A 56,898-nucleotide genomic window follows, 5' to 3' on the forward strand; every position below is an offset into this window, starting at 1 on the left:
GCCATGGTCACCCTCGCCTGCCTCCAACTCTGGCTCCCATGACTTTCCGGACACCCCCTAGGGCCTGGTGGGCCGGCCGCCGCCCTGCTGCCCGGCAGCGCCGTCGGCCGCGGTGTCGGCCGAGGCGTCGTCGTACGCCGAGGTGCCCGCGTCCAGCAGCGGCTCCTGCTCCTTCAGGTGGGCCGGGGCGAAGGCGCGCAGCGCGTGGTAGCCGGTGATGACGACGATGGTGCCCAGCGCGATCCCGCCGAGCTCGAACGTGTCGGTGATCTTCAGGCTGACGCCGCCGACGCCGATGATGATGCCGGCGGCGGCCGGGACCAGGTTGAGCGGGTTGCGCAGGTCGACCTTGGCGTTGATCCAGATCTGGGCGCCGAGCAGGCCGATCATGCCGTACAGGATGACCGTGATGCCGCCGAGGACGCCGCCGGGGATCGCCGCGACGACCGCGCCGAACTTGGGGCAGAGCCCGAAGAGGAGCGCGAAGCAGGCGGCGGCCCAGTAGGCGGCGGTGGAGTAGACGCGGGTCGCGGCCATCACGCCGATGTTCTCGGAGTACGTGGTGTTCGGCGGGCCGCCGACCGCCGTGGACAGCACCGACGCGGCGCCGTCGGCGGCGATGGCCGTGCCGAGCTGGTCGTCGAGCGGGTCCCCGGTCATCTCGCCGACCGCCTTGACGTGGCCGGCGTTCTCCGCGATCAGGGCGATCACGACCGGCAGGGCGACGAGGATCGCCGACCACTCGAAGCTCGGCGCGTGGAACGACGGCAGCCCGAGCCAGTCGGCCTCGGCGACGCCCGACAGGTCCAGCCGCCAGTGGTCGACCGCCTCGCCGCCGACGGGGGAGTGGATCTTGCCGAAGACCAGGTCGAGGACCCACGACAGGGCGTACCCGAAGACCAGCCCCAGGAAGATCGCCACCCGGGACCAGAAGCCGCGCAGGCACACCACGGCCAGACCCGTGAACAGCATCACGAGCAGCGCGGTCCACTGGTCCTGCGGCCAGTAGGTGGACGCGGTCACCGGCGCCAGGTTGAAGCCGATCAGCATCACGACGGCGCCCGTCACGATCGGCGGCATCGCCGCGTGGATGATCCGCGCGCCGAACCGCCGTACCGCCACGCCCGCCAGGAACAGGGCGAGCCCCACGACGAGGACCGCCCCGGTGACCGTCGAGCTGTCCCCGCCGGACGCGCGGATCGCGGCGGCGACGCCCACGAACGACAGCGAGCACCCGAGGTAGCTGGGCACCCGGCCGCGCGTCGCGAGGAGGAAGACCATCGTCGCGACGCCCGACATCATGATCGCCAGATTGGGGCCGAGGCCCATGAGGACGGGCGCCACGAACGACGCGCCGAACATGGCGACCACGTGCTGGGCGCCGAGTCCGGCCGTCCGCGGCCAGGACAGCCGCTCGTCCGGGCGCACCACGGCTCCCGGAGCGGGGGTCCGCCCGTCGCCGTGCAGGGTCCAGCGCACGCCGAGGTTCATGGGTGGGTCGCTCCCGTTCTGTGGGTGGAGCCCCGGTGGGCCGGGGCAGGGGGAGGCCGCGCGGGTGGGCGGTCGGCCGGAAATGATCGACCGCCATGGTACGGGGGCGCCCGTACGGGCCCGGCGGACGCCCGGTCAGGCGCTCTTGCCGCCCCCGCCGCCCCCGGCCGCGGCGCCCGCGCCCTTCCGGCCGGCACGGGACCGGCGGGAGGGGGCCAGCACGCCCGCCCCGACGACCAGGCCGAACGCCAGCGCGGTGACCACCGCGAACGACGCCGTCAGCGACGTCAGGTCGGCGAGGCCGCCGATCAGCGACGGGGCGATCAGACCGGAGGTGTACGTGATGGTGGCGACGCCCGCGATGGCCTGGCTCGGGTTCGGGCCGCTGCGGGCCGCCGCGGCGAAGGCCAGCGGGACGACGACGGCCACGCCCAGCCCGAGGAGGCCGAAACCGGCCATCGCGGCCACCGGGTGCGGCGCGGCGACGACCAGGACGCCGCCCGCCGTCGCCGCGAGGCCCCCCGCCCGTACCGTGCGGACCGCTCCGAACCGGTCCACGACCCGGTCGCCGACCAGCCGCGCCACCGCCATGGTCAGCGCGAACGCCGTCGTGGAGGCGGCCGCCGTACCCGGCGACGTGCCCAGCTCGTCCTTCAGGTAGACCGCCGACCAGTCCAGGCTCGCGCCCTCCGCGAAGACCCCGCAGAAGCCGATCGCCCCGATCACCAGCGCCGAGCGCGGCGGCAGCGCGAACCGCGGCGGCGGCTCCTCGTCGGGCGCGCTGCGCAGGTCCAGCACGCCCTGGCAGAACACCAGCCCCAGCACCGTCAGGACGGCGGCGGCCAGCAGGTGGTGGAGGCGCGCGTCGCCGCCCAGGTGCGCGGCGAGCGTGCCGGCGGCCGAGCCGATCAGGGCGCCGGCGCTCCACATGCCGTGCAGGCTGGACATGATGGAGCGGCCGAGCCGGTTCTCCACCTCGACGCCCAGCGCGTTCATCGCCACGTCGGACATGCCGGAGGTCGCGCCGTACACGAACAGCGCTCCGCACAGGCCGTAGAGGTTGGGCGCGAGCGAGGGCAGGACCAGCGACAGCGTCCACAGGGCCAGCAGCACGCGCAGTGCCGTACGCGCCCCGAGGCGGTGGCTGACCGAGCCCGCGAGGGGCATCGCCAGCGACGCGCCGAGCGCGGGGAAGGCGAGGGCCAGGCCCAGCTGCCCGGGACTCACCCCCGCGTGCTCCTGGATCCAGGGGATGCGGGTGGCGAAGCTGCCGGTGACCGCGCCGTGCACGCAGAACACGGCCGCCACGGCGTACCGCGCCCGCCTCACCCTCTCCTTGCTGTACGGCACAGGCCCTCCCGTTCCGGGTCTTCCGAGGTGTTCGGGCACCTGCCGGGCGCCCGCCGCGTAAATTATCAGGAACCCTGCCTGAAAGTAAGATCTGAAAGGATCCGCGGCATGCCCTCCGCCCCCGCGTCCCCCAGCACCGCCCGGGCCATCAACGACCGGCTCGCCCTGCGCCTGCTCCAGGAGGAAGGGCCCCTGACGGCGGGTCAGTTGAAGCGGCTGACCGGGCTGTCCCGGCCCACCGTCGCCGACCTCGTCGAACGGCTCCAGGGCGCGGGCCTGGTCCGGGTCGTGGGGGAGTCCGGCGCCGAGCGGCGCGGCCCGAACGCCCGGCTGTACGGGATCGTCGCGGACCGCGCCCACCTGGCCGCCCTCGACGTACGGCTGCGGGGCGTCACCGTCACCGTCACCGACCTGCTGGGCGCCCCGCTCGCGGAGGAGGCGGCGCCCATCGGCGGCGACACGGGCACGGGCCCGGCCGTCGAACGGGCCGCCGCCCTGCTGGAACGCACCGTCCGGGAAGCGGGCGCGACCCGGCTCCACACGGTCGGCATCGGCGCGCCCGGCCTGATCGACCCCGCCACCGGCACGCTGCGCGACTCGGCCGGACTGCCGGCCTGGCATCGCCGCCTGGTCACCGCCCTGCGCGAACGGGTGCCCGCGACCGTCCTCGTGGAGAACGAGACCAACCTCGCCGCCGTCGCCGAGCTGCGCGAGGGCGCCGCCCGCGACCGCGACACGTTCGTCCTGCTGTGGCTCGGCCACGGCGTCGGCGCCGCCGTCGTCCTGGACGGCGTCCTGCGGCGCGGCGCGTCGGGCGGCGCGGGCGAGATCGGCTTCCTGCCGGTGCCGGGCACGGGCGGCCTGCCGTCCGCGACCGACTGCTCCGGGGGCTTCCACACCCTGGCCGGCTCGGCGGCCGTCCGCGCCCTGGCCGGCGGGTACGGCATCGAGGCCGCGGGCGGCGACGAAGAGGGCGAACCGGCCGGCGCGGTGGCGGTACGCGCGGCCCTGGGGCGGTTGACCGCCGGGGGAGCGGGCGCGGAGGCGGCGCGTGCGGGGGCGGCGGGCACGGAAATGGCGGGTGCGGGCGTGGAGGCGGCGGGCGCGTTCCTGGACGCCCTCGCCGAGCGCGTCGCCCTGGGCGCGGCCGCCGTCAGCGCCGTGCTCGACCCCGGCTGCGTCGTCCTCGGCGGCGAGCTCGGCCACGCGGGCGGCGCCGTCCTGGCCGCCCGCGTCGAAGACCGGCTCGCCGCCCTCTCCCCGCTGCGCACCGAGGTCCGGGCGAGCGCGCTGGGGGGCGCGGCGGTGCTGCGCGGCGCCCTCCTCACCGCCCGCGACGCCGCCCAGGACGCCCTCTTCGGGGCGCCGCCCGTCCGCTGAGCCCGAGCCGGCCGGCGCGCGGGCGTTCCCCCACCGCCGTGCCGCGCGTGCCTCTCGGGCCCGCACCCCCGCGCTTCGGACCCGCACGCTCAGGCCCGCACCCCGCCCCGGGGCCCGCGGGCCCGCGCCCCGCCCCGGGGCCCGCGGGCCCGCGCCCCGCCCCTCAGGCCCGCACCCCGCGCGCGAAGCGCCGCTCCAGGAAGTCCTCGAACGTCCCCGTGCCCACCGCGCGCCCCGGCGTCAGGTGCCCGCCCGCGCGCAGCGCCCGGTACGTCCGGCCGGCGAGCCGTACGGGCACCACCCGGCGCCGCCGCCCGGCCGCCCGCAGGTACGCCTCCGCCAGGTCCCCGAACGTCCGCACCTCGGGCCCGCCCATGTCCGGCACGCGTCCGGCCGGGTCCGCCAGGGCCAGCTCCGCGAGCCGCGCCGCCACCTCCCGGACCTCGATCGGCTGGTCGGGGACGCCCGCCGGGACGGGGAGCACCGGCAGCCGGGCGCAGCCCTCCAGGAGGCGCAGCACCAGGTCGTGGAACTGCGTCGTCCGCAGCACCGTCCAGCCGAGGCCGGACCGCTCGACCAGTCCCTCCACGGCCAGCTTCGTCCGGTAGTAGCCGAGCGGGACCCGGTCGATGCCGACGATCGAGATGTAGACGAGGTGCCCGACGCGGGCCCGCCGCGCCGCGTCGACGAGCCGGCGGGCCGCCCGTTCGTCGCCTCCGCCCGGCGAAGTGGCGCAGTGCACCACCGTCCCGGCGCCCGCCAGCGCCGCGTCCAGGCCCCTGCCGTCGCGCAGGTCGACCGGGTACGGATCGGAGTGGCGGCTCACCACCCGCACCTCGTGCCCGGTCCCGCGCAGCCGTTCGGTGACGTGCCGTCCGAGCGTTCCCGTACCGCCCGTCACCACGATCGTGCCCATGGTCCCTGTCCGTCCTTCCGCAGTGGGTGCCCCCACCGGCTACGAACCGGCGGCTCCCCCCGGATGTGACAGCTGCCGCGCGGCGAAGGCGAGCTTCACCGGGTTGACCACGTTGTGCACGGCCGCGACCGCCCCGTCGCGCACCACGAACGACACGACCGTCACCAGGGTGGAGCCCGACCAGGCCACCAGCGCCGGCGCGCCGTTGATCTCCGCGCTCGCCAGGCGCAGCTCGTCCGCGTAGCGGGGCATCAGCCCGGACAGGAACCGCAGGACCTTCTCCCGGCCCTCGATCGGCCGCCGCGCCGCCGACACGACGCCCCCGCCGTCACCCCACCAGACCACGTCGGCGGCGAGCGTCTTCTCCAGGGACGCCAGGTCCCCGTCCCGGGCGGCGGCGACGAACGACTCGACGAGCTCCCGGTGGCGCCGCTCGTCCTGCCCGGTGAACCGGGTCTCGGCCGCGGCCACGCGCGCGGCGGCCCTGCGGTGGAGCTGGCGGCTGTTGGCCTCGCTGACGTCGAGGACCCCGGCGATCTCGCGGTGGCTGTACGCGAACGCCTCGCGCAGCACGTAGACGGCCCGCTCGGTCGGGGTCAGCCGCTCCAGCAGCACCAGCAGCGCCGTCGACACGGCCTCGCGCCGCTCGGCCGACTCCAGGGGGCCCAGCGCGCCGTCGTCGGTGACGACCGGCTCCGGCAGCCAGGGGCCCGGGTACTGCTCGCGCCGGGCGCGCGCCGAGGTGAGCCGGTTCAGGCACAGGTTGGTGACCACCTTCGCCAGCCACGCCCCCGGCCGGTCGATGCCCTCCCGCCCGGTACCGCTCCACCGCAGGTACGCGTCCTGCACCACGTCCTCGGCCTCCGACGCGGAGCCGAGCATGCGGTAGGCGAGGCCGAACATGCGCGGGCGGTGGCTCTCGAACTCTTCGACGCTCTCTGTCACGACACTCACGTTCACAGCCTGCCACGGCGCACACGAGGAGACCCGGCGGCGGGCAAGGGCCTTTCTCCACCGCCACCGGGTCTCCGTCACGATCGCCGGGCGTCAGGCGTCGGCCGCCCGCCGCCCGGCCGGGCGCGTCAGCAGGCGCCCAGGTCCTGCCACACGCCCCACTCGCCCGTGGTACCGGGCTCGGCGCCCTGCGTCCACCACTTCGCCTTCCACGTGTGGGACTTGTGGGAGACGGTGGTGCCGCCGCCGTACGCGGCCGTGGCGTTCCACGCCGGGGCCGTGCAGGCGCCCGGGCTCGGCGGGTCCGACGGGCCGGGCGAGGAGCCCGTGCCGGGCTCGACGACCGTGGTGCCGCGGGCGAGGTCACCGGCGAGCGCGTACGTCGTGCCCGCGATGTTCACCGTCCAGTTCGACGGGGTCGACACCGGCAGGTAGTAGTTGAAGGACAGCTCCACCGAGGCGCCCGGCGCGAGGGTCTGCCACGCCGGCAGCTTCAGCGAGACGCGGTGGAAGTCGCCCTTCAGCCCGCCCACGTTGCTTCCCGTGTGGTCGCTGCTGATCACCTTCGTGCCGAAGCCGGACTGGTCCGAGGCGTTGCCGGGGGCCGAGGTGGCGTAGTCGAACTGGAACTCCGTGCCGCCCGGGAGCGTCGTCTTCGTGTTGTTGGTGATCTTCACCTTGGGCGTGATCGGGTAGTTGGAGTCGCCGAGCTTGAACTCCCCGAACTGCACGCCGATGTCGACGGCCTTGGCGGGCAGCGCCTTGTTCGAGACCTTCGCGCCGTAGGGGGCGGCCGCCTTGAACTTGTCGTACATCAGCGAGGTCAGCGTCGAGCCGGGCTCGTACTGGCCCTTCGCGGCGTTCCAGGCGTAGTCGCCGGCCAGCTCCCACACCATCGTGCCGCCGATGCCCTTGTCGACCACGTAGTCGGCCTTGCGGGCCACCGACTGCTCGTCCTCCGTGGACAGGAAGACCTTCTTCTCGGCGTTCCACAGCCACGGCGCGACCAGCGTGGAGTCGTACTTGCGGGCGTAGGTGCCGGTCAGCTTCGTGCCGGCCGGGAAGCCGTACTTGGTGACGTAGTCGCCGACGACGCCCTTCTCCAGGTTCTTGGCGTGCCACATCGGGTTGGAGCCCGCCGGGGACTCCTTGCCGTTGTCGTCCTTGTCGTGCCAGAGGTTGTCGATGCCGACCGCGCCGTCACCACACTTGGTCAGGCCGGAGCCGGCCGGGCAGCTGGTCGCCGCCGCCCTGCCCCACAGGCCGTCCGTGCCGCCCTGCACGTTCTTGAAGCCGCGCGTGTAGTAGGGCAGTCCGACGTTGATGCGGCCGGCGGGCATGGAGCCGCGGAAGTAGTGGTAGGCCCAGTCGGTGTTGAGGTAGCCGATGCCGCCGTACTGCTGGCTGCCGTAGACGTTGGCCGCGGCCAGCTCGGCGTCCTTGCCGTCGTCGAACAGCGAGGCGTTCGGGCCGACGTACTCGTTCCAGGCGCCGTGCAGGTCGTACGACATGATGTTGACGTAGTCGAGGTACTTCTGCTGCTGGTACGTCTCCATGCCGCGCAGCAGGTAGCCCGACGAGGGGGCGGCGACGGTCAGCAGATAGTGCCTGCCGTCGGTGGCGCCGGCCCGGTCGAGCTTCTCGCGGAGGGTCTTCATCAGCACCGAGTAGCCCTGGACGAGGCCCGCGCGGCGGCCGTTGGAGATCGACCAGTCGAGCGGGTTGCCGGCGTCCTTCATGGTCGTCGGGTACTCGTAGTCGATGTCGACGCCGTTGAAGCCGTACTTGCGGACGAAGTCGACCGCCGAGTCGGCGAAGGTGTTGATGCCGGCCTGGTTGACGGAGCCGTCCGCGTTGGTGGCCATCGAGTAGAAGCCGCCGGACGCCACGCGCTTGCCGCTGTCGTCGAAGTAGCCGCCGGTCTCCGCCCAGCCGCCGACCGAGATCAGCGTCTTGACGTCCGGGTGCTGCTTCTTGAACTTGTTCAGCAGGTTGAAGTGGCCCTTGTAGGGCAGGGCCGGGTCCATCTCGGCGCCCGCGACGCCCGGCCAGGTCATGCCGGTCGCGGCGTTGTTCGGGCCGTCGGTGCCGACGGAGACCCTGTTGCCGGCGTCGACGTGCGCGAAGGCGTAGTTGATGTGGGTGACCTTGTCCCACGGGATGTTGTTGGCGAGGTAGGCGGGCGAGCCGTCCTTGCCGGTGCGCCAGCCGGTGAAGTAGCCGATGACGCGGCGCTGGTGGTCGGCGCCCATCTTCTCGCGGCCCTCGGCGTCGTACACGGAGCAGTAGGGGACGTCCACACCGGGCGTCTTGTACAGGCCGTCGGGGCGGCAGGTCTCGTTGTCGGCGGCGTACGAGACGCCACCGGAGAGCGAGCTGAGCAGCAGTCCGGCGACGGCGGCGCCGGATGCGAGCAGCGAGGCTCTCGCACGGGGGGATGACAGCACGGTCGGCTCCTCCTGGGGAGTCGGGCTTCACACAACGTGCGGCTTCTGGCAGGGGTCGGGGTGGTGCCCGGCCCGGGTGTGCGCACACCGCAGGGCCGTCTCCGCGGAAGAGGTGACGCAGACATTAAGAGGACTAGACCAAAGCGTCAATAGGTCTGGACCAATCTGGTCCCCCGGGTGGGGAAGAGGAGCGGGGGACCCGCGGGCGGCGCGATCCGGTCCCCGCTGTGAGTCACCCCACAGGGATCACCCGCATGGGCGACGCGCGGCCGTGGCACACTGGCCCTGTATCAGCAGCAGCGCACTCCGGGGTCGGTGTAATTCCGAACCGGCGGTTACAGTCCGCGACCCGGCCGCATCCAGTGGCCGGTTGACCAGGTGAAACTCCTGGACCGACGGTGAAAGTCCGGATGGGAGGCAGTGCGCGGCGGGCGACCCCTTGCAGGGGCGCGCCGTCGTCTGCCGGCGGCCGGGCGTACCCGGCGGGCCGGCCGGCGCGTCACGGCGCACCCCCCGCGAGGTGCCGTTCCCGCTTCCTGTCGCCATCGACAGGCCCCGGAGTCCGTGCCCGACGAGGCAGGAGGACCCGGTGGCCACAGCGGCCGACACGACCGCCATGCGCCGAGCCGTCGCGCTCGCCGCCCGCGGACTCGGCTCCACCAGCCCCAACCCGGTCGTCGGGTGCGTCGTCCTCGACGCCTCCGGCCACGAGGTCGGCGCCGGTCACCACGAGCGCGCCGGCGGCCCCCACGCCGAGATCCACGCCCTGCGCCAGGCGGGCGTCCTCGCCCGCGGCGGCACCGCCTACGTCACCCTCGAACCCTGCAACCACACGGGCCGCACCGGCCCCTGCGCCCAGGCGCTCGTCGAGGCCGGTGTCGCGCGCGTCGTCTACGCCGTCGCCGACCCCGACCCGCGGGCCCGGGGCGGCGCCGACACCCTCCGCGCGGCCGGCGTCGAGGTCGAGGGCGGCCTCCTCGCCGACGAGGCCGAGGCCGGCAACGCCGCCTGGCTCACCTCCGTGCGCCTCGGCCGGCCCCACGTCCGGTGGAAGTACGCCGCCACCCTCGACGGCCGGGTCGCGGCCGCCGACGGCACCAGCCGCTGGATCACCTCGCCCGAGGCCCGCGCCGACGTCCACCGGCTGCGCGCCGAGGCGGACGCCGTCGTCGTCGGCTCCGGCACCGCCCGCGCCGACGACCCCCACCTCGCCGTGCGCGGCGTCGACGGCGCCGTCCAGCCGCTGCGGGTCGTCGTCGACACCGAGGCGACCGCCGTCAGGGCCGGCGCCCGGGTCCTGGACGACGCCGCCCCCACCCTGGTCGCCGTCGCCGAGGACGCCGCCGCCGACCACCTCGCCGGCACCGACGTCGTACGGATCCCCCGGGCCGCCGGCGGACGCGGCCTGGCGGTACCGGCCCTGCTGGCCGCCCTGCACGAGCGGGGCGTCCGCTCCGTGCTCCTCGAAGGCGGCCCCACCCTCGCGGGCGCCTTCGCCGCCGAGGGCGCCGTCGACGAGGTCGTCGGCTACCTCGCCCCGGTCCTCCTCGGCGCCGGCCCCGCCGCGCTCGGCGACGCCGGGATCACCACCATCGCCGACGCCCTGCGGCTGCACGTCACCGACACCACCCGCATCGGCCCGGACCTGCGCGTCACCGCCCGCCCCGCCTCCCTCCCCACCACCAAGGAGCACTGAGTGTTCACCGGAATCGTCGAAGAACTGGGCGAGGTCACCGCCGTCGAGACCCTCGACGACGCCTCCCGCTTCCGCGTCCGCGGCCCCCTGGTCACCCGGGGCGCGAAGCACGGCGACTCGATCGCCGTCAACGGCGTCTGCCTCACGGTCGTCGAGCAGGAGGGCGAGGAGTTCACCGCCGACGTGATGGCCGAGACCCTCAAGCGCTCCTGCCTCGGCGCGCTCACCGCCGGCTCCCGCGTCAACCTGGAGCGGCCCATGGTCGCCGACGGCCGCTTCGGCGGGCACATCGTCCAGGGCCACGTCGACGGCACCGGCACCATCGTCGCGCGCACCCCCTCCGACCACTGGGAGGTCGTCGAGATCTCCCTCCCGGCCGGACTCGCCCGCTACGTGGTCGAGAAGGGCTCCATCACCGTCGACGGCGTCAGCCTCACCGTCGTCGAGGCGGGCACCGAGCACTTCACCGTCAGCCTCATCCCCACCACGCTCGCCCTCACCACCCTCGGCCACAAGGAGCCCGGCGACCCCGTCAACCTCGAGGTCGACGTCATCGCCAAGTACGTCGAGCGCCTCCTCGGCACCCCGGGGGCCGCCCGATGAGCGGCCTCACCTGGCTGGGCGACGAGGCGTTCACCGCCTTCGGCCAGCACATCATCTGGTCCGACCTGCTCGGCAACACCATCGGACTCGCCGCCCTCGCCCTCGGCTGGCGCCGCTCCCTCCTCACCTGGCCCGCCCAGCTGCTCTCCGGCGTCGTCCTCGTCGCCGCCTACGCCTCCGCCCAGCTCGGCGGCGGCGTCGGCAAGCAGCTCCTGGTCATCACCGTCGCCCTGTGGGGCTGGCGCCAGTGGCACCTCGGCCGCGGACAGGCCCAGGACGGCTCCATCGCCGTCCGCTTCGCCACCTGGAGGGAGCGCGGCCTCCTCCTGGCCGGCGCCGTCCTCGGCACGCTCGCCGTCGGCGGCCTGTTCACGCTGTACCCGTCGCTGTCGTGGAGCCCCTGGGCCGACGCGTACATCTTCGTCGGCACCCTCGTCGCGATGGTCGCCCAGGCCCGCGGCCTGGTGGAGTTCTGGTTCGCCTGGCTCCTCGTCGACCTGGTCGGCGTCCCGCTCGCCTTCGGCAGCGGCCTCGCCTTCTCCGGGCTCGTCTACGTCGTCTACTTCGCTCTCGTGCTGTGGGGCATGCGCGACTGGTGGCTGCGCACCCGCACCCCGGCCCAGGCCCTGGAAGGAGCCCCGGCATGACCACCGCACCCGAACTGCCCCTGTGGGACACCGCGGACCTCACCCTCGACCCCGTCGAGCAGGCCGTCCGCGACATCGCCGCCGGCCGGCCCGTCGTGGTCGTCGACGACGAGGACCGCGAGAACGAGGGCGACCTGGTCGTCGCCGCGGAGAAGGCCACGCCCGAGATCGTCGCCTTCATGATGAGCGAGTGCCGGGGTCTCATCTGCGCCCCCATGGAGGGCGACGAGCTCGACCGGCTCCGCCTCCCGCAGATGGTCGAGGACAACACCGAGTCGATGGGGACGGCCTTCACCGTCTCGGTCGACGCGGCCCCCGCCCACGGCGTCACCACCGGCATCTCCGCCGCCGACCGCGCCACCACCCTCCGGCTCCTGGCGAGCGGCACCGCGGAGCCGTCCGACCTCGTCCGCCCCGGCCACGTCTTCCCGCTGCGCGCCCGGCCCGGCGGCGTCCTGGCCCGGAACGGCCACACCGAGGCCGCCGTCGACCTGGCCCGCCTCGCCGGACTCCGCCCGGCCGGCGCCATCGTCGAGATCGCCGGCGAGGACGGCGTCATGCTCCGCCTCCCGGAGCTCGTCCCCTTCGCCCGCAAGCACGGCCTGACGATCATCTCCATCGAGGACCTGATCGCCTACCGCCGCGGCACCGCCCCCGCCGACCGCCACGACACGAAGGCCGCCCCGGCCCCGGCCGTCCACCGCGAGGCCGAGGTGCGGCTGCCGACCGCGTACGGCGACTTCACCGCGTACGGCTACCGCTCCACGGCCGACGGCGTCGAGCACGTCGCCCTCGTCCACGGCGACCTCGGCGACGGCGAGGACGTCCTCGTCCGCGTCCACTCCGAGTGCCTCACCGGCGACGTCTTCCACTCCCTGCGCTGCGACTGCGGCCCCCAGCTGCACGCCGCCATGGACCGCATCACCGAGGCCGGCCGCGGCGTCGTCGTCTACCTGCGCGGCCACGAGGGCCGCGGCATCGGCCTGCTCTCCAAGCTCCGCGCCTACGAACTCCAGGAGCGCGGCCGCGACACCCTCGACGCCAACCTGGAGCTGGGCCTGCCCGCCGACGCCCGCGACTACGCCGCCGGCGCCCGGATGCTCGCCGACCTCGGCGTCCGCAGCGTCCGGCTGATGACCAACAACCCGGAGAAGACCGCCGCCCTCGTCCACCACGGCCTCACCGTGGCCGGCCGGGAGCCCATGCCCGTGCAGGCCGGCGAGCACAACGGCCGGTACCTGCGCACCAAGCGCGACCGCATGGGCCACGACCTGCCCTGGCTCGACGACCCGGCCGGCGTGTCCCCCTGCGTCACCCAGTAGCACCACCGCACCATCCACCACACCGAACGAGCGATCGCACCACCCGAGGAGAAACGTGAGCGGCAAGGGCGCACCCGAACTGACCGTCAAGAACTGCGGCGACCTCCGCGTCGCCGTCATCGCCGCCCAGTGGCACGAGAAGGTCATGGGCGGCCTGGTCGACGGCGCCCTGCGCGCCCTCCACGAGCTGGGCATCGACGAACCGACCGTCCTGCGCGTGCCCGGCAGCTTCGAACTGCCCGTCGTCGCCAAGGTCCTCGCCGGCCGCGGCTACGACGCGGTCGTCGCCCTCGGCGTCGTCATCCGCGGGGGGACGCCCCACTTCGAGTACGTGTGCCAGGGCGTCACCCAGGGCCTCGTCCAGGTCTCCGTCGAAACCGGCGTCCCCGTCGGCTTCGGCGTCCTCACCTGCGACACCGAGGAGCAGGCCCTCGACCGCGCGGGCCTGGAGGGCTCGAACGAGGACAAGGGCCACGAAGCGGTCACCGCCGCCGTCGCCACCGCGATGACGCTGCGCACCGTCAGCGAACCCTGGCGCTGAGTGGACCCGCCGTACCCCGTACTCTTGGGTCATCATGGCGAACAAAACCTTCGAAGACCTCTTCGCCGAGCTGGAGCTCAAGGCCAAGACCGGCGACCCCGCCACCTCCCGCACCGCCGAGCTGGTGGGCAAGGGGGTCCATGCCATCGGCAAGAAGATCGTCGAGGAGGCCGCCGAAGTGTGGATGGCCGCCGAGTACGAGGGCGAGGAAGCCGCCGCCGAGGAGATCTCGCAGCTGCTGTACCACGTCCAGGTGATGATGGTCGCGCGCGGGATCTCCCTCGACGACGTCTACGCCCACCTCTGATCCGTCCCGCACCCGAACCAGACCCGCTCCGAGGCAAAGGAAGCCCCTCCCATGCTGCGCATCGCCGTCCCCAACAAGGGTTCACTGTCCGGACCTGCGTCGGCGATGCTCCATGAGGCCGGCTACAAACAGCGCAAGGAGTCCAAGGAGCTGGTCCTGGTCGACCCGGACAACGAGGTCGAGTTCTTCTACCTCCGCCCCCGGGACATCGCCATCTACGTCAGCTCCGGCAAGCTCGACATCGGCATCACCGGCCGCGACCTGCTGCTGGACTCCGGCGCCAACGCCGAGGAGATCCTGGAGCTCGGCTTCGCCCGCTCCACCTTCCGCTACGCGACCCGGCCCGGCACGGCCGAGGGCCCCGCCGACTTCCACGGCATGACGATCGCCACCTCGTACGAGGGCATCGTCGCCAAGCACCTCGCCGACCAGGGCATCGACGCCTCCGTCGTCCACCTCGACGGCGCCGTCGAGACCGCCGTCCAGCTCGGCGTCGCCCAGGTCATCGCCGACGTCGTGGAGACCGGCACCTCCCTGCGCAACGCCGGCCTGGAGGTCATCGGCGAGCCGATCCTCACCTCCGAGGCCGTCGTCGTCCGCCGCACCGGGGCCTCCGCCGACGACCCCGAGGTGCAGCGGTTCCTCCGCCGCCTCCAGGGCGTCCTCGTCGCCCGCAGCTACGTGATGATGGACTACGACTGCCGCGCCGAGCACCTGGAGCAGGCCGTCGCCCTCACGCCGGGCCTGGAGTCCCCGACCGTCTCGCCGCTGCACAACGAGGGCTGGGTCGCCGTCCGCGCGATGGTCCCCGCCAAGGACGCGCAGCGCATCATGGACGACCTGTACGCCCTCGGCGCCCGGGCCATCCTCACCACCGAGATCCACGCCTGCCGCCTCTGAGCCGGAAGCCGAACCCCCGCCATGCCCGACGTACCCAGCGAAGCGCCCGCCCTCCCCGTCACCTTCCGGCCGCGGCGCACCCGGGCCGTGCTGCTCGTCACCGGCGCGGTCATGTTCGCCGTCATCACCGTGGTCGCCCTGACACTGGAGCGGCTGCACCCCGGTGAGCGGATCAGCTTCGTCCTGACGGCCGCGCTCTTCTACGGCGTGCTCATCCTGCTGAGCCGCCCGAAGGTCGTGGCCGACGAGGACGGCGTCACCGTCGTCAACCTCACCCGCAGCCGCCGCCTGGCCTGGCCGGAGATCCTCCGCGTCAACCTGCGCACCGGTGACCCGTGGGTGTTCCTCGACCTCAGCGACGGCACCAGCCTGCCCGCCCTCGGCATCCAGCCGGGCATCGGCAAGGCGCAGGCCATCCGCGACGCGCGCGCCCTGCGCGCCCTCGCCGAGACCCGCGGCACGGGTCCCGAGCAGGGCTGACGTCCCCGCGTCCGGCCCGCGTCCGGCTGCCCGGGCCGGGCCGGCGTGATTACTCTTGTCGCGGTGGCGCCCGGTGCGCCCCGTCCCGCACCCACGGCAGCGACCGGGCCGGCGGGGCACCTGCGACCCGAGGAGTGACTCCCTCCGGCAATGGACGGATCGTCCGGTAGTACCTCCGCCGCCCCCATCGCACCCGAGGAGGCGGCGGCATGACCGTCCCCCTCCTGCTGCTCTGCGCGGCCTTCGTCCTGATCCTCGCCAACGGCTTCTTCGTCGCCGCCGAGTTCGGCCTGGTGACCGTGGAGCGGGCCGACGCCGAACGGGCCGCCGCGAACGGCGACCGGCGGGCCCGCACGGTCGTCAGGGCCCTGCGGGAACTGTCGTTCCAGCTGTCCGGCACGCAGCTCGGCATCACCCTCACCTCGCTCGTCGTCGGCATGCTGGCGCAGCCGGCGCTCGCCCGGCTGCTGAGCGGCCCGCTCACCGCGACCGGACTGCCCGGGGGCGCCGTGTCCGGGATCGCCGTGGGCGTCGGCATGCTCGCCGCCTCCGCCCTGCAGATGGTGGTCGGCGAACTCGTCCCGAAGAACTGGGCGGTGTCCCGGCCCCTCCAGGTGGCCCGGTTCGTCGCCGGCCCGCAGCACGCGTTCTCGTCGGCCCTCCGCCCCGTGATCGCGCTGCTGAACGCCGTCGCCAACCGGCTGGTGCGGCTCATGGGCGTGGAACCCACCGAGGAGCTGGCCTCCGCCCGTACGCCCGGCGAGCTCGTCGCCCTCGCGCGGCACTCCGCCCGGGCCGGCGCCCTCGAACAGGACACCGCCGACCTCTTCGTACGGACCCTGTCGCTGGGCGGGCTCACCGCGCAGCACGTGATGACGCCCCGGGTGAGGGTCAGCGCCCTGCGGTCCGACGCGACCGCGGCGGACGTCCTCAACCTCACGCGCGCGACGGGCCTGTCCCGCTTCCCCGTGTACCGCGACCGCATCGACGAGATCGTCGGCATGGTCCACCTGAAGGACGCCCTCGCCGTCCCCGCGCCCGAGCGGCTGCGCACCCCGGTGGGCCGGATCGCCGTCCCGCCCCTCCTCGTCCCCGAGACGCTGCCCGCACAGGCGCTGCTGGAGCGGCTCCGCAGCGAGCAGCCCATCGCCGTCGTCGTCGACGAGTACGGCGGCACGGCGGGCGTGGTCACCCTGGAGGACATCGTCGAGGAACTGGTCGGCGAGGTCCGCGACGAGCACGACGCGGCCGCGGACGACCAGCCCGAACTCGCCGCCGTCGCACCGGAGGACGGCCGGCCCGCCTGGGAGGCGGACGGCAGCTGCCGGGTGCACGAGCTGAAACGGATAGGACTGGAGGTCCCCGAGGGCCCGTACGAGACCGTCGCCGGGCTCGTCGCCGACCTGCTGGGCCGCATCCCCGCCCCCGGCGACCGCGCCGAACTGCCCGGCTGGCGGCTCCTCGTCCGCCAGGTGGACCGCTACCGCGCCGGACGGGTCCGGCTGGTCCGCACGGCGGACGTGGCGGAGGCCGCCCGGTGAGCGCCCTCCAACTCCTCTTCGCGGCCCTGCTGGTGCTCGCGAACGGCTTCTTCGTCGGCGCCGAGTTCGCCCTCGTCTCCGTCCGCCGCAGCCAGGTCGAGCAGCTCGGCTCCAAACGGGCCCGCAAGGTCCTGCACGGCCTGGAGAACCTGCCGCAGATGATGGCCGCCGCGCAGTTCGGCATCACCGTCTGCTCGCTCACCCTCGGCGCGGTCGCGGAGCCGACCGTGGCGGGGCTGCTGGAGCCGGTGTTCCACGCCGTGCGCCTGCCCGAGGGCCTGGTCCACCCCCTCGGCTACGTCATCGCCCTCGCCGTGGTCGTCTTCCTGCACCTCGTGGTGGGGGAGATGGTCCCGAAGAACCTGGCGATGGCCGCCCCCGAGAGGACCGCGCTGTGGCTGAGCCCGGCCCTGGTCGGCTTCGCCCGGCTGTGCCGTCCCGTCACCGCGGCCCTCGGCGCCTGCTCCGGCGCCGTGCTCAGGGCCTTCGGGGTCGAGCCGAAGGACGAGGTGGAGGCCGTCTTCACCAGCGAGCAGCTGAACCGGCTCGTCGGCGACGCCGGCCAGGCGGGCCTGCTCGCCCCGGCCGAGCAGGAGCGCCTGGAGGACGCCCTGGAGCTGGGCACCCGGCCCGTGCGGGAGGTGATGATGCCCCGTACGGCGCTGGTGACCGTCCCCCCGTCGGTCACGCCGGCCCAGGTCGAGGCCCTCACCGTGCGCACCGGGTACTCGCGGTTCCCGGTGCGCCCGGAGGGCGGCGGGGTGTTCCTCGGCTTCCTGCACGTCAAGGACGTCCTGGACCTGGAGGACCCGGACCGGGCCGTGCCGCAGCACGTCTGGCGGCCCATGGCGACGCTGCGGGCCGAGCTTCCGCTGGACGACGCGCTGACCGTGATGCGGCGCGCGGCGGCCCACCTGGCGCAGGTCGCGGACGGGTCGGGCCGGGTGCTGGGCCTGGTCGCCCTGGAGGACGTGCTGGAGATGCTGGTGGGCGAGGTGCGGGACCCGGCGCACCGCGTCCGCGTCGCGGATCCGAGGCCGTCCCCGGAGGCGGGCGCCCTTCCGGCGTAGCGGCGGCGCCCGGTGGCCGCGCGGTCAGTACACCGGGGGCTGGGGGTCCTGCGGGTCGCGGCTGCCGGGGCCGCGGCCCGAGAGGACCTCGCCGTACGCCTGCATCAGGTCCGGCAGCCGCAGCGTCGCCAGGTCCTCCCGCGTCGGCGTCCCCGCGTACCCGGAGAGCCGCAGGTCGCGGTAGGCGCACGACTTCTCGTACAGGGTCCGCAGGAACCTGCCGTTGCCCAGCTCGTCGATCCAGTCCTGCTCCACGACGTGGCCGCTGATCGAGCGCAGCTCGTCGAGCGACTCCTCGTCCCACGCGTCGCCGTTGGCCGCCGCCAGCACCTTCCCGATCTCGGTGAGCTCCGCCGGCCGGTACGACGGGAAGTCGACCCGCGTGGTGAACCGGGACGACAGCCCCGGATTGGCGGCGAGCAGCCGGTCCATGCCCTCCGGGTAGCCGGCGAGGATCACCACCAGGTGGTCGCGGTTGTCCTCGGCGCGCTTCAGCAGGACCTGCAGCGCCTCGTCGCCGTACGCGTCGCCCTTGCTGTAGCCGGAGTTGGACAGCGAGTACGCCTCGTCGACGAACAGGACGCCGCCGAGCGCGGAGTCGATCAGCTCGTTGGCCTTCACCGCCGTCTGGCCCAGGAACTCCCCGACGAGGTCGGCGCGCTGGGCCTCCACGAGGTGGTCGCCGCCGAGCAGCCCCAGGGCGTAGAACACCCGGCCGAGGATGCGGGCGACGGTGGTCTTCCCGGTGCCGGAGGGGCCGGAGAAGACGAAGTGCCGCTTCGGCGGCTGTACGGGAAGTCCCTGGCCCGCCCGTAACCGGGCCATCTCCAGCTGCGCGGAGAGCGCCTTGACCTGCCGTTTCACCGGGTCGAGGCCGACCATCCGCTCCAGCTCGGCGAGCGCCCGCGCCAGCAGCGCCGGGTCCGTCGGGCTCGTCGGGAACGGCGGCGCCGGCCGCCCCGCCCCGGCCCCGCGCGCCTTCTCCCGCACGCCGCCGGGCGGTACGGGCGCGGCGGGCGGCGCCCCGGGGGCGGGCCCGCCCGGCCCGGTGGCCGCCCCGGACTGCTGCGGGATGACGGGGCCCGCGAGGTCCTGGTCCAGCCCCGGGTCCAGCAGGTCGGCGCCCGGCCCGCCGTCCGCCCCGGCGCCGGCCCCGGCGCCACCCGCCAGGGACACCGCCGCGAGGCCCGCGGTCTCCTCGGGCGACCCGTCGAAGCCGTCGTACTCGGCGATGGCCGCGAGCCGCGCCGCCGTGTCCATGAACGCCGGGTCCACCCGGTGCACCGCCCGGTACAGGGGCAGCGCGGCGGCGGTGCGCCCGGTCCCCTCGTGCGCCCGGGCGAGCCAGTAGCGCAGCTCCTTGCGCTGGGGCTGCTCGCTGCGGCACCGCATCAGGGCCGCCGACAGCAGCGGCTCGGCCTGCCCGTACATCTCCATCCGCACCCGCGCCATGCCGCCGAACAGCCCCGCCTCGATGCCCAGCAGCGGGTCGTCGACGAGGGGCTCGGTGTGCCGGACGAGCTGGTCCCAGTCCTTGACCAGGTACGCCCGGCAGGCGTGCAGGAACCGCACCTGCGGGTCGGCGTCCACGGGCGGCAGCCCCGCCAGCGCCCGGTCGAGCTCGGGGACGTGCCGGCCGTCGAGCCAGTGGGAGGCGTGGGCGAGCAGCAGGTCGCGGGGGCTCTCCAGCACCGGCTGCACCCACCAGCCGAGCCAGTACCAGGAGTTCAGCGTCCGCCGGTGGCGCCGCCGCTGCTCGCCGAACCGCTCGCGGTGGTGGTACATCCGCAGCAGCGCGGTCGTCGTGTCGACCCGCAGGGCGTGCAGCCCGAGCCAGGCGTCGGCCATGCCGGGGTCGATCCGCACGGCGGTGCGGAACTCCTCCTCGGCCTGGGGGTACGCGCCCATCGTGTAGGCGTCGACGCCGCGCAGCCAGGCGAGGTCGGCCGGGGCCTGCGTGCCCTGCGCGCCGATGTCCATCGGGTCCCCCCACCACACGTGTCCCCGGAGCCGTCCCGCCGCAGGCCTTCCGAACCGCCTTCGCGTGGACGGGCTTTGACCGCACCGGGTGCATCGTACCCGCGTGCACGGTGCGCGACTAAGGGCGCGACCAGCGCTCGGGGGGCGTTCACGGGGGCGCCGAAGGCGGTGACCGAGGGTGAGCGCCGGGTGGCCGGACCACCGCGGTGAACGGGGAAGGTGGGCAGAACGAAGCCCCCGATCACGGGGGAACAACCGGGGGCTTCGCGTCTGCGGCGACTCCGAAAAGCCGCACATTGAGAACGTAAGACCTGTACCGCCCCCCGGTCAAGCGAAGTTGAGGCAGTCTGAGCGGCCGATTTCCGACTCCCCCGGAAGCCCCCCGCCGATCGTCACGATGAGTGATGGGTCGGCTCCGAATCGGCGGCCGGAAGGCGCCTCGGCAGCCACAGGTAGCCCCCCTGGCACTCACGTATCAGGATGTCCGCGAACGGCAGGGACGGGTCATGGGCGAAATGGCGGGTCTCCGCCACTGTCCATCCGTCCCAGAAAGCGGACTGCGCGGGTCCGTCGCGGTGCCGTCCCCGCCGCCAGGACTCCTCGGGGGCGCGCTCCATCCACAGCAGCCGCGCCAGGTGGGGGCGGAGCGCCCGGCGCCCGGCGCCCACGCCCTCGACCAGGACGACCGGGGCGTGCGGCAGCCGCCGCGCCGGCCCGAACCGGCGGGCCTCCCAGTCGTAGGGGCGGTACTCCGCCGCCTCGCCGCGCGCGAACCGGTCGAGGACCTGCGCGCGCAGGCGGCCCGTCCACGCGAACAGCTCGTCGTGCGTGGCGAGGTCGTCGAGGTGGAGGACCGGCGCCCCGCCGAGGGCGTCCGCCAGCCGCGCGGCGAACGTCGACTTGCCGGACCCCGCGTGCCCGTCCACGGCGACGAGCCGCACGGGCCCGCAGGACGGCGGCAGGGCGCGCAGCCCGGCGGCGAGCGCCCCGAGGTCGGTGCGGCCGTCGGGGTCGGCGGGTCCGGCGGCGGCTTCGGGCATGCCGCCACCCTACCGACGCGCCCCGGCGGGTGCCGGGGCACCGCTGCCCGGGGGACCCGGGCGCGGATTGCCTGGCGGAGGCGGGGTCCGGCGGCGATAGTGGGCGGCGCCGACCCGTCTCCCGCGCACCACCGCGGGCCCGGACCGCAGCCGACCCGACAGGGGGAACGCCCGTATGCCCGAACCCACCTCGCGCAGGACCGTGCTCGCCGCCGCCCTCGCCACGGCCTCCGCCGCCGCCGTCGCGGCCCCCGCCGCCCCGGTCGCGGCCGCCGGCCCCGCCACCGCCCCGCACCCCGCCGCCCCGCGCCCCGCCGGCGGGGGCGGCGCCGAGCCGGTGATCGACAACCGCTTCTGGACCACCCACGCCGACTGGCGCTCCGGCACCGCCGAGGGCGTCCGCGCCGTCGCGGGACCCCGCCCCGGCATCGTCGTCGGCACCCCCGCCGGCCGTGCCGACCACACCGACCCGCACACCGGCACCACCGCCTCCTGGGAGTACGCCACCTGGACCTCCCCCCGCCACACCACGGCCGCCCCCGCCACCGAGCTGGTCGCGTCATGGAACGCCGACACGCCCGCCGGGACCTGGATCACCGTCGAGCTGTCCGCCGGCTACCCGGACGGCACCGACTCGCCGTGGTACGTGATGGCCCGCTGGGCCGCCGGCGACGGCGACATCCGCCGCGCCTCGGTGGACGGCCAGGGCGACGGCCGCACCAGCGTCTGGACCGACACCGTCGCGGTCGACGACCCGGCGAACGGGCCGCGCCCCACGTCGTACCGGCTCCGCGTCACCCTCCACCGCGCGCCCGGGAGCGGCCGCACGCCGACCGTGTGGAGGCTGGGCGCCATGGCCTCCGCCGTACCGGACCGCTTCACCGTCCCCGCCGCCGGGCACCGCGTGGCCCGCGAGCTGATCGTCCCGCGCTACTCCCAGAACACCCACGTCGGCCGGTACCCCGAGTACGACAACGGCGGCGAGGCGTGGTGCAGCCCCACCTCCTCGCAGATGGTCGTCGAGTACTGGGGCCGCCGCCCCACCGCCCGCCAGCTGGCCTGGGTGAACCCCGAGTACGCCGATCCGCAGGTCTGCCACGCCGCCCGCGCCACCTACGACAGCCGGTACGAGGGCTGCGGCAACTGGCCCTTCAACGCCGCCTACGCCGCGACCTACGACGGCATGAACGCCGTCGTGACCCGGCTGCGCTCGCTCGCCGACCTGGAGGCCCTCGTCGGCGCGGGCATCCCCGTGATCACCTCCCAGTCCTTCCTGGAGGGCGAGCTGACGGGCGCCGGCTACGGCACCGCCGGCCACCTGATGACCGTCGTCGGCTTCACGGCCGACGGCGACGTGATCGCCAACGACCCGGCGTCCCCGACCAACCAGGCCGTCCGCCGCGTCTACCGGCGGCGCGAGTGGGAGAACGTCTGGCTGCGCACCAGGCGCCACGACGCCGCCGGCAGGGTCGTCTCCGGCACGGGCGGCGTCTGCTACCTGTACTGGCCCGCCGAGGCGACCCCGGCCCAGCTCCGGGCCCTCGCGGACGCCGGGGTGCGCTAGGACGTGTCTTCGAGGGCGCTCCCCGGGCCGGGCGGCCGGGCCGGGGCCGGGGCGTGAGGAAGGTCTCTCCCCACGGGGGCCCTTCCGCTGGCACTGTGGAGGGGCACGGGGGGACGACCACAGCCGTACGACGTCAGCGAGATGCCATGACCGCCAACGCAGCCGCCGCCCCCTTCGTCCGCGCCCGCACCGGAGGCCCCCAGGACGACGGGCCCACGGTGCTCGAGCACGTCCTCGGCTGGGTCCTGGTCGTCGTCGTCGCCATGCTCGTCACCCGGGTCGGCCTCCTCTGACGCCTCCGGCGCCCCTTTCCCGCCGGGAAGTGAACGAGCGTTACCGAAGGGTGTCTTTCCGCTGGTGACGGGAGGCACCCGATCGGGCATACTCGTGCCGCCACAGCCGCTGAACTGCCGTTTCCGTGATCCGGAAGGGCAGCATCGGCGAAGCAGTGAGACCCGGCGGCGCCGCCCAACCCTTCGCGCGTGCCCGCCGCAGCGCCCGACAGGGAGGAGAGCGCCGCAATGCCCGACCGCGCCCCGCAGCCGGTGGACCGCCAGCTGCCCACGGAGGAGTCCAGGGATCTGATCGCCCTGGTGCGCGACGTCGTCCAGGGGGAGATCGCTCCCCGGGCGGCCGAGGAGGAGGAGGCCGGGCACTTTCCGCGCGAGGTCTTCTCCGTCCTCTCCGAAGCCGGACTGCTCGGCCTGCCCTACGACTCCGCCCACGGCGGCGGCGACCAGCCGTACGAGGTGTACCTCCAGGTCCTGGAGGAGCTGGCGGCCGCCCGCCTCACCGTCGGCCTCGGCGTCAGCGTCCACACCCTCGCCTGCCACGGCCTCGCCGGGTTCGGCACCAAGGAGCAGCAGGCCGAGCACCTGCCCGCGATGCTGGGCGGCGGCCTCCTCGGCGGCTACTGCCTCTCCGAGCCGTCCTCCGGTTCCGACGCCGCCTCCCTGCGCACCAAGGCCGTCCGCGACGGCGACGACTGGGTGATCACGGGCACCAAGGCGTGGATCACCCACGGCGGCGTCGCCGACTTCTACACGGTGATGGCGCGCACCGGCGCCGAGGGCCCGCGCGGCGTCACGGCGTTCCTCGTCCCCGGCGACGCGCGGGGGCTCACCGCCGCCGCGCCCGAGAAGAAGATGGGCATGAAGGGCTCGCCCACCGCCCAGATCCACTTCGACGGCGTCCGCGTCCCCGACTCCCGCCGGATCGGCGAGGAGGGCCAGGGCTTCACGATCGCCCTGTCGGCGCTGGACTCCGGGCGGCTGGGCATCGCGGCCTGCGCCGTCGGCGTCGCCCAGGCGGCACTCGACGAGGCCGTCGCGTACGCACGGGAGCGGCGCCAGTTCGGCCGGCCCATCGCCGACTTCCAGGGACTGCGCTTCCTGCTCGCCGACATGGCCACGCAGATCGAGGCGGGCCGCTCCCTGTACCTGGCCGCCGCCCGGCTGCGGGACGCGGGCCGGCCGTTCTCCCGGCAGGCGGCGATGGCCAAGCTGTTCTGCACGGACGCCGCGATGAAGGTCACCACCGACGCCGTCCAGGTGCTCGGCGGGTACGGCTACACCGCCGACTTCCCGGTGGAGCGCTACATGCGCGAGGCGAAGGTCCTGCAGATCGTCGAGGGCACCAACCAGATCCAGCGCGTGGTCATCGCCCGCCACCTCGCGGGCCCCGAGAGCCGCTGACCCCCCGCCGCGGGCCGGCGCCCGCCGCCCTCGGGGCGGCTCCCGGCCCGCGGCACCCCGCAGCGCCCCGCGGCCGCCGGCCCGCGCCGCGCCCCGGGCACGACGAAAGCCGCCCCGGCCGCGCTCGCGCGCGCCGGGGCGGAGGACTCGGGCCGGCGGGACGTCAGGCGGCGCGCCCCAGGCGCGGGGAGGCGCCGCGCATCCGCGGGACCTTGATCGGGCGGGACCCCGGCCCGCCCACGTGCGAGAACGGCTGCGTGCGCCAGTCGATCCCCTGAGGGAGCGTCAGCAGCAGTCCCATCTCCTGCTCCTGCGGCCCGGACTCCTCGTCGACGGGCCGGGTGTCCGACACCGGCCGTCCGGAACCGGTGCACACCGACAGGACGAACGGGTTCCACGGCGTCGGGCACAGCGCGTGCTCGGGCAGGGCGTCCTCGTCCGCGAGCAGTGCGATGGGCTGCGCGCAGTCCGGGCAGACGACCCGGAACATCTCGAACATGTCGTATGCGTCGAGCTCATCGGCCTCGACCGAATCAACAGGCTCCTGCATGGAGAATCTCCCCCTCAGGTGGGCCGACCAGGCATGCGGCCCCGACCACACCAAGCAATTCCCAGCGGACCCGGCCGATAACCGTCCCGTCCGGCACCACCGCGACCGTGGGCGTGTGGCATTGGTCACATGCCCCCCGCAGGTGCCCGTACGGCGACCGGCCGACTGGGCCGGAGGGGCGCCGGGGCAATAGGTTGACCGCATGGAGGAGCTGGATCGTCAGATCGTCGAGTTGCTCGTCAAGGACGGGCGCATGAGCTACACCGACCTGGGCAAGGCCACGGGCCTGTCCACCTCGGCGGTGCATCAGCGCGTCCGCCGCCTCGAACAGCGCGGCGTCATCCGCGGTTACGCCGCCGTCGTCGACCCCGAGGCGGTCGGCCTGCCGCTGACCGCGTTCATCTCGGTGAAACCCTTCGACCCCAGCGCCCCCGACGACATCGCGGACCGGCTCGCCGACATCTCCGAGATCGAGGCGTGCCACAGCGTGGCCGGCGACGAGAACTACATCCTCAAGGTCCGGGTGGCGACGCCGCTGGAGCTGGAGAACCTGCTCACCAGGATCCGCTCCCAGTCCGGGGTCTCCACGCGCACCACGGTGGTCCTCTCCACCCCCTACGAGGCGAGGCCGCCCCGCGTCTGACCCGCCGCGGCCGCCCGCCGCGCGACCGCCCCGGGGGCCGCGTCCGCCCCCGGCCGGACGCGGTCGCCGGCGCTGTCTACGCTGGTCACCATGACCGAGCGCCGACACCTTCCCCACGCCGCCGACCCCGCTCGAGCAGGGGAGACCCCCACCGTGCTGCTGCGCGGCGGAGAGGTCCACAGCCCCGCCGACCCCTTCGCCACCGCCATGCTCGTCGAGCGCGGCCACGTCGCCTGGGTGGGGTCGGAGGGCGCGGCCGACGCCTTCGCCTCCGGCGTGGACGAGGTGGTCGACCTCGAAGGCGCCCTGGTCACCCCCGCGTTCACCGACGCCCACGTGCACACCACCTCCACCGGGCTCGTCCTGACCGGCCTCGACCTGTCCGGCGCCCGCACCCTGGGCGAAGCGCTCGCACGCGTACGGGACTTCGCCGCCGCCCGGCCCGGCGACCGGGTCCTGCTGGGGCACGGCTGGGACGCCGCGCGCTGGCCCGAGCGGCGCCACCCGAGCCGTACCGAGCTCGACGAGGCGACCGGCGGCCGCCCCCTGTACCTCCCGCGGATCGACGTGCACTCCGCCGTCGTCACCACCGCGCTCCTCGACCTCGTCCCCGGCATCACGGCCCTCGACGGCTACCACCCGGACGCGCCCCTCACCGGCGCCGCCCACCACGCCGTCCGGGCCGCCGCGCACGGCGCGGTCACCCCGGCCCAGCGCGCCCGGGCCCAGCGCTCCGCCCTCCGCCACGCCGCGTCCCTCGGCATCGGCACCGTCCACGAGTGCGGCGGCCCGGACATCTCCGACGAGGGGGACTTCACCGCGCTGCTGGAGCTCGCCGGGGAGGAGGGGCTGCCCCGGGTCGTCGGCTACTGGGCCGAGGCCGTCACGGGCGCCGAGGACGCCCGGCGGGTCCGCGAACTGGGCGCCGCCGGCGCCGCCGGCGACCTCTTCGTCGACGGGTCGCTCGGCTCCCACACGGCCTGCCTCCACGAGCCGTACGCCGACGCCCCGCACACCGGCACCGCCCACCTCGACGCGGCCGCCGTCGCCGCCCACGTCGCCGCCTGCACCGAGGCCGGGCTCCAGGCCGGCTTCCACGCCATCGGCGACGCCGCGGTGACCGCCGTCGTGGACGGCGTCCGGGCCGCCGCCGAGACGGTCGGCCTGCACCGTGTCCGCGCCGCCCGGCACCGCGTCGAACACGCCGAGATGCTCACCCCCGAGACCATCGCCGCCTTCGCCGAGCTCGGCCTCACCGCCTCCGTCCAGCCCGCCTTCGACGCGGCCTGGGGCGGCGACGACGGCATGTACGCCGAGCGGCTCGGCGCCGAACGCGCCCGCACCCTCAACCCGTACGCGGCGCTGCTGCGCGCCGGCGTGCCGCTCGCCTTCGGCTCCGACAGCCCGGTCACCCCCCTGGACCCCTGGGGCACCGTCCGCGCCGCCGCCTTCCACCGCACGCCCGAGCACCGCGTCTCCGTCCGCGCCGCCTTCACCGCCCACACCCGCGGCGGCTGGCGGGCGGTCGGCCGCGACGACGCCGGCGTCCTCGTGCCCGGCGCGCCCGCCGACTACGCCGTCTGGCAGGCCGGTGACCTGGTCGTCCAGGCCCCCGACGACCGGGTCGCCCGCTGGTCCACCGACCCCCGCTCGGGGACGCCGGGCCTGCCCGACCTGACGCCCGGCAACCCGCTGCCGGTGTGCCTGCGCACGGTGGTCGGCGGACACACGGTGTTCGTACGACCGAACGAGTGAGACGGGGGCGCTCCGGCCGCCTGGGCGGCTCGCCGGGCGTTCCGCCACGACCTGCGGATCTTCCCGGCTGACCTGGGCGTTCACCCAAGCGTCGCAGGTGGCGCGGGTGTTGACAGGCAGCGGTGAACGGCGGGTAGGTTCGGCCGCGTCCACCACGGACGCCCGACCGGCCGAGCAGAGCCTTCCCGCAGCCGCGGAGCGCCGCTGGATCGCGGGGTGGTGTGCCGCACCGGCGCACCACCGCTGGGAGCCAGGTCCAGTGCCAGCGCCCCGCGGCGGCGGAGGTCTCCGGACGGGCGTCCCCCGGCCCCGGAGCCGGGGCGGGGTGCGACCCGGGTGGGGCCCGGACGTTCAGTAGACAACGGCTCTCGGACGACCCGCAGCCAGCGGGCCCCAAGGTCGGCCCGAAGGACGCCGGGCCCCCGTGCGGACCGGTGGGCGCCGCGCCCCGTCGCGCTCCGCCCGACGTCGTCGATCGTCCGCGCCGCGGGCTCGCTAAGGTGGGCATCCGCGCTAGGACGTAAGGGGCAGCAGTGAAAGACGACGGTCAGAGTCAGCGGCGGTACGGACCGCTGGGCAGAGCCTTGGTGATCATTCCGACCTACAACGAGGCGGAGAACATCGGGCCGATCGTCTCCCGGGTGCGGGCCGCCGTACCGGACGCCGACATCCTCGTCGCCGACGACAACAGCCCGGACGGCACCGGCAAGATCGCCGACGAGCTGTCCGTCGAGGACGAGCACGTCCACGTGCTGCACCGCAAGGGCAAGGAGGGCCTCGGCGCGGCCTACCTGGCGGGCTTCCGCTGGGGCATGGACCACGGTTACGGCGTCCTCGTCGAGATGGACGCCGACGGCTCCCACCGGCCCGAGGAACTGCCCCGGCTCCTCACCGCCCTGAAGGGGGCGGACCTCGTGCTCGGCTCCCGCTGGATCCCCGGCGGGCGGATCGTGAACTGGCCGAAGTCGCGGGAGTACCTCTCCCGGGGCGCCAGCGTCTACTCGCGGCTGCTGCTCGGCGTGCCGATCCGGGACGTCACCGGCGGGTTCCGGGCGTTCCGCACGGACACGCTGCGGGGGCTGGGCCTGGAGGACGTGGCGTCGCAGGGGTACTGCTTCCAGATCGACCTCGCCCGCCGGGCGGTCGCCGCCGGCTTCCACGTGGTGGAGGTGCCGATCACCTTCGTGGAGCGCGAGCACGGCGACTCCAAGATGAGCCGGGACATCGTCGTCGAGGCGCTGTGGCGGGTCACCGCCTGGGGCGTGACCGCCCGCGCCGGCCGCCTGACGGGCCGCGAACGCCGCTGACGTCCCCCGGACGGGGGCTTTACGCCGTCCTGTCACGGCCCCAGGCACACTGGGGGCATGACGACCGGTGCACCGCTGCCTCCGACCCGCGGGCGCTCTCGCGCCCGCACCCTCGTACCCCTCGGCCTGGCCGCCTGGCTGGTGCTGGAGGTCTGGCTGCTGACCCTGGTGGCGGACGCCGCGAGCGCCTTCGCGGTGCTCGCCCTGCTGGCGGGCGCCGGGGTCCTCGGCGCGACCGTGGTGAAGCGGGCCGGGCGCCGGGCCTTCACGGCGCTCACCGAGACGCTCCAGCGGCAGCGGGCGGGCGGGGAGCCGACCGCGGCCGAGAAGGGCAGCGCCGGCAACGGCATGCTGATGCTCGGCGGTCTGCTGCTGATGCTGCCGGGCCTGGCCTCCGACGCCTTGGGCCTGCTGCTCCTGGTCCCGCCGGTGCGCACGGCCGTGGCCCGCTTCGCGGAACGCGCCCTGGACCGCCGCGTGGGCACGGCCCTGCGGCAGGCCCGCATCCACCGCCCGGACGGCAAGGTGGTCCCGGGCGAGGTGGTCCGCGACCACCCCGGGGACCCGGCGGGCCCCCGGGACGCCCGCCCGCCGCTGACCTCCTGACGGCCGCCGGCCCCCGGCGCCGCCGTACCGCGTCCGCCCGCCGCCCCGTCCGGGGGCGGCGGGCGGACGGGCGCGGGGCGTGCGGCCGGGAGTAGGCGGGCACGCGAAAGCCGCGGGGCGCGGTACGTCATGACGTACCGCGCCCCGCGGCTTTCGCGTGCGGCGGGTGTCAGCCCGTCACGCGGACTTCCTGCTGTCGCGCGGATGCACGGCGATGTTCATGGCGCCGGAACGCAGGACCGCCAGCCGTTCGGCCAGCACCTCTTCCAGCTCCTCGCGCGTGCGCCGCTCCATCAGCATGTCCCAGTGCGTACGCGCGGGCTTCGCCTTCTTCTCCTCGGGGCCGTCGCCGTCCACCAGGAGCGCCTGGCTCCCGCAGACCTTGCACTCCCACTCCGGCGGGATCTCCGCCTCGACCGAGAACGGCATCTCGAAACGATGCCCCTTCTCGCATGCGTACTCCACCGCCTGGCGCGGGGCCAGATCGATGCCGCGGTCGGTCTCGTAGCTGGTCACCACGAGGCGCGTGCCGCGAAGAGCTCGCTCACTCATGAATCGTGCCTCCCGGGCTTGTCGCCCACAGGACAGGTGTCGCTGTCGTCGTCATCCGGTCAACGTCCGGTCGGCGGTAAAGATTCCCGTTGCGGGTCATGCGTCGCCCGTCGTGCCGCCCCTTTTTGTACCCACCAATGCCCGGTTTGTCACATCTGGCGGTAGATGTCACCCAGTGCTTTCGTCATCCGAGCACGCAGTAACGGTCCGCCTGGCAGGCCAAAGGCGTACACTACCGGCCTTTCACTCCGCCGTCTAAACCGGTCCCCCATTCGATCAGATCCGTTCGGGTACCGGATTGCCCGCGGCGGCCACCGCGCGCCGCACCGGCACGCGTGCGAGCAGGGCGAACCCCGCCACGAAGAACAGCACCAGCGAGACGATCGCGTCCCGGTAGCTGCCGGTCAGCTGGTAGGCGAGCCCGAACACCAGCGGCCCCAGCCAGCTCAGCCCGCGGTCGCTCATCTCGTACGCCGAGAAGTACTCCGCCTCCTTGCCGCGCGGCACCAGGTGCGAGAACAGCGACCGCGACAGCGCCTGGCTGCCGCCCAGCACCAGCCCGATGGCCGCCGCCAGCGCGTAGAACCAGGCCGGCGCCCCGGCGGGCAGGAGGTACCCGGCGGCCAGGATCAGCGTCCACACGGCCAGCGACGCCAGGATCGTCCGCTTCGCGCCGTACGAGCGGGCCAGCCGCCCCATGCCGAGCGCCCCCGCCACCGCCAGCACCTGCACCAGGAGCACCGCCGTGATCAGCGTCGTCTGGTCCAGGCCCAGCTCCTCCGAGCCGTACACCGACGCCTGGGAGATCACGGTCTGCACGCCGTCGTTGTAGACGAGGTACGCCAGCAGGAACGACAGCGTCAGCGGATGGCGCCGCATGTCCCGCAGCGTGGCCGCCAGCTGCCGCCACCCCGACCCGACCGCGCCCGCGCCGCCCGGCGCCACCCGCCGGTCCCGCAGCCGCCTCAGCGGCACGAGCGTGAAGGCGCCCCACCACAGGCCGGCCGACGCCAGGCAGATCCGCACCGCGGCCGACTCCGAGAGCCCGAACGACGCGTGCCCGGTGTAGAGCACCAGGTTCAGGACCAGGACCAGCGCGCCCGACGTGTACCCGAACGCCCACCCCCGCGACGAGACCGCGTCGCGCTCCTCCGGCCCGGCGATCTGCGGCAGGTACGCGTTGTAGAGGGCCATCGACACGGCCAGCGACGCGTTCGCGAGGATCAGCAGGAGCGCGCCCAGCAGGTAGCGGTCCCCGTCCAGGAAGAACATCCCCGCCGTGGCGCCCGCCCCCGTGTACGCGGCGGCCGCCAGCAGCGGCTTCTTCCGGCCCGTGCGGTCCGCCGCCGCCCCCGCCAGCGGCATCACCAGCACCGCGAGGACGATCGACAGGGAGACGGAGTACGCGAAGACCGACCCGGCCCGCACCGGGACGCCCAGCGGGTGCACGAAGCCGTCCGCGTCGGCCGCCGCCTTCGCCACCGACGTCAGGTACGGCCCGAGGAACACGGTCAGGACGCTCGTCGAGTACACCGAGCACGCGAAGTCGTAGAAGTACCAGCCGCGCCGCTCGCGCCGGCGGTCGGGCGGCGGCGCCGCGGCGTGCGCGTCCCGGTCGGTGGTCTCGGCGCTCACACGTGCCCCCTCGATCGTCCCGCCCCCGGTCCGCACCGGGTCAGACCCACGCTCCCCGGCCGGTGAGCACCGTACGCAGCGTCTCCAGATGATCGGTCATGATGCCATCGACGCCCAGGTCCAGGAGAGAGTCCATCCGCACCGGATCGTTGACCGTCCAGACGTGCACCTGGAGCCCGCGCGCGTGCGCCTCGCGGACGAAGCGCCGGTCGACCACCCGGACCCCGCCCTGGGTCTCCGGCACCTGCGCGGCGACGGCGCCCGCGCGCAGCGCCGCCGGTATCCCGTACGAGCGCAGCCGCAGCCCGACGACGCCCCGCACCCCGAGCGACGTGGCCAGCCGCCCGCCCGCCGCCCTCTGCGCCCTGGCCACCCGCCCCTCGTCGAACGAGCCCACGCACACCCGGTCCCAGCCGTTCGTCCGGCGGATCAGCGCGACCAGCGGGGCGAGCGCCGACTCGGCCTTCAGGTCCACGTTCCAGCGGGCCCCGGGGAACTCCTCGAGCAGCTCCTCGAAGAGGGGCAGCGGCTCGCGGCCCGCCACGCGGGCCCGCCGGACCTCGCTCCACGGCAGCCGGGCGATCCGCCCCCGCGCGTCGGTGACCCGGTCGAGGGTGGCGTCGTGGAACGCGACGAGCCTGCCGTCCGCCGTGGTGTGCACGTCCGTCTCGAAGTAGCGGTACCCGGCGCCGGCGGCCCGCCGGAACGCGGCCGCGGTGTTCTCCAGCCCGTCCGCCGCACCGCCGCGGTGGGCGAACGGGATGGGGGAGGGGTGGTCCAGGTACGGGTGGCCCGGTCGGGGGCGCGGTAGGCGAGTCACCGCGGCAGTATCACCCGATCAGGTGACCCCGAGGCGACCACGGTGCTGCCGGCCGCCGTACCGGGAGCGGCGTCGGGCGCGGCCTCCGGCACGGCGAACAGGCGCAGCGCCAGCTGGGCGAGCGGCCCGATCGCCAGGGCGTACAGCACCGTGCCGACGCCGAGGGAGCCGCCGAGGAGGAAGCCGGTGGCGACGACGCCGACCTCCAGGAGGGTGCGGATCAGCCGGATCGAGCGGCCGGTCAGCCGGTGCAGGCCGGTCATCAGGCCGTCGCGCGGGCCCGGTCCGAAGCGGGCGGCGATGTAGAGGCCGGTCGCCAGGCCGTTGAGGACCACGCCGGACACCATCAGCGCGATCCGGATGGGCAGGCCCTCGGCGTCCGGGACGACGGCGAGGGTGGCGTCCATCGCGGCCCCGATGAGCAGGACGTTGGCGACGGTGCCCAGGCCCGGCCGCTGCCGGAGCGGGATCCACAGCAGCAGCACGACGGCGCCCATGATCGTCACGACGACGCCGATCGACAGCCCGGTGAGCCTCGACAGGCCCTGGTGGAGGACGTTCCACGGCTCCAGGCCGAGGCCGCTGCGGACGAGGAGCGCCGAACTGGCGCCGTACAGCAGGAGCCCGGCGGTGAGCTGCGTGAGCCGGCGCGGGATCCGCCGCCCCCGCGGCCGACCGTCGGGCCCGGACGGCGAAGCGGACGAGGATCGGGACACGGTGTACCCCCCGGTTGCTGGTGTGGTGGACTGGCCTATGACACTCTCTGGCGTGCGATTGGATGCCAACCACGGCCAATCCGAGGAAGGTGGACTGAAATCATGGCTCAGTGGACTTCGGCGGTGGGGCCCGCCCAGTTGGCCCGCCAGCTGACCGCGCAGCAGCCCAGGCCCGCCGGCCCCGGCACGCGCAGGCCGCCCGCCTACCGCGCCCTGGCCGACGGGATCCGCCTCCTCGTCCTGGAGGGCCGCGTCCCGGTCGCCGCCCGCCTCCCCGCCGAGCGGGAACTGGCCCTCGCCCTCTCCGTCAGCCGCACCACCGTCGCCGCGGCGTACGAGGCGCTGCGCGCGGAGGGCTTCCTGGAGTCGCGGCGCGGCGCCGGCAGCTGGACCACCGTGCCCGCCGGCAACCCGCTGCCGGCCCGCGGCCTGGAACCGCTGCCGCCCGAGTCGCTCGGCTCGATGATCGACCTCGGCTGCGCGGCGCTGCCCGCCCCCGAGCCCTGGCTCAGCCGCGGCTTCCAGGGCGCCCTGGAGGAGCTGCCCCCCTACGCGCACACCCACGGCGACTACCCCGCGGGCCTGCCCGCGCTGCGCCGCACCCTCGCCGACCGGTACACGGCGCGCGGCATCCCCACGATGCCCGAACAGATCATGGTGACGACCGGGGCGATGGGCGCGATGGACGCGATCTGCCACCTGTTCGCCGGGCGCGGCGAGCGGATCGCCGTGGAGTCGCCCTCGTACGCCAACATCCTCCAGTTGATGCGGGAGGCCGGCGCCCGGCTGGTGCCCGTCGCCATGGCCGAGGGCCTGTCCGGCTGGGACCTGCCCCGCTGGCGGCAGGTCCTGCGGGACGCCGCGCCCCGGCTCGCGTACGTCGTGGCCGACTTCCACAACCCGACCGGCGCGCTCGCGGACGAGGACCAGCGGCGGGCGCTGGTCGACGCGGCCCGGTCGGCGGGCACGGTCCTCGTGGTCGACGAGACGATGTCGGAGCTGCGCCTGGAGGAGGGCCTGGAGATGCCGCGCCCCGTCTGCGCCTTCGACCCGGCGGGCAGCACGGTGCTGACGGTCGGCTCGGCGAGCAAGGCGTTCTGGGCCGGCATGCGGATCGGCTGGGTGCGCGCCGCGCCCGACGTGATCCGCTCGCTCGTCGCCGCCCGCGCCTACGCGGACCTGGGCACGCCGGTCCTGGAACAGCTGGCCGTCAACTGGCTGATGGGCAGTGACGGCTGGACGGAGGCGGTCGCGCTCCGCCGCGCCCAGGCCCGCGAGAACCGGGACGCGCTGGTCGCCGCCGTCCGCCGCGAGCTGCCGGGCTGGGACTTCGAGGTGCCGCTCGGCGGGCTCACCCTGTGGGTGCGCACCGGGGGCCTGTCCGGCTCGCGCCTGGCGGAGGCCGGGGAGCGCGTCGGCGTGCGCGTCCCGTCCGGGCCCCGCTTCGGCGTGGACGGCGCCTTCGAGGGGTACGTGCGGCTGCCGTTCACGGTGGGCGGGGCGGTCGCCGACGAGGCCGCCGTACGCCTGGCGGCCGCCGCCCGCGCGGTCCGGTCGGGGGCGGCCGGCGGACCGGTGGCGGAGGAGCCGCGGACGTTCGTGGCCTGACGCCGGGAGGTCAGCCCGGGACGGCGGCCCCGCCCGCCGGGAGCGGGTCCTCGTGCGCGGGCCGCTCCGGGAGGAGGTCGAGCACCGCCCGGCGGTGGGCCTCCGGCGTCGCCTCGTCGTACGGGTCGGGGGTGGCCGGCACCTGCACGCGCACGACCGGCCCGGCGCCCAGGCGCGCGTAGCCCCGGCCCGGGGGGACCTCGGGCGGCGGCGTCGTGTGGGGCGGGGCGCCCAGGACCGCCGCGAGCTGGTCGACGGGGGCCGAGCCGAGCGTCACGCGGGCGCGGGTGTGGGCCCGCACGGTGTCGCCGAGCGCGTCGACGGTGTCGAACTGCTCGGCCACCACCACCGTCACGGACACCGCCCGGCCGTGCCGCAGCGGCACCTGGAGGAGCTCCTGCGGGCCCGTACGGTCCGCGGCGGCCGCCAGGTCGGCGAGGACGGTCGGCCGGTCCAGCAGGACCCACAGCGGCCGCCGCACCTCCGCCGGTGCCGGTTCGCCCGCCCGCCGGGCCTGGTGCGCGGCGGCCAGGCGCCGCTTCGTCTCGTGGGCCACCCACTCCAGGGCGTTCAGCGCGCCGGCCGGGCCGCCCTCGACCCCCAGCACGCCCCGCCTGCCCACCAGGCACGCGTACTCACCGGTCCCGAAGCCCTCCAGGACCACCACCTCCCCGTCGTGCTGGAGCGCCTGGAGGGCCACGGACCGCAGCAGGGTGCTGACGCCCCCGCCGGGCTGGCCCACCACCAGCAGGTGCGGCTCGGTCGAGCGCGGCCCGGTGCGCCACACCACCGCCGGGGCGTCCCGCGTCGCCTCGCCGTCGCGGACCGGGACCGTCCGCTGCACGGCGTCGGCGTCCGTGAAGCCCAGCACCGTCTCGCCGGGCACCGTCACGAACCGCTGGGCGGCGACCGACGCCGGGAGCGCGGGCAGCACGGTCATCAGCAGCTGGTTGCCCTCCTCGTCCCAGTCGAAGCGGTACTCGCGGCCGCGGCCCGACTTGGTGTGCAGCAGCCGCTCGATCCGGGCGCGCGCGACCGGGTCGCCGTCCGGGAAGTACGCCGGGTACGAGACGCGCAGCCGGGCCGGCCGGCCGTCCGCGTCGAACGCGAGGTCCCCGAAGACCCCGTTCCACTCCCCGCCGTGGGTGAACAGCGGGCTCGGGTCGCCGGGCGCCGAGAAGTGCGGCACCAGGGCTTCGTACAGCGCCCGCAGCCGCTTCGCCCCGGCCTCGTCGGGTCCGGTCCGGGCGGCGGGCCGCTCCCTGCCCTTCCACGCCGCCGCGCCCATCAGCGACACGAGCGCCAGCAGGGGCCCGTACGGCATCAGCACGACGCCCAGGACGCACGCGGCACCCAGCAGCAGCGTGGGACCGCGCCGCTCCCGGGGGGTCGCCGCCCACGTGGCGCGTCCGGCCGCCGCCAGCTTCCGCAGCCCGCGCGAGACCGTGATCAGCGGATGGAGCACGTCGGTGGCGCCCTCGGCGGCCGTGCGCGCCATCTCTCGGCCGCGGGCGAGCGAGGCGCCGCCGCCTCTGGGGAAGCGGGGGAGGGGTCGCCGGGCCACGTCGTCTCCTGGGGTTCGTGGAAGGGCAGGGCGGGGAGGTAAGGCGTCAGAAGTTGATGCCGCCGAGGAGGCTGGCGAGGCTCTGCCCGCCCGCCGTGATGCTCGGTGCGATCGCGGTGCCCGCCAGGTAGAAGCCGAACAGCGCGCAGACGAGGGCGTGGGACGCCTTGAGCCCGTCCTTCTTGAAGAAGAGGAAGACGATGACGCCGAGCAGGACCACGCCTGAAATGGACAGGATCATGAGGGTTCTCCTGGTTGAGGGGACGGTCACCATGAGTCATTCCAGGCTCACAGGAAGCATCTATGTGATAAAAGGTGCAAATGGGTGAATCAGCGGCGTTTTCACTTGACTGGCGCACGTCGGGCCCTGCTCCGGCGGGGCAGTACCCTGTCGGTTCACTCGTACGGCTGACCTCGCCGTACGCACGGAGACACAGCGGAAACAGCAGGAAAGGCGGGCCCCGATGAGCGAGAACCCCGACCCCGAGGTCGTCGACCTCGCGTCGAAGATCTTCGACCTGGCGCGGCGCGGCGAGGCCGGCACGCTCGCCGCCTACGTCGACGCGGGCGCCCCCGCGAACCTCACCAACGACAAGGGCGACTCCCTCGTGATGCTCGCCGCCTACCACGGCCACGCCTCGGCCGTGGAGGCCCTGCTCGCCCGCGGCGCCGACCCGAACGCCGCCAACGACCGCGGCCAGACCCCTCTCGCCGGCGCCGTCTTCAAGGGCGAGGACGCCGTCATCCGCGCCCTGCTGGCCGGCGGCGCCGACCCGGAAGCCGGCACTCCGTCCGCCGTGGACACCGCCCGGATGTTCGGGAGGACGGAGCTCCTGGCGCTGTTCGGCACCCGGTGAACGGGCCGGAAACGGGCAGCGAACCCCGGACGGACACGACGCCGTAAATGTGGTCGCGGCGGCGAAATCGCTGGGTCATCATGACGACGGGCCCGCAGGGGGCCACCGACGAGAAGGCAGAGGCAGAGGAAGATGGTCGACACCAAGCAGAAGACGACGGGCGGTCTCCCATGGCGCCGCGCGGCCTAGCCGATCATCGGCAATCAACCCACCCGGTTGCTTCGGGACACCCGACCGCGCCCGTTGCGTCGACAGCTTGATGTGAGGCGTTTTCCATGTTCGAACCCGTCATAGCGCCGAGCGGCACCCTGCTCGGCCTGCTGCAGAGGGGCCGCGGCGACGGCACGCTGCACGCGCTGGCCGCGCCACGCACCGAGGCGCTCGCCGCCCTCGACCACTGTGTCCTCCACGACCCCCGCCAGGACTGGCAGGTCGAGAACCGCTCCCTCTACTACGCGCGCCTCTACCTCGACCTGCACGGCGGACTCGAGGCGATCGAGGACCACCTGTTCGGCGCCGACGACCTGCTCGACACCGAGGAGTGCCGGACCGGCCTCGCGCTGTCCGTGCTCGGCCACCTCGCCTCGTACGGCCGCCGCGACGCCCTGCTGCTGCTGCGCCGCTACACCGCGACCGGCGGCAACTGGGCGTGGGCCCTCGACGAGCTGGCCCTCCGCGACGACGACGCCGCGCTGCGCGGCCTCGCCGACGCCGTCCTGGCCCGCTTCCCGGCCACCCCCGAGGGCGACGCCGCGCTGGCCGCCGCCGTCCGCGACGCCTACGAGCCCCGCCCCTGGCGGCTGTGGGGCGAGGATCCGCGCGACGCCGTGGGCGGCCGGGTGCGCGCCGCCCGCGAGCAGGGCTCCTTCGACCGCTGGCAGCGCCAGATGAGACCGACCGGGCCCCGCCCCGGCTGGAGCGTCCAGGCCGTCTTCGACTGGGCCCAGCAGGGACTGGAGCGCGGCAGCGTCCTGCACGTGCCGGCCGCCCGCTGCCTCACCGCCGTGGCGGGCCCCGACGACCGGCCGCTGATCCTGGAGGCCGCCCGCGGCGGCCCCGACGGCGCCCGCTGCGCCGCCCTGCACTACCTCGTCGAGGGCCGCGACCCGGCCGTGCTCGACCTGATCGAGGCCGCCGCGGGCAGCCCGTCCCGCACCGTCGCCGAGGCCGCCGTCGCCGCCTTCGAGCGCATGTGCGGCGAAGCGGCCGTCGACCGGGCGCGCGGCTGGGTGCACCGGCCCGACGCGCTCGGCACGTCCGCCGGCGGCGTGCTGGCCGCCCGCGGCGGCGAACGGGACGCCCCGCTCGTCCTCGGCGCGCTGCGCCAGGCCGTCCGCACGGACGGCCCCGACGCGCTCTCGCTGTACCCGCTCGTCGACGGCGCCGGCCGCCTCGGCATCGGCTGCGCCGCCCCCGTGCTGCGGCACGTCTACCGCGAGACCGCCTCCTCCGCGCTGCGCGGCCGCGCCGCCCGCGCCCTCGCCGCGACCGACCCGTCCTTCCGGACCGGCTTCGCCGTCGAGTGCCTGTGGGACTGCGAGGAGACCACGCGGGAGGTCGCCGCCCTGCACGCCGAGACCGGGGACGTACGCGTCGCCGAGCGGCTGCGCAGGCTCGCCGCCGACCCGGCGGAGGAGGACGAGGTGCAGACCGCCGTGCGCAGCCGCATCGGCCCCGACGCGCCGGCCGTCTGACCCGCCGGGCCCAGGCCCTCCCCGCCGGCCCGCCGACCGCCCGGCGGGGAGGTCCTACGGGCCCCGCGGCGCGCACGCGCGGCACGCCGGCGGCCGCTACGGTCGGGCGCCATGGGCCACGACCCCGCGGTGCGCACGCGCGGCACGCCGCGGCGGGTCTCACCGGGCGCGTACGAAGCGCACGCGCGTCCCCGGCGCCGCCTGCGCGGCCGCCGCGAGGTCCGCCTCCCGGACCACGGCCACCACCGGGTACCCGCCGGTCGTCGGGTGGTCCGCCAGGAACACCACCGGCCGGCCGTCCGGCGGCACCTGCACGGCGCCCAGCACCATGCCCTCACTGGGCAGTTCGCCCGTCCGCGCCCGCTCCAGCGGCGGGCCCTCGGTGCGCAGCCCGACCCGGTTGGAGGCCGCCGACACCCGGTACGCGCACGTGGTGAGCGTCCGCAGCGCCCCGTCCGTGAACCAGTCGTCCCGCGGCCCGAGCCGCACCCCCAGCACCACCTCCCGCGGCACGCCCCGCCAGGGCACCCCCTCGTAGTGGGCGGCATCCGCCGGCGGGGCGCCCAGGGGCAGGACCGCACCGTCGGCGAGCGGCGCGGGCCCGAGCCCCGACAGCAGGTCCGTGGACCGGCTCCCCAGCACCGGCCCGACCGCCACACCCCCCGCGAACGCCACGTACGACCGGACGCCCCGCACCGCCGCGCCCACCTCCAGCACGGCACCCGGCCCGACCCGCACCGCCGCGCCCCACGCCACCGGCCGCCCGTCGACGGTGACCGGGCAGGGCGCGCCGCCCACCGCCACGGTCACCCCGCACCGCGGCCGCACCGCGCAGCCGGTGAGCGTCGTCTCCAGCACGGCCGCCCCGGCGTCGTTGCCGACCAGCCGGTTGACCAGCGCGGCCGCGTACGGGTCGAGCGCCCCGGACCGCGGCACCCCCAGGTGCGCGTACCCGGGCCGGCCCCGGTCCTGCATCGTGGTCAGCGCCCCGGCCCGGACGACGGCGAGGGCCCGGTCCGTCACGCTCCCTCCTCGACGAACCGCACCCGCAGCCCCGGCGACAGCAGCGCCGCCGGCTCCCGCGCCGGGTCCCACAGCACGGCGCGGGTCGTCCCGACGAGCTGCCACCCGCCGGGCGACGAGCGCGGGTAGACGCCCGTGTACGGGCCCGCCAGGGCGACCGAGCCCGCCGGGACGGCCGTGCGCGGGGTGGTCCGGCGCGGAACGCCGTACCGCTCCGGCAGCCCCGTCAGGTACCCGAAGCCCGGCGCGAACCCGCAGAACGCCACCCGGTACTCGACCGCCGTGTGGACCCGGCCGACCTCCGCGGGCGCCACCCCCCACAGCGCGGCGACCTCCGCCAGGTCCGGCCCGTCGTACCGGACCGGCACCTCCACCACGGGGCCCGTGCGCGCGTCGAGCGGCGGCACCTCCCACCCGGCGGCCTCCGCGGCCAGCCGCCCCGGATCGGCCACCCCGTCGAGCAGCACCGTCCGCGCGGCCGGCACGACCTCCCGCACGGCGGGCAGCAGGCCCGCCGCCCGCCTCCGCAGCAGCTCGGCGTGGAACGCCCGGGTCTCCTCGCCGCCGTCGAACTCCAGCAGCAGCGCCCGCTCGCCCACCTCCAGGGCCCTCACGTGAACGCCTCCACCCGCACACCGGCCTCCTCCAGCCGGGCCCGCACCCGCCGGGCCAGCTCCACCGCCCCCGGCGTGTCGCCGTGCAGGCACAGCGACCGCGCCCGGACGGACAGGGGCAGCCCGGAGTGCGACGTCACCGTCCCGGACCGGGCCAGGGAGACCGACCGTTCGACGACGGCCTCGGGGTCGTGGAGGACCGCGCCCTCCCGCCCGCGCGGCACGAGCGTCCCGTCCTCCGCGTAGGCCCGGTCCGCGAAGGCCTCCGTGACGACCGGCAGGCCCGCCTCCCGCGCGCACGCGTGCAGCCGCGAACCCGGCAGCCCCAGCAGCGGCAGCCGTCCGCCGGTCAGCAGCACCCCCTCGACCACGGCCCGCGCCTGCTCCGGGTCGTGCACGACCCGGTTGTACAGGGCGCCGTGCGGCTTCACGTACGACACCCGCGCCCCGGCGGCCCGCGCGAACACCTCCAGGGCGCCGATCTGGTAGGCCACTTCGGCCGCCAGCTCGTCCGCCGGCACGTCCATGGCGCGCCGCCCGAACCCGGCCAGGTCCCGGTAGGACACCTGGGCGCCGATCCGGACCCCCCGTTCGGCGGCGAGGGCGCACACGCGCCGCATGGTGGCCGCGTCCCCGGCGTGGAATCCGCAGGCCACGTTGGCGCTGGTGACGACGGACAGCAACCGCTCGTCGTCGGTCAGCCGCCAGCGGCCGAAGCCCTCGCCCAGGTCGGCGTTGAGATCGATCGATGTCCGCGTCACGTCCGTCGACCCCTCCGGGAGACCCCGCCCCCGCCCGCCGCGGCGGACCGTGCTCCGCCGGTGCTCACCACAGCTCCCGCCCCCGCGTCTCGGGCAGCCCGAGCAGGGCCACCACGGCGATGCCGTACCCGACCGCCCCGAACACCAGGGCCCCGCCCACCCCCCAGCCGTCCGCCAGGAAGCCGACCAGCGTCGGGAAGAACGCCCCCACGGCACGGCCCGTGTTGTAGGTGAACCCCTGCCCGGTGCCGCGCACCGCCGTCGGGTAGAGCTCGGCCAGGAAGGAGCCGAAGCCGCTGAAGATGGCCGACATGCAGAAGCCGAGCGGGAACCCGAGGACGAGCACCAGTCCGTTCGCCCCGGCGGGGATGTTCGTGTACGCCACGATGCACACCGCCGACAGTACGGCGAACAGCACGATGTTGCGCTTCCGGCCCAACCGGTCGGTGAGGTAGCCCCCGGTCAGGTAGCCGAGGAACGCCCCCGATATCAGGAACGCGAGGTAGCCGCCCGTACCGACGACCGTCAGGCCGCGCTCCGTCTTCAGGTACGTGGGGACCCACGTCGCCAGGGTGTAGTAGCCGCCCTGCACGCCGGTCGACAGCAGCACCGCGAACAGCGTCGTCCGCGCCAGCCCCGACCGGAATATCCCCGTGAACGAGCCGCGCTCCGCGCTCTCCCGCCGCACGCGGGCCGCCTCCGGGGCGTCCTCGACGTTCCGCCTGACGTACACCACCAGCAGCGCCGGCAGCGCGCCCGTCCAGAACATCACCCGCCACGCCGTGTCGGCGTCGAGGAAGTGGAACACCAGCGTGTAGACGACCACGGCGAGCGCCCAGCCGGCCGCCCACGCGCTCTGGACGCCGCCCAGCGTGCGCCCCCGGTGCCGCGCCGACGCGTACTCGGCGACCAGGATCGCCCCGACCGCCCACTCGCCGCCGAAGCCCAGGCCCTGCAGGGCGCGGAAGACCAGCAGCGTCTCGTAGTTCGGCGCGAAGCCGCACGCGACGGTGAACACCGCGTACGTGACGACCGTGGCCATCAGCGCGCGCACCCGGCCGATCCGGTCGGCGAGTATCCCGGCGAGCGCGCCGCCGACCGCCGACACCACCAGCGTGACGGTGGTGAGCAGCCCGGTCTGGCCGCTGTCCAGGCCGAAGTAGGCGGCGACGGCCACCATGCTCAGCGGCAGCGTGAAGAAGTCGTAGGAGTCCAGGGCGTAGCCGCCGAACGCGCCGGCGAAGGCCCGCCGGCCGCGCGGCCCGAGGGCGCGCAGCCAGGCGAAGGGCCGCTCGCCGCCCGCCTCCCGGGATGTCGTGTCCGATTCGGTCCGGGTCGTACTCATCTGCACCTCGCAGGGGGTGAGGAGCGTGCCTGGGGGAACTGTGCGGTGGCGACGAACGTAGAGGATCGTTGAACGATCCCACAAGGCCTGTGGACAACCCGTTCTCTACGATGGCCGGGACGGTGGACGGGGCCGCGGCGGGAGCCCCGCGGGCGGCCGGGGCGGGAGAGGGAGAAGAGGTGCCGGTGACGACGACGGGCGGCGGACTGGCGGAGGACCGGGCCCTGCTGGGACGCACGAGCACGGCCGAGCGGGTCGCGGACATCCTGCGCACCCGCATCGCCGAGGGGTACTTCCCGCCGGGCACCCGGCTGTCCGAGGACGGCATCGGCGGCGCGCTCGGCGTCTCCCGCAACACGCTGCGCGAGGCGTTCCGCCTGCTCACCCACGAGCGCCTGCTCGTCCACGAGCTCAACCGCGGGGTCTTCGTGCGGCTCCTCGCCGTCGACGACGTCGTCGACATCTACCGCACCCGGCACCTCGTCGAGTGCGCCGTCGTGCACGACCTGGGCGACCCGCCCTTCGACCTCGACGGCTTGGCCGCCGCCGTGGCGGAGGGCGAGCGCCACGCCCGCGCCGGCGACTGGAAGGGCGTCTCGACCGCCAACATCCACTTCCACCGCGAGCTGGTGGCCCTCGCCGGGAGCGAGCGCACCGACGAACTGATGCGCGGCGTCCTCGCCGAACTCCGCCTCGCCTTCCACGTGGTGGACGACCCGCACGCCCTCCACGAGCCGTACCTCGTCAGGAACCGGGAGATCCTGGACGCGCTGCGGGCCGGGGAGCGCACCACGGCCGAGCGCCTCCTCGCCGCCTACCTCGACGACTCGCGCGCCCAGCTGGTCGAGGTCTACGCCCGCCGCGTGACGGACGGCACCACCCCGCCGTCCTGAACCGGCCCACCGCCCCGAGCGCCCACTCCGCCCACCGCTCCGACCCGGCCACCCCACCGCCCCGGCCCCGTCCCACCGCCCCGGCCCGGCCGCCCGACAGCCCCGACCCGCCCCCGGCCCGACCGCCCCGCCGACCGGCCCCGCCCCACCCCGGCCGACCGCCGCCGCGGCCCCCGCGCACCCCCGCCGTCCGGCGCCGTTTCGACCGCTGTCACCGCGAGGACCTAGTCTGTGCAACGTGACTTCGCCTGCCCCGACGGAACCGACGGAACTCGTTCCGCCCCAGCTCAGCGCGGGGCCGCGGCCCGCGCAGGGCCCGGCCGCCGACGAAGGGCTGGCGCGGCGCCTGCGCGCGCTCGCCTGCACCGCCCCCCTGCACGACCTGGACGCCCGCAAGGCGAACCTGGCGGGGGAGTACTCGGTCTACGCCATGGCGGAGGTCGCCCTCGCCGCGATCGACCTCGTCACGCTCAACATGGACTTCGACACGGGCGCCGACCACGAGCAGATCGTCGCCCGGCTGCTGCCCCGCGTCGCCGCCCAGGCCCCCGAGCGCCCCGCCGCCGAACACGAGCGCGTCGCCCGCTGGGTCCTGGAGAACCTGATCAACGTCGGCAGCGTCGACCGCGGCTTCCGCGCCGTCTACGGCACCTTCGGCCCCGACGGCGCGTACGTCCGCAGGGACTACGACTTCAAGCTCATCGAGGAGGTCCCCGGCTACGGCGGCAGCGTCTACCTCCGCACCACCGACGAAGCCGTCAACGTCCTGGTGGGCGCCCTCGACACGGACGTCACCAGCGCCCAGATCGCCGCCGAGGTCAAGCTGGAGGTGCTGATCAGCCGCGGCCGGCTCGCCGACGCCCAGCTCGCCGCCGAGCAGGCCCGCTACCGCACGGTCCAGTACGCCGAGACCCTCCGCAGGACCCTGGAGGCGACCCGGCGCGACGTCCGCGCCGTCGACTGGCTCGGCACCGTCCCCGACATGATCGACGAGGCCCTCGCGCACGTGGCGGACCGGTACCGCCACGAGAACGCGATCCTCACCAACATCCGCAAGGCCCGGGACGAGGCCGAGGAGCCCGAGCACAAGCGCCGCGCCGCCGAGCTCGTCGACATCGTCAAGGACTGCATCCGCCGCCACACCCAGCTCCAGTCCCGCCTCCTGGAAGCCGGCCCCCTGTTCCGTGCCGAACAGGACCGCCAGGCCTTCGCGCGGCCCGCCGCCCGCGCCGGCCTCGACCTGTACGGCCAGCTCGTCGCCCCGCTGCTGCCGCTCCCCGTCGAGCAGGCCATCCGCGTCACCGACGCGTACTTCGCACGCGGTACGGGCCTGCGCACCCCCGGCGCCGTCCGCGTCGGCGACCTCGTCGACCTGCTCCTCACCCCTCCCGCGGAGCGCGAGCACCTCGGCGCCGAGATGCCCGAGCCCGACCTGATCGCCACACCCGACGACAGCCGCTTCAGCGAGGAGCAGCTGGCCGCGGCCATGGAACTGCTCGACCTGGAGCACGACGCGCCCCGGCGCCTCTCCGGCCTCCTCGCCGAGGCCCGCCTGAGCGACCCCGACCTGCCGTACCTCGTCGCCCTGCTCGCCGTCCACGCCGCCAGCCCCCCGGTCGGCACGGCCTACCGCCAGGGCGAGGAGCGCCTCCTGTTCGCCGTCGACGACGGCACGGAACTGGACGACCCCGAGTTCGGCGGCGCCGACCTGATCGTCGGTACGGCCCTGCTCGACGCGGTGGGCATGGCCGCCGACCGCACGGACCCGACATGACCGCGACCACCAGCAGCACCGAGGAGCACCAGCCGTGAGCGACCACCACGCCGAGCACACCGACGCGTGGAGCGAGCCCGAGGCCGAACGGGCCCCCGAGCCCGCCCCGTCCGGCGGCGTCACCCCCGCCGACGCGGCCGACGCCGCCCGGCTCGTCTCCTTCGGCCTGCAGCCCAAGCTGCTCCCCGCCCGCGACGCCGAGTACGCCGAGCTGCTCCGCCGCTACCGCGAGGACCCGGCCTTCGCCCGGCTCGCCGACGCCGTCGCCACCGGCCTCGGCCTCGTCGTCCTGGAGGTCTCCCCCCGCGCGGGCATGGCCGTCACCGCGGACGAGGACTCCGTCTTCGCCGTCCGCATGGGCGACTACGCGCGCCGCGCCTCGGCCGACTCCGCCGACCGCTTCCTGCACGGCCTCGCCCACCTGGCGGTCGCCGCGCTGGCCTTCCCCCGCCCCGAGGACCTCGCCGACGACGGCTACATCGGCCGCGTCACCGTCAACGGCGTCGACGCCTTCGTGCGGCAGGCGTGCCGCCGCCTGGAGGAGCGCGCCGAGCGGGAGGGCGAGAACACCGACCCCGCCTCCGACGCCCCCGGCCTCGAAGCCGCCTGGCGGGTCTACACGCGCCGCAGCGCCACCGGCGCCACCAAGGACGCCCGCCGCCTCGCCGGCTCCACCACCGGCATCATCGGCAAGGCCGTCGCGTTCCTCACCGACTCCGGCTTCCTCCAGCGCACCGGGGACGACGCGGGAGGCACGTACCGCACGACCGCCCGCTACCAGCTCCAGGTCCGCGACATGGCCGGCAGCGCCGCCCTGGCGGAACTCCTCGACCTGGGCATCGTCCCCGTCACGGACGGCTCCGCCACCCTCCTGCCCCCGCCGGCCGGCGACGACCTGGAGCTGGTCGCCGACGCGGGCCTCCCGTTCCACGGCTGACGCCGCCCGCACCGCCCGCTCCCGGGCACCCCAGACGACCGCACCTCCGAACCACCGACGAGAGTCCGCCATGTACGAGCTGTCCCGGGTCCGCCTCTACTCCATCGGGCCCGCCGGTGCGCGTTACGCCGACACCGTTCTGGACCTGCGGGGAGTGGGCGCGCCCGTGCCCCACCCGGCCCCCACCCAGGCGGAGTTCTTCGAGGACGAGCCGGTCGGCCCGCCGCGCCGCCCCGCCCCCGCGGGCGTGCTGTTCCTGGAGAACGGCGGCGGCAAGTCCGTCCTCCTCAAGCTGATCTTCTCGGTGATGCTCCCCGGCCACCGCAACACCCTCGGCGGCGCCAGCTCCGGCGTGCTCCGCAAGTTCCTCCTCGCCGACGACTGCGGACACGTCGCCCTGGAGTGGCAGCACACCCTCACCGGTGAACTCGTCGTCGTCGGCAAGGTCAGCGAGTGGCGCGGCCGCCAGGTCTCCAACGACCCCCGCAAGTTCGCCGAGGCCTGGTACTCCTTCCGCCCCGGCCCGGGCCTCAGCCTCGACAGCCTCCCCGTCGCCGAGTCCACCTCCGTCCGCCCGCCCGGCGAGGGCGCCTCCGGCGCCCAGGGCCGCCGCCGCACCATGAAGGGCTTCCGCGACGCCCTCACCGAGGCCGGCCGGGCCTACCCGCACCTGGAGGTGTGCTGGGAGGAGGTCCACGACCGCTGGAACGAGCACCTCGGCGACCTCGGCCTCGACCCCGAACTCTTCCGCTACCAGCGCGAGATGAACGCCGACGAGGGCGAGGCCGCCGGCCTCTTCGCGGTCAAGAAGGACTCCGACTTCACCGACCTGCTCCTGCGCGCCGTCACCGACACCCGCGACACGGACGGCCTCGCCGACCTCGTCAGCGGCTTCGGCAACAAGCTCGGCCGCCGCGCCGAACTCACCGCCGAACGCGACTTCACCGCCGGTTCCGTCGACCTCCTCGGCCGCATCGTCGAGGCCGCCGACGCCCGTACCCGCGCCCGCGACGTCCACGCCGCCGCCGAGCGCCGCACCCGCGCCCTCGCCCGCCGCCTCCTCGCCCGCGCCGCCGAGGAACGCGGCCGCGCCACCGAGCTCGCCGAGCAGGTCACCACCGCCGCCGACACCGTCACCGACGCCGAACGGGCCCGCGCCCGCAGCTCCCTCGTCGCCGCCGAACTCGCCTACCGGCACGCCTCCCTGGCCCTCGCCGCCGCCGAGAAGGGCGCCGCGGCCCAGCGCCGCGAGCTGACCGACGCCCGTACCCTCCACGCGGCCTGGCAGGCCGCCGAGGCCGTCCTGCGGCACCGCGCCGCGGCCGACCGCTCCGCGCGCGTGGCCGCCGCCATCCAGGAGGCCGAACGGGACGCCGCCCCCGCCCTCGCGGCCCGCGCCAAGGCCGCCGCCGACCTCGTACGGGCCCTCCAGTCCGCCGCCGAGGACGGCGAACGCCACGCCGACGAGGAGGAGGGGCGCTCCGCCGTCCTCCAGGAGACCGCGGAGACCGCGCACCGCGACGCCACCGCCGCCGCCACCGAGGCCCAGCGCGCCCGCAGCGAGGCCGGGCACCTGCGCCAGCGCCTCGCCGAGGTCGAACAGGAGACCGCCGAGGCCGTACGGGCCGGCTGGCTCGACGACACGGCCCCGGACGCGGACCCCGCGCGCGCCGCCCTCGCCGCCAGCGACGCGGAGAAGACCGCCGTCGCCGCCTGGGACACCGCCCGCGAAGCCGCCCGCATCTCCGCCGAACGCGCCCGCGAGGCCGCCGCCGAGGAGTCCCGCGCCGAACTGGCCGCCGCCCGCGCGGCCGACGCCGCCCAGGCCGCCGAGAACGCCCACCAGGCCGAGCGGCGCGCCGCCGAGTCCATCGCCGCCACCGAACGCCTCGCCGAACTCCTCGGCCTCCCCACCGCCGCGCCGGCCCCCCTGGTGCCCCGGCAGAACACCGGCGCGGACGCCCCGGCGGCCCCCGGCGACGCCGCGCCGCCCCGCACCGCCCAGGCCGCGCTGACCGCCGAGGACCTCGACCGGTACGCCGACGAGCTGCGCGAACTCCTCGACCGGCACATCGCCTCGGCCGAACGCAAGCTGTTCGACCTGCGCACGGCCGCCGCCGACGACGCCCGCATCCTCGGCGCCCTCGGCGACGGCGGCCTCCTGCCGCCGGGCCCCGACGTCCTCGCCACCGTCGAGTTCCTCGGCGAGCACGGCGTCCCCGCCCTGCCCGGCTGGCGCTACCTCGCCCAGTCCGTCGACCCGGCCGACCACGCGGCGGTCCTCGCCGCCCGCCCCGAACTGGTCGACGGCGTCGTCGTCACCGACCCCCAGTCGTATGCCCGCGCCCGCGAGGCCCTGGCCGGCGCCGCCCTCCTCCCGCGCTCCGCCGTCGCCGTGGGCACCGCCGCCGCGCTCCTCGCCCCCGTGCCCCGCGCCGGGGCCGACGACGACAGCGAGGTGTTCCTCGTCCCGCCGAACCCGGCCATGCACGACGAGCACGCCGCCGACGAGGAGCGCCAGGCCCTGCGCGCCCGCGCCGCCGCCCGCGACGAGGAGATCCGCGCCCTGGCCGCCCGCCTCGCCGGCGACCGGTCGCTGGCCGCCCGCATCGGCTCCTGGCGCGCCGACTGCCCACCCGGGATGCTCGCCGAACTCGCGCAGGCCGCCGCCACCGCGAGCGAGGCCGCCGAAGCCGCCCGGGCGGTGCTCGCCGAGGCCCGCACCGCCCGCGCCGAGGCCGACGAGGCCGCCGCCGAGACCGCCCGCGTACGCGACGAGCGCCAGGAGGCCGCCCAGCGCGCCCGCCGCGCCGCCGACGCCCTCTCCGGCCTCGCCTTCCGCCTGCGCGAACGGGCCGGCTGGCAGGTCCGCCTCCGGGAACTCGCCGACGAGGCCGCCGAGGCCGAGGCCAAGGCCCAGGCGTGCCTCGAACGCGCCCGCGCCGCCGACGAGGACCGCCGCGCCGCCCAGCGCGCCGCCGACGACGCCCACCGCACCGCCCGTGCCCTGCGCGCCGAACGCGCCGAGATCGCCGGCGCCCCCGAGAACCTCCCCGAGGAGAAGCCCGACGGCACCGCCCTCCTCGACGGCGGCGTCCCCCGCCCCTCCCTGCCGGCCCTCCGCGAGGCGTACCGGGCCGCGTCGCAGCTGTACGAGAAGGTGGGCGTCGGCGCCGACCTGCGCGCCGAGCAGGCCCGCGCCGAGAGCGACGAGAGCGCCGCCCTCGCCGAACTGGACCGGCTCACCAACAAGGTCCGCACCCGCGCCGCCCAGCTCCTCGACAGCCCCGAAGGCGCCGACGGCCCGTCCCGCCAGGCCGCCGCGGCCCGCGCCGAGGCGCTCGTCCAGCTGCTGGAGTCCCGGGCGTCCGAGGCCAGCGAGAAGCTGGGCCGGCTGCGCGGCGAGGCCGAGCGGCTCGCCCCCACGGACGGCGACGCGCACACCGAACTGCCCGGAGAACTGGTCCCCGCCGACGCCGAGCAGGCCCAGACCCTGCTGCGCACGGCCACCGGCGACCTCGCCTCCCGCACCGACGACCTGGAGACGGCCCGCGCCACCCACGCGCACCTCCAGCGGGCGCACCGCGCCGCCGAGGACGCCGCGGGCGCCTTCGACGAGCTGGCCGCGCTCCTGCGCGACCTGCTGCGCGACCAGGCCGACGACGAACCGCAGGAGCCGCAGCCCTACGCCGGCTCCCTGGAGGAGGCCCGCCACGCCGCCGCCGAGGCCCGGCGCTCCCTGCGCGGCTGCGCCACCGACCTGTCCGCCGCCGACGCCGCCGTACGGGAGGCGTGCGACGTCCTCGTACGGCACGCCAACTCCACCCGCTACGAGCAGGTGCGCACCCCGGCCCGGCAGCAGATCCGCGAGCTGCCGGCGTCCGCGCTGCCGGAGCACGCCGCCAGGTGGGCCGAGGCGTTCGCGCCGCGCCTGCGCGTCCTCACCGACGAACTGGCCCAGCTGGAGCGCAACCGCGACTCGATCGTCGACCGGCTGCGCGGCCTGGTCGAGTCGGCGCTGGCGACGCTCCGCTCGGCCCAGCGGCTGTCCCGCCTCCCCGAGGGGCTCGGCGAGTGGTCGGGCCAGGAGTTCCTCCGCATCCGCTTCGAGGAGCCGGACCAGGCGACGCTCGTCGAACGGCTGGGCGAGGTCATCGACGAGGCCACCCGCGCCGCCGTCAGGAAGAACTCCGACCTGCGCCGCGACGGCGTGTCCCTGCTGCTGCGCGGCGTCCACGCGGCCCTCCACCCCAAGGGCGTCGCCGTCGAGATCCTCAAGCCGGACGCGGTGCTGCGCGCCGAGCGCGTCCCCGTCGGACAGATGGGCGACGTGTTCTCCGGCGGCCAGCTGCTCACCGCCGCCATCGCCCTGTACTGCACGATGGCCGCGCTCCGCAGCAACGACCGGGGCCGCGACAAGCACCGGCACGCCGGCACGCTGTTCCTCGACAACCCCATCGGCCGCGCCAACGCCACCTACCTGCTGGAGCTCCAGCGCGCCGTGTCCGACGCGCTCGGGGTCCAGCTGCTGTACACGACGGGCCTGTTCGACACGACGGCGCTCGCGGAGTTCCCGCTGGTGATCCGGCTGCGCAACGACGCGGACCTGCGGGCCGGCCTGAAGTACATCAGCGTCGAGGAGCACCTGCGGCCCGGCCTGCCGCAGCCCGCGCAGGAGGGGAGCCAGGCGGTGCACGGCGAGATCACCGCGACCCGCATGTTCAAGCGGAGCACGGCCCCGGCGCCCCGGCAGCAGAGCGCCGGCTGACCGGCCCCACCGCGGGGCCCGGCCGGACAGCCGGGTCCCGCGCGGCCGTCACGCCCGGGACAGCTCTCCCCGGCCCGGCTGCGGGGCCCGCGCACCCCGCCGCCCGCCCCGCGCGGAGCCCTGCGCCCCGCCCGCGGCCGGTACGCCCACCGCCGGAGCCTCCGCGGCAGGGCCGCGCGCCGACCGCGCCGCGGCCCGCTCCCGCTGTTTCCGTATGCGGGCGGTCTCCCGGGCGGCCCGCCGGGCCGCGCGCCGCTCCCGCCGCAGCTGCCGCGCCGTGCTGCTCGGCTCGGACACCACCCCGTACCGCTGGTTCCACACCTGCCGCGTCACCCACACGTCGAGCACCGACCAGGTCGCCACCACCGTGCTGCCGACACTGCTCAGCACCAGGGGGAACGCCAGCCAGGCCCCCCCGACCGTGAGCAGGTACGCCGCGACCGCCTGGATCAGCGTCAACGCGGTGATCAGTCCGGCCCGCACCGCCACCGTGCGCACCGGATCGGGCAGCCGGCGCCGTCCGACCGGCTCCTCCACCCACAGCTCGCGCCGCCCCGTGCTCATCCGCCGTCACTCCCCACCGCTCGACCGACACCGGGACGACTGCCCGTCTCGAGCCGCTTCACGCCGCTCGTGTCCGCCGCCCCCCGTACGACTAGACGCGTCATCGCGCAGGAAGATTCCCGGAAGGTGCAATTCCAGCCATCCGACGTATCGCGAGAAATGACGCCTCGCCAGGTGTCCTCCGACACGGTCCGGTTTGTCAACTCCCTTGATACCCGGACAAGACATGATCAAGAACGTGGGCGACGGCCGAAAAACGACCGGACGGACCTTCGAGTTGTCCTGGTGACAGTAGTAGGCTCACGCCGTTTGTTGATGTGTTGATGTGTGCACCTCGCGCCGCGCCGGGCGGCCGGGCGAGCTGGGGGAGGCCATGGGCTTTCGCGGGAAGTCGATCCGCAGGAAGATCGTGGCGCTGCTGCTCGTCCCGCTCCTGTCCCTCACCGGCCTCTGGGGCTTCGCGACCTTCCTCACCGGCCGCGAGGCCGACCACCTCCTCGACGTCGGCCAGATCATGCAGAAGGTCGGCTACCCCCTGGAGGAGACCGTCCACGTCATCCAGCAGGAGCGCCGCCAGAGCCTGCTCTACCTGGCCGACCCGCGCACCGCCGACGCCCTCGGCACCCTGCGCCGCGACCGGGCGGCCACCGACCGCACCGTCGCAGCCATCCGCGCCCAGGCCCGCGACCCGCGCGTCGCCGCCGCCATGCACGACTCCGCGGCCCGGCGGTTCACCTCCCTCCTCGCGGCGTTCGACGGGCTGGAGACGCTGCGCCACTCCGTCGACACCCGGGCCATCGGCCGCCTCCAGGCCCTGGAGTTCTACAACCGGCTCATCGACCCCTGCTACAGCTTCCTCGTCCACCTCCACGCCATCGACAACGTCGAGATGGAGAAGCAGGGACGCGCCCTCATCGGCCTCGCCCGGGCACGCGAGATGCTCGCCCGGGAGGACGCCCTCGTCGTCTCCGCGCTCGTCAGCGACCGCCTCACCGCCGAAGAGGTCCGCCTCGTCTCCGACCTCGTCGCCCGCCGGCGGCAGTTCTACGAGATCAGCCTCGAAGTGCTGCCCCTGGCCGAGCGCGACGTCTACCAGCTGTACTGGAGCAGCCCCGAGACGCAGCCGCTGCGCCAGGCCGAGGAAGCCCTCATCACCGCCGGGCCCGCCGACGACCCGCGCGCCACCGACACCGCCCGCTGGGAGGACGCGGTGAACACCGTCCTCGGCGGCCTCGCCGCCGAGAACCGGCTGGCGGGGGACCGCTACCAGGACCGCGTCGAGCCCGCCGCGTACAGCGTCCTGCTCAAGGCCGGCATCGCCGGCGTCCTCGGCTTCCTCGCCGTCCTGTGCTCCCTGGTGGTCTCCGTGCGCGTCGGCCGCGGTCTCGTCCGCGACCTGACCCGGCTCCGCAAGGAGGCCCAGGAGGTCTCGGGCCTCCGCCTCCCCAGCGTGATGCGCCGCCTCGCCGCCGGCGAGCACGTCGACGTCGAGACCGAGGTCCCGCACCTGGAGTACGACAAGGACGAGATCGGCCAGGTCGGCAAGGCCCTCAACACCCTCCAGCGGGCCGCGGTCGAAGCCGCCGTCAAGCAGGCCGACATGCGCCGGGGCGTCTCCGAGGTCTTCGTCAACCTCGCCCGCCGCAACCAGGTCCTCCTCCACCGCCAGCTCACCCTCCTCGACACGATGGAGCGGCGCACCGAGGACCCCGAGGAACTGGCCGACCTCTTCCGCCTCGACCACCTCACCACCCGCATGCGCCGCCACGCCGAGGGCCTGGTGATCCTCTCCGGGGCCGCCCCCTCCCGGCAGTGGCGCAGGCCCGTCCAGCTCATGGACGTGGTCCGGGCGGCGGTCGCCGAGGTCGAGGACTACGAGCGCATCGAGGTGCGCCGCCTGCCGCGCATCGGCGCCGCCGGCCCCGCCGTCGCGGACCTGACCCACCTCATCGCCGAACTCCTCGAGAACGCCACGTCCTTCTCCCCGCCCCACACCACGGTCCAGGTGCAGGGCGAACGCGTCCCCAACGGCTTCACCCTGGAGATCCACGACCGGGGCCTGGGCATGTCGCCCGAGGACCTCTTCGACGCGAACCTCCGCCTCGCCGAGACCCCCGAGTTCGAGCTGTCCGACACCGACCGGCTCGGCCTCTTCGTCGTCAGCCGCCTCGCCCGGCGCCAGAACGTCCGGGTCTCGCTCCAGCCCTCCCCGTACGGCGGCACGACCGCCGTCGTGTTCATCCCGGCCGCGCTGCTCACCGAGGCCCCCGAGACACAGGGCGCCGGCTTCCGGCTGGACCGCAAGACCCCCGACCGCCGCGGCGCCGAGCCCCCCGCCCGGCGGACCGCGCTCACCCAGGTGTCCTCCGTCCTCGACGGCCCGCTCGAACTCCTCGGGGAACTGACCGAGGGCCACGGCCGCGAGGGCGACGAGGACGGACACGGCGGCCTCTTCCGCCCCCGCCCGCCCCTGCGCCCCGCCGACACCCCCGCCCGCGGGCAGCGCGAACAGCACGGGCAGCGCGAACAGCACGAGCAGCACGACCGGCGCGAGCAGCACGACCGGCGCGAGGAGGCGTCCGACGCGCCCGCCGACCACCCCGCGCGCCCGGCCGCGCTGCCCCGCCGCAAGCCGGCCCTCGTCGCCCGCCACGGCCGCCGCGTCGACGAGCCCGCCGCGGCCCCCGGTTCCGCCCCCGGTTCCGGCGGGGTCTCCGGCACCGACCGCGGCACGACCCCCGGCGCGGACCCCGGCGCCCCCGCCCCCGCGGCCGACGAGACCACGTTGACCCTCGGCGGGCTTCCCCGCCGCGTACGCCAGGCGAGCCTGGTCCCCCAGCTGAGGGACCAGACCGACCGGCCCCCCGCCCCGGCCGCTCCCGGCCCGGCGGATCCCCAGGACGCGGAGCGCGACGCCGAACAGGTACGCGCCCGCATGGCCGCGATGCAGCGAGGCTGGCAGCGCGCCCGCAGTGAGACAGCACCAGGAACGACACCGGAGGGGGACGGTCGATGACCGCACCGAACGCCGCAGCATCCGATTCAACCGGCGAGCTCAACTGGCTCCTCGACGAACTGGTCGAGCGGGTCGGCTCCATCCGCAAGGCCCTGGTCCTCTCCAGCGACGGCCTGCCGACGGGTGGCTCCAAGGACCTCAGCCGCGAGGACAGCGAACACCTCGCGGCCGTCGCGTCCGGCTTCCACAGCCTCGCCAAGGGCGTGGGCCGCCACTTCGACGCCGGCCAGGTCCGCCAGACCGTCGTCGAGCTGGACGACGCCTTCCTCTTCGTCACCGCCGCCGGCGACGGCAGCTGCCTCGCGGTCCTCGCGGACTCCGACTCCGACGTGGGCCTCGTCGCCTACGAGATGACGCTGATGGTCAAGCGCGTCGGCGCCCACCTGGCGACCGCCCCCCGGGCCGGTCTGACCACCGGCGGGTGAGGGGGGATGCGATGAGCGACGCGGTCGCCAGACAGATGCGGCGCGGACGCCCCACCGGCGACGCGCACCACTGGTTCGACGACGAGGCGGGACCGGTGGTGCGCCCGTACGCGATGACCCGCGGGCGCACCACCAGCCCCACCCGTCACAGCCTCGACCTGATCGCGCTGGTCGTGCCCGAACCCGCCGCCGACGACCCGGGCCGCGACCAGACGCTCTCCCCGGAACACGTGGAGATCGTCGAACGCTGCAGTGACTTCCCCCAGTCGATCGCCGAGCTCGCCGCCGGGATGGACCTGCCCGTGGGCGTGGTCCGCGTCCTGGTCGGCGACCTCGTCGAGGACGAGCTCGTCCACGTAACCCGTCCCGTTCCGCCGGCCGAACTGCCGGACGAGAGCATTCTGCGTGAGGTGATCAATGGCCTTCGGGCGCTCTAGCCGCAAGGGTCCGCCACCGGTCGAGCCGGTGACGCTGAAGATCCTGGTCGCGGGCGGGTTCGGGGTGGGCAAGACCACGCTGGTCGGAGCGGTGAGCGAGATCCGGCCGCTGCGGACCGAGGAGAACCTGACCGAGGCGAGCCGGCCGGTCGACGACCTGGCCGGCGTCGAGTCCAAGGCCACGACGACCGTCGCCATGGACTTCGGCCGGATCACCCTCCGCGAGGACCTGGTGCTGTACCTGTTCGGCACGCCCGGGCAGGACCGCTTCTGGTTCCTGTGGGACGAGCTCGCGCAGGGCGCCTTGGGCGCGGTGGTCCTGGTCGACACCCGCCGCCTGGAGGACTCCTTCGCGTGCATCGACTACTTCGAGCGGCGCCGCATACCGTTCGCGGTCGCCGTCAACTGCTTCGAGGGAGCCGACGTCCACCCCGTCGAGACGGTGCGGGCCGCCCTGGACCTCGACGCGGACGTACCGCTGCTGATGACGGACGCGCGGCTGCGCGAGTCCGTCAAGGAGGTCCTGGTCGCGGTCGTCCGGCACGCGATGACGTTCACGGAGCCGACCCCGGAGCCGGCCGCCACCTGAGGGCCTCGACGGGGAAGTCGAAGAAGGTGTCCGGGAACTCCTCCGGCCTGTACGTGAAGTGCCACCACTCCTCCGGCAGGTTCACGAACCCCTCGGCCGCGAGGACGCCCCGCAGCAGGTCCCGGTTGGCCCGCGCCGTCCCCCGGACGCGCGGGTCGTCCGTGTGTGACAGCGTGTCGAAGCAGTCGAACCCCGTCCCCATGTCCACCGAGTCGTCCGGGAACCGCTCCTCCCGCGGCGCCGCGCAGTCCACCAGCGGCTCGCCCGGTACGTACGGCCGCGTCGGCGCCGCCGGCAGCCGGACCAGCGTCACGTCGACCGTCGACCCGCGGCTGTGCCCGGACCGCTCCGCGACGTACCCGTCCGCGAAGAGCCGCGACTTGTCCACGCGCGGGTGGAACTCGGCCTTCATCCGCTCGTCCGCCGGGTCCTTCGCCCACCGGACGAAGTGGTCCACGGCCCGCTGCGGCCGGTAGCAGTCGTACACCTTCAGCGAGAGGCCCCGCCGCAGCAGCCGCGCCTGCGCCCGGTGCAGCGCCCGTGCCGCCGGCCGGGTCAGCAGGCACACCGGCTCGCGGTACCCGTCCACCGGCCCGCCCACGAAGGTGTGCTCCGTCGCGTACCGCATCTCCTGGAGGATCGTCGGGTCCACCGCCCGCAGCTCCGTGAACTCCCGCGGCACCGGCGGCCCCCCGCGCGGTGCCGCGGCCGGCACCGCGTCCGGAGGGGCGGCGGGGGAGAGGGCCAGGGCCCCCGCGGCGAGGGCGGCGAGGGCACCCCGCACACCGGCAGTACGTCCCGTCATGCACACCGTCTACCAGCCCCCCGCCCATCGGTACAGTGCGCCCCGTGCAGAACACCCATTGCGCCCATTGCGGAGCCCCCTTCGCCGACCCCGCCGGCCCCTGGCCCCGCACCTGCCCCGGCTGCGCCACCGTCACCTACCGCAACCCCCTCCCCGTCGCGGTCGCCCTCCTGCCCGCCACGGGCCCGCGGGGCACCGGCCTCGTCGTCATCACCCGCACCATCGAACCCGAACGCGGCGGCGTCGCCCTCCCCGGCGGCTTCATCGACCACGCCGAGGACTGGCGGGACGCCGTCGTGCGCGAACTGCGCGAGGAGACCGGCATCGAGGAATCCGCCCGCGACGTGCGCCTGGCCGACGCCATGAGCTCACCCGGCGGCCACCTCCTCCTCTTCGGCCTCCTCCCGGAACGCCCCGCGAGCACCCTGCCGCCCTCCGCGCCCACCGCCGAGACCGCCGGCCACCACCTCCTGCACGCCCCGGCCCGCCTCGCCTTCCCCCTGCACACCGAGGCGGTCCGCAGATGGTTCACCGGCGCGTACGACCGGCTCCGCGCTCCCTAGGACCACCCGCCCAGGCCGCGCACCCGCACCTCCTCCGGCCCGACCGCCACGACCCCCTCGTCCGTCACGCGCTCCACCCGCACCTCGTCCCCCTCCCACCGCGACACGTACCGCTCCACCTCCGCCTGCTCCCACCCGTCACCCACGTCCCGCA

51 protein-coding genes and 1 riboswitch (1 of these 52 only partly in view) are annotated in these 56,898 nt (G+C 75.3%); of the genes, 30 read left to right on the forward strand and 21 right to left on the reverse strand.

The genetic code is table 11. The features are described from left to right. Positions 1–57: 57 nt before the first annotated feature. Positions 58–1,491, reverse strand: a complete 1,434-nt coding sequence (locus IE106_RS28715; protein ID WP_189538165.1) for a uracil-xanthine permease family protein — start codon at positions 1,489–1,491, stop codon at positions 58–60. Between the two features lie 135 nt (positions 1,492–1,626). Then, positions 1,627–2,841, reverse strand: coding sequence for an MFS transporter (locus IE106_RS28720; protein ID WP_189538166.1), 1,215 nt, complete (start codon positions 2,839–2,841; stop codon positions 1,627–1,629). Positions 2,842–2,949: 108 nt separating this feature from the next. On the opposite strand from IE106_RS28720, the gene IE106_RS28725 reads away from it, so the two are divergent. Beyond that, positions 2,950–4,221: an ROK family transcriptional regulator gene (locus IE106_RS28725; RefSeq protein ID WP_189538167.1), complete on the forward strand. Its 1,272-nt coding sequence runs from the start codon at positions 2,950–2,952 to the stop codon at positions 4,219–4,221. A 163-nt stretch (positions 4,222–4,384) separates the two neighbouring features. Here IE106_RS28725 and IE106_RS28730 read toward each other — a convergent pair whose 3' ends face one another. From IE106_RS28730 to IE106_RS28740, 3 genes are all read right to left on the reverse strand, one after another. Beyond that, on the reverse strand, positions 4,385–5,137 hold the full coding sequence (locus tag IE106_RS28730) for an SDR family oxidoreductase (protein ID WP_189538168.1): 753 nt from the start codon (positions 5,135–5,137) through the stop codon (positions 4,385–4,387). A gap of 39 nt (positions 5,138–5,176) precedes the next feature. Continuing rightward, on the reverse strand, positions 5,177–6,091 hold the full coding sequence (locus IE106_RS28735) for an RNA polymerase sigma-70 factor (protein ID WP_268255343.1): 915 nt from the start codon (positions 6,089–6,091) through the stop codon (positions 5,177–5,179). A 128-nt stretch (positions 6,092–6,219) separates the two neighbouring features. Then, the gene (locus IE106_RS28740; protein WP_189538215.1) at positions 6,220–8,535 is read right to left on the reverse strand and encodes a chitinase C-terminal domain-containing protein; all 2,316 of its coding nucleotides are present in this window, start codon (positions 8,533–8,535) and stop codon (positions 6,220–6,222) included. Between the two features lie 300 nt (positions 8,536–8,835). Next, positions 8,836–8,966, forward strand: a riboswitch (FMN riboswitch). A 161-nt stretch (positions 8,967–9,127) separates the two neighbouring features. On the opposite strand from IE106_RS28740, the gene ribD reads away from it, so the two are divergent. From ribD to IE106_RS28790, 10 genes are all read left to right on the forward strand, one after another. After that, positions 9,128–10,234 carry a bifunctional diaminohydroxyphosphoribosylaminopyrimidine deaminase/5-amino-6-(5-phosphoribosylamino)uracil reductase RibD gene (gene ribD, locus IE106_RS28745; RefSeq protein ID WP_189538169.1) on the forward strand — a complete coding sequence of 369 codons (1,107 nt, stop codon included), beginning with the start codon at positions 9,128–9,130 and terminating at the stop codon, positions 10,232–10,234. After that, complete coding sequence (locus IE106_RS28750) at positions 10,235–10,837, forward strand: riboflavin synthase (protein ID WP_189538170.1); 603 nt, start codon at positions 10,235–10,237, stop codon at positions 10,835–10,837. Then, the gene (locus IE106_RS28755; protein WP_189538171.1) at positions 10,834–11,484 is read left to right on the forward strand and encodes a nicotinamide mononucleotide transporter family protein; all 651 of its coding nucleotides are present in this window, start codon (positions 10,834–10,836) and stop codon (positions 11,482–11,484) included. Before IE106_RS28750 ends, IE106_RS28755 begins: the two co-directional genes overlap by 4 nt. Further along, positions 11,481–12,806, forward strand: a complete 1,326-nt coding sequence (locus tag IE106_RS28760) for a bifunctional 3,4-dihydroxy-2-butanone-4-phosphate synthase/GTP cyclohydrolase II (protein ID WP_189538172.1) — start codon at positions 11,481–11,483, stop codon at positions 12,804–12,806. Before IE106_RS28755 ends, IE106_RS28760 begins: the two co-directional genes overlap by 4 nt. Before the next feature lie 55 nt (positions 12,807–12,861). Continuing rightward, positions 12,862–13,347, forward strand: a complete 486-nt coding sequence (gene ribH / locus IE106_RS28765; RefSeq protein WP_189538173.1) for a 6,7-dimethyl-8-ribityllumazine synthase — start codon at positions 12,862–12,864, stop codon at positions 13,345–13,347. A gap of 34 nt (positions 13,348–13,381) precedes the next feature. After that, positions 13,382–13,654, forward strand: coding sequence for a phosphoribosyl-ATP diphosphatase (locus IE106_RS28770; protein WP_189538174.1), 273 nt, complete (start codon positions 13,382–13,384; stop codon positions 13,652–13,654). 51 nt (positions 13,655–13,705) lie between these two features. After that, positions 13,706–14,554: an ATP phosphoribosyltransferase gene (hisG, locus tag IE106_RS28775; protein ID WP_189538175.1), complete on the forward strand. Its 849-nt coding sequence runs from the start codon at positions 13,706–13,708 to the stop codon at positions 14,552–14,554. A gap of 21 nt (positions 14,555–14,575) precedes the next feature. Continuing rightward, a complete protein-coding gene (locus IE106_RS28780) occupies positions 14,576–15,034 on the forward strand; it encodes a PH domain-containing protein (protein ID WP_189538176.1) in 459 nt (152 codons plus the stop codon). Between the two features lie 209 nt (positions 15,035–15,243). Beyond that, positions 15,244–16,575 carry a hemolysin family protein gene (locus IE106_RS28785; RefSeq protein WP_189538177.1) on the forward strand — a complete coding sequence of 444 codons (1,332 nt, stop codon included), beginning with the start codon at positions 15,244–15,246 and terminating at the stop codon, positions 16,573–16,575. Beyond that, a complete protein-coding gene (locus IE106_RS28790) occupies positions 16,572–17,645 on the forward strand; it encodes a hemolysin family protein (protein ID WP_189538178.1) in 1,074 nt (357 codons plus the stop codon). Before IE106_RS28785 ends, IE106_RS28790 begins: the two co-directional genes overlap by 4 nt. Before the next feature lie 24 nt (positions 17,646–17,669). Here IE106_RS28790 and IE106_RS28795 read toward each other — a convergent pair whose 3' ends face one another. Together IE106_RS28795 and IE106_RS28800 are read right to left on the reverse strand one after the other, a co-directional pair. Then, a complete protein-coding gene (locus tag IE106_RS28795) occupies positions 17,670–19,625 on the reverse strand; it encodes an AAA family ATPase (protein WP_189538179.1) in 1,956 nt (651 codons plus the stop codon). 392 nt (positions 19,626–20,017) lie between these two features. Then, positions 20,018–20,665, reverse strand: coding sequence for a uridine kinase family protein (locus tag IE106_RS28800; protein WP_189538180.1), 648 nt, complete (start codon positions 20,663–20,665; stop codon positions 20,018–20,020). Between the two features lie 175 nt (positions 20,666–20,840). On the opposite strand from IE106_RS28800, the gene IE106_RS28805 reads away from it, so the two are divergent. From IE106_RS28805 to IE106_RS28815, 3 genes are all read left to right on the forward strand, one after another. Beyond that, positions 20,841–22,229, forward strand: a complete 1,389-nt coding sequence (locus tag IE106_RS28805) for a C39 family peptidase (RefSeq protein WP_189538181.1) — start codon at positions 20,841–20,843, stop codon at positions 22,227–22,229. A 146-nt stretch (positions 22,230–22,375) separates the two neighbouring features. Continuing rightward, positions 22,376–22,522 carry an SCO1431 family membrane protein gene (locus IE106_RS28810; protein WP_189538182.1) on the forward strand — a complete coding sequence of 49 codons (147 nt, stop codon included), beginning with the start codon at positions 22,376–22,378 and terminating at the stop codon, positions 22,520–22,522. 228 nt (positions 22,523–22,750) lie between these two features. Further along, entirely contained in the window at positions 22,751–23,923 is a 1,173-nt protein-coding gene (locus tag IE106_RS28815; protein WP_189538183.1) for an acyl-CoA dehydrogenase family protein, read from the forward strand. A gap of 163 nt (positions 23,924–24,086) precedes the next feature. Here the strand turns inward: IE106_RS28815 and IE106_RS28820 are convergent, their stop codons facing one another. Further along, positions 24,087–24,473 carry a hypothetical protein gene (locus IE106_RS28820; protein WP_189538184.1) on the reverse strand — a complete coding sequence of 129 codons (387 nt, stop codon included), beginning with the start codon at positions 24,471–24,473 and terminating at the stop codon, positions 24,087–24,089. 202 nt (positions 24,474–24,675) lie between these two features. Between IE106_RS28820 and IE106_RS28825 the strand changes: the two genes are divergently transcribed. The 4 genes from IE106_RS28825 to fxsA all read left to right on the forward strand — a co-directional run bounded on the left by IE106_RS28825 (position 24,676) and on the right by fxsA (position 28,784). Continuing rightward, entirely contained in the window at positions 24,676–25,116 is a 441-nt protein-coding gene (locus IE106_RS28825; protein ID WP_189538185.1) for an Lrp/AsnC family transcriptional regulator, read from the forward strand. 90 nt (positions 25,117–25,206) lie between these two features. After that, the gene (locus tag IE106_RS28830) at positions 25,207–26,871 is read left to right on the forward strand and encodes an amidohydrolase (RefSeq protein ID WP_189538186.1); all 1,665 of its coding nucleotides are present in this window, start codon (positions 25,207–25,209) and stop codon (positions 26,869–26,871) included. Between the two features lie 533 nt (positions 26,872–27,404). Next, on the forward strand, positions 27,405–28,178 hold the full coding sequence (locus IE106_RS28835) for a polyprenol monophosphomannose synthase (protein WP_189538187.1): 774 nt from the start codon (positions 27,405–27,407) through the stop codon (positions 28,176–28,178). 57 nt (positions 28,179–28,235) lie between these two features. Further along, the gene (fxsA, locus tag IE106_RS28840; RefSeq protein ID WP_189538188.1) at positions 28,236–28,784 is read left to right on the forward strand and encodes an FxsA family membrane protein; all 549 of its coding nucleotides are present in this window, start codon (positions 28,236–28,238) and stop codon (positions 28,782–28,784) included. 177 nt (positions 28,785–28,961) lie between these two features. Here the strand turns inward: fxsA and IE106_RS28845 are convergent, their stop codons facing one another. From IE106_RS28845 to yczE, 4 genes are all read right to left on the reverse strand, one after another. Next, positions 28,962–29,336, reverse strand: a complete 375-nt coding sequence (locus IE106_RS28845) for an RNA polymerase-binding protein RbpA (RefSeq protein WP_010468770.1) — start codon at positions 29,334–29,336, stop codon at positions 28,962–28,964. A gap of 276 nt (positions 29,337–29,612) precedes the next feature. Beyond that, positions 29,613–30,971 (reverse strand): MFS transporter, encoded by a 1,359-nt coding sequence (locus IE106_RS28850; protein ID WP_189538189.1) that lies wholly within the window; start codon positions 30,969–30,971, stop codon positions 29,613–29,615. Positions 30,972–31,011: 40 nt separating this feature from the next. After that, positions 31,012–31,791 carry a glycerophosphodiester phosphodiesterase family protein gene (locus IE106_RS28855; RefSeq protein ID WP_189538190.1) on the reverse strand — a complete coding sequence of 260 codons (780 nt, stop codon included), beginning with the start codon at positions 31,789–31,791 and terminating at the stop codon, positions 31,012–31,014. Beyond that, the gene (gene yczE, locus IE106_RS28860; RefSeq protein WP_189538191.1) at positions 31,788–32,507 is read right to left on the reverse strand and encodes a membrane protein YczE; all 720 of its coding nucleotides are present in this window, start codon (positions 32,505–32,507) and stop codon (positions 31,788–31,790) included. The genes IE106_RS28855 and yczE overlap by 4 nt, the downstream gene beginning before the upstream one ends. Before the next feature lie 102 nt (positions 32,508–32,609). Here yczE and IE106_RS28865 point away from each other — a divergent pair, with 102 nt between their 5' ends. Further along, entirely contained in the window at positions 32,610–34,115 is a 1,506-nt protein-coding gene (locus tag IE106_RS28865) for an SCO1417 family PLP biosynthesis transcription factor (protein WP_189538192.1), read from the forward strand. A 10-nt stretch (positions 34,116–34,125) separates the two neighbouring features. On the opposite strand, the gene IE106_RS28870 is transcribed toward IE106_RS28865, so the two are convergent. Both IE106_RS28870 and IE106_RS28875 read right to left on the reverse strand, forming a co-directional pair. Further along, entirely contained in the window at positions 34,126–35,679 is a 1,554-nt protein-coding gene (locus IE106_RS28870) for a hypothetical protein (RefSeq protein ID WP_189538193.1), read from the reverse strand. Positions 35,680–35,725: 46 nt separating this feature from the next. Further along, entirely contained in the window at positions 35,726–35,920 is a 195-nt protein-coding gene (locus IE106_RS28875; RefSeq protein WP_189538194.1) for a hypothetical protein, read from the reverse strand. 223 nt (positions 35,921–36,143) lie between these two features. Between IE106_RS28875 and IE106_RS28880 the strand changes: the two genes are divergently transcribed. Then, a complete protein-coding gene (locus IE106_RS28880; RefSeq protein ID WP_189538195.1) occupies positions 36,144–36,536 on the forward strand; it encodes an ankyrin repeat domain-containing protein in 393 nt (130 codons plus the stop codon). A gap of 275 nt (positions 36,537–36,811) precedes the next feature. Then, a complete protein-coding gene (locus tag IE106_RS28885; RefSeq protein ID WP_189538196.1) occupies positions 36,812–38,230 on the forward strand; it encodes a HEAT repeat domain-containing protein in 1,419 nt (472 codons plus the stop codon). Positions 38,231–38,389: 159 nt separating this feature from the next. Here the strand turns inward: IE106_RS28885 and IE106_RS28890 are convergent, their stop codons facing one another. From IE106_RS28890 to IE106_RS28905, 4 genes are all read right to left on the reverse strand, one after another. Continuing rightward, positions 38,390–39,253, reverse strand: a complete 864-nt coding sequence (locus IE106_RS28890) for a 5-oxoprolinase subunit C family protein (RefSeq protein WP_189538197.1) — start codon at positions 39,251–39,253, stop codon at positions 38,390–38,392. Next, positions 39,250–39,867 (reverse strand): 5-oxoprolinase subunit PxpB, encoded by a 618-nt coding sequence (gene pxpB / locus IE106_RS28895; protein WP_189538198.1) that lies wholly within the window; start codon positions 39,865–39,867, stop codon positions 39,250–39,252. Before pxpB ends, IE106_RS28890 begins: the two co-directional genes overlap by 4 nt. Further along, entirely contained in the window at positions 39,864–40,628 is a 765-nt protein-coding gene (locus IE106_RS28900) for a LamB/YcsF family protein (protein WP_189538199.1), read from the reverse strand. The genes pxpB and IE106_RS28900 overlap by 4 nt, the downstream gene beginning before the upstream one ends. 64 nt (positions 40,629–40,692) lie before the next feature. Continuing rightward, positions 40,693–41,973, reverse strand: a complete 1,281-nt coding sequence (locus tag IE106_RS28905; RefSeq protein WP_189538200.1) for an MFS transporter — start codon at positions 41,971–41,973, stop codon at positions 40,693–40,695. A 185-nt stretch (positions 41,974–42,158) separates the two neighbouring features. Here IE106_RS28905 and IE106_RS28910 point away from each other — a divergent pair, with 185 nt between their 5' ends. The 4 genes from IE106_RS28910 (at position 42,159) to IE106_RS28925 (ending at position 50,345) form a co-directional block, all read left to right on the forward strand. Beyond that, the gene (locus IE106_RS28910; protein WP_229840886.1) at positions 42,159–42,866 is read left to right on the forward strand and encodes a GntR family transcriptional regulator; all 708 of its coding nucleotides are present in this window, start codon (positions 42,159–42,161) and stop codon (positions 42,864–42,866) included. Between the two features lie 238 nt (positions 42,867–43,104). Next, entirely contained in the window at positions 43,105–44,640 is a 1,536-nt protein-coding gene (locus IE106_RS28915) for a hypothetical protein (RefSeq protein ID WP_189538202.1), read from the forward strand. Positions 44,641–44,674: 34 nt separating this feature from the next. Next, entirely contained in the window at positions 44,675–45,577 is a 903-nt protein-coding gene (locus IE106_RS28920; protein WP_189538203.1) for a hypothetical protein, read from the forward strand. Positions 45,578–45,647: 70 nt separating this feature from the next. After that, a complete protein-coding gene (locus IE106_RS28925; RefSeq protein WP_189538204.1) occupies positions 45,648–50,345 on the forward strand; it encodes a hypothetical protein in 4,698 nt (1,565 codons plus the stop codon). A gap of 48 nt (positions 50,346–50,393) precedes the next feature. Here the strand turns inward: IE106_RS28925 and IE106_RS28930 are convergent, their stop codons facing one another. Further along, complete coding sequence (locus IE106_RS28930; RefSeq protein WP_229840888.1) at positions 50,394–50,909, reverse strand: hypothetical protein; 516 nt, start codon at positions 50,907–50,909, stop codon at positions 50,394–50,396. 373 nt (positions 50,910–51,282) lie between these two features. On the opposite strand from IE106_RS28930, the gene IE106_RS30770 reads away from it, so the two are divergent. Genes IE106_RS30770 through IE106_RS28950 form a run of 4 tightly spaced genes read left to right on the forward strand, consistent with a single transcriptional unit; the run spans position 51,283 to position 55,376 of the window. After that, complete coding sequence (locus IE106_RS30770; protein ID WP_189538205.1) at positions 51,283–53,925, forward strand: sensor histidine kinase; 2,643 nt, start codon at positions 51,283–51,285, stop codon at positions 53,923–53,925. Beyond that, complete coding sequence (locus tag IE106_RS28940) at positions 53,922–54,350, forward strand: roadblock/LC7 domain-containing protein (protein WP_189538206.1); 429 nt, start codon at positions 53,922–53,924, stop codon at positions 54,348–54,350. The genes IE106_RS30770 and IE106_RS28940 overlap by 4 nt, the downstream gene beginning before the upstream one ends. An 11-nt stretch (positions 54,351–54,361) precedes the next feature. Further along, complete coding sequence (locus tag IE106_RS28945; RefSeq protein ID WP_189538207.1) at positions 54,362–54,787, forward strand: DUF742 domain-containing protein; 426 nt, start codon at positions 54,362–54,364, stop codon at positions 54,785–54,787. Next, a complete protein-coding gene (locus IE106_RS28950; protein WP_189538208.1) occupies positions 54,768–55,376 on the forward strand; it encodes a GTP-binding protein in 609 nt (202 codons plus the stop codon). The genes IE106_RS28945 and IE106_RS28950 overlap by 20 nt, the downstream gene beginning before the upstream one ends. On the opposite strand, the gene IE106_RS28955 is transcribed toward IE106_RS28950, so the two are convergent. Continuing rightward, positions 55,342–56,181, reverse strand: coding sequence for a M15 family metallopeptidase (locus tag IE106_RS28955; protein WP_189538209.1), 840 nt, complete (start codon positions 56,179–56,181; stop codon positions 55,342–55,344). The genes IE106_RS28950 and IE106_RS28955 overlap by 35 nt on opposite strands. A gap of 44 nt (positions 56,182–56,225) precedes the next feature. Between IE106_RS28955 and IE106_RS28960 the strand changes: the two genes are divergently transcribed. Further along, the gene (locus IE106_RS28960) at positions 56,226–56,744 is read left to right on the forward strand and encodes an NUDIX domain-containing protein (protein WP_373296002.1); all 519 of its coding nucleotides are present in this window, start codon (positions 56,226–56,228) and stop codon (positions 56,742–56,744) included. Here IE106_RS28960 and IE106_RS28965 read toward each other — a convergent pair. Continuing rightward, positions 56,741–56,898, reverse strand: the 3' portion of a protein-coding gene (locus IE106_RS28965) for a glycoside hydrolase family 31 protein (protein WP_189538210.1). It continues 2,215 nt past the right edge of the window; the window shows 158 of its 2,373 coding nt (coding positions 2,216–2,373); its start codon lies beyond the right edge, outside the window — the gene reads right to left on this strand; it ends in the stop codon at positions 56,741–56,743. The two genes, IE106_RS28960 and IE106_RS28965, sit on opposite strands and share 4 nt — an antisense overlap.

Origin of the sequence: Streptomyces roseolilacinus (genome assembly GCF_014649335.1) — a bacterium.
GTDB classification, from domain to species: Bacteria; Actinomycetota; Actinomycetes; order Streptomycetales; family Streptomycetaceae; genus Streptomyces; species Streptomyces roseolilacinus.

What these genes read in the sequence shown, in the direction of transcription:
- IE106_RS28820 (WP_189538184.1), bottom strand. Translation starts at nt 24,473, where the DNA reads ATGCAGGAGCCTGTTGATTCGGTCGAGGCCGATGAGCTCGACGCATAC.
- IE106_RS28725 (WP_189538167.1), top strand. Translation starts at nt 2,950, where the DNA reads ATGCCCTCCGCCCCCGCGTCCCCCAGCACCGCCCGGGCCATCAACGAC.
- fxsA (WP_189538188.1), top strand. Translation starts at nt 28,236, where the DNA reads ATGACGACCGGTGCACCGCTGCCTCCGACCCGCGGGCGCTCTCGCGCC.
- IE106_RS28815 (WP_189538183.1), top strand. Translation starts at nt 22,751, where the DNA reads ATGCCCGACCGCGCCCCGCAGCCGGTGGACCGCCAGCTGCCCACGGAG.
- IE106_RS28950 (WP_189538208.1), top strand. Translation starts at nt 54,768, where the DNA reads ATGGCCTTCGGGCGCTCTAGCCGCAAGGGTCCGCCACCGGTCGAGCCG.
- IE106_RS28785 (WP_189538177.1), top strand. Translation starts at nt 15,244, where the DNA reads ATGACCGTCCCCCTCCTGCTGCTCTGCGCGGCCTTCGTCCTGATCCTC.
- IE106_RS28830 (WP_189538186.1), top strand. Translation starts at nt 25,207, where the DNA reads ATGACCGAGCGCCGACACCTTCCCCACGCCGCCGACCCCGCTCGAGCA.
- IE106_RS28940 (WP_189538206.1), top strand. Translation starts at nt 53,922, where the DNA reads ATGACCGCACCGAACGCCGCAGCATCCGATTCAACCGGCGAGCTCAAC.
- IE106_RS28770 (WP_189538174.1), top strand. Translation starts at nt 13,382, where the DNA reads ATGGCGAACAAAACCTTCGAAGACCTCTTCGCCGAGCTGGAGCTCAAG.
- IE106_RS28810 (WP_189538182.1), top strand. Translation starts at nt 22,376, where the DNA reads ATGACCGCCAACGCAGCCGCCGCCCCCTTCGTCCGCGCCCGCACCGGA.
- IE106_RS28800 (WP_189538180.1), bottom strand. Translation starts at nt 20,665, where the DNA reads ATGCCCGAAGCCGCCGCCGGACCCGCCGACCCCGACGGCCGCACCGAC.
- IE106_RS28955 (WP_189538209.1), bottom strand. Translation starts at nt 56,181, where the DNA reads ATGACGGGACGTACTGCCGGTGTGCGGGGTGCCCTCGCCGCCCTCGCC.
- IE106_RS28730 (WP_189538168.1), bottom strand. Translation starts at nt 5,137, where the DNA reads ATGGGCACGATCGTGGTGACGGGCGGTACGGGAACGCTCGGACGGCAC.
- IE106_RS28875 (WP_189538194.1), bottom strand. Translation starts at nt 35,920, where the DNA reads ATGATCCTGTCCATTTCAGGCGTGGTCCTGCTCGGCGTCATCGTCTTC.
- IE106_RS28945 (WP_189538207.1), top strand. Translation starts at nt 54,362, where the DNA reads ATGAGCGACGCGGTCGCCAGACAGATGCGGCGCGGACGCCCCACCGGC.
- hisG (WP_189538175.1), top strand. Translation starts at nt 13,706, where the DNA reads ATGCTGCGCATCGCCGTCCCCAACAAGGGTTCACTGTCCGGACCTGCG.
- IE106_RS30770 (WP_189538205.1), top strand. Translation starts at nt 51,283, where the DNA reads ATGGGCTTTCGCGGGAAGTCGATCCGCAGGAAGATCGTGGCGCTGCTG.
- IE106_RS28760 (WP_189538172.1), top strand. Translation starts at nt 11,481, where the DNA reads ATGACCACCGCACCCGAACTGCCCCTGTGGGACACCGCGGACCTCACC.
- IE106_RS28885 (WP_189538196.1), top strand. Translation starts at nt 36,812, where the DNA reads ATGTTCGAACCCGTCATAGCGCCGAGCGGCACCCTGCTCGGCCTGCTG.
- IE106_RS28825 (WP_189538185.1), top strand. Translation starts at nt 24,676, where the DNA reads ATGGAGGAGCTGGATCGTCAGATCGTCGAGTTGCTCGTCAAGGACGGG.
- IE106_RS28755 (WP_189538171.1), top strand. Translation starts at nt 10,834, where the DNA reads ATGAGCGGCCTCACCTGGCTGGGCGACGAGGCGTTCACCGCCTTCGGC.
- IE106_RS28715 (WP_189538165.1), bottom strand. Translation starts at nt 1,491, where the DNA reads ATGAACCTCGGCGTGCGCTGGACCCTGCACGGCGACGGGCGGACCCCC.
- IE106_RS28930 (WP_229840888.1), bottom strand. Translation starts at nt 50,909, where the DNA reads ATGAGCACGGGGCGGCGCGAGCTGTGGGTGGAGGAGCCGGTCGGACGG.
- IE106_RS28845 (WP_010468770.1), bottom strand. Translation starts at nt 29,336, where the DNA reads ATGAGTGAGCGAGCTCTTCGCGGCACGCGCCTCGTGGTGACCAGCTAC.
- IE106_RS28880 (WP_189538195.1), top strand. Translation starts at nt 36,144, where the DNA reads ATGAGCGAGAACCCCGACCCCGAGGTCGTCGACCTCGCGTCGAAGATC.
- IE106_RS28865 (WP_189538192.1), top strand. Translation starts at nt 32,610, where the DNA reads ATGGCTCAGTGGACTTCGGCGGTGGGGCCCGCCCAGTTGGCCCGCCAG.
- IE106_RS28795 (WP_189538179.1), bottom strand. Translation starts at nt 19,625, where the DNA reads ATGGACATCGGCGCGCAGGGCACGCAGGCCCCGGCCGACCTCGCCTGG.
- IE106_RS28905 (WP_189538200.1), bottom strand. Translation starts at nt 41,973, where the DNA reads ATGAGTACGACCCGGACCGAATCGGACACGACATCCCGGGAGGCGGGC.
- IE106_RS28925 (WP_189538204.1), top strand. Translation starts at nt 45,648, where the DNA reads ATGTACGAGCTGTCCCGGGTCCGCCTCTACTCCATCGGGCCCGCCGGT.
- IE106_RS28805 (WP_189538181.1), top strand. Translation starts at nt 20,841, where the DNA reads ATGCCCGAACCCACCTCGCGCAGGACCGTGCTCGCCGCCGCCCTCGCC.
- IE106_RS28780 (WP_189538176.1), top strand. Translation starts at nt 14,576, where the DNA reads ATGCCCGACGTACCCAGCGAAGCGCCCGCCCTCCCCGTCACCTTCCGG.